Source organism: Sphingomonas aurea (assembly GCF_030678875.1).
Taxonomy (GTDB): Bacteria; Pseudomonadota; Alphaproteobacteria; order Sphingomonadales; family Sphingomonadaceae; genus Sphingomonas; species Sphingomonas aurea.
Genome location: NZ_JAUUDS010000002.1, coordinates 55647 through 112573, shown reverse-complemented (window position 1 = coordinate 112573; position 56927 = coordinate 55647). Strand labels below are relative to the sequence as shown.

General features: G+C 66.8%; 51 protein-coding genes and 1 pseudogene (2 of these 52 cut by a window edge). 29 read left to right on the top strand and 23 right to left on the bottom strand.

Translation table 11 applies throughout. The features are described from left to right. A protein-coding gene (locus Q5H91_RS06635) for an aldehyde dehydrogenase family protein (protein WP_305172513.1) crosses the window boundary here: on the bottom strand, positions 1–369 show its 5' portion. It extends 1047 nt beyond the left edge of the window; the window shows 369 of its 1416 coding nt (coding positions 1–369); it begins with the start codon at positions 367–369; its stop codon lies beyond the left edge, outside the window. A gap of 202 nt (positions 370–571) precedes the next feature. On the opposite strand from Q5H91_RS06635, the gene Q5H91_RS06630 reads away from it, so the two are divergent. The 6 genes from Q5H91_RS06630 to Q5H91_RS06605 are packed head-to-tail and all read left to right on the top strand — an operon-like array spanning position 572 to position 8066. Beyond that, complete coding sequence (locus tag Q5H91_RS06630) at positions 572–2890, top strand: TonB-dependent receptor (RefSeq protein ID WP_305172512.1); 2319 nt, start codon at positions 572–574, stop codon at positions 2888–2890. Positions 2891–2892: 2 nt separating this feature from the next. Beyond that, positions 2893–4122, top strand: a complete 1230-nt coding sequence (locus tag Q5H91_RS06625; protein WP_305172511.1) for a cytochrome P450 — start codon at positions 2893–2895, stop codon at positions 4120–4122. A gap of 22 nt (positions 4123–4144) precedes the next feature. Continuing rightward, positions 4145–4993 carry a helix-turn-helix domain-containing protein gene (locus tag Q5H91_RS06620; protein WP_305172510.1) on the top strand — a complete coding sequence of 283 codons (849 nt, stop codon included), beginning with the start codon at positions 4145–4147 and terminating at the stop codon, positions 4991–4993. A gap of 16 nt (positions 4994–5009) precedes the next feature. After that, the gene (locus Q5H91_RS06615) at positions 5010–6116 is read left to right on the top strand and encodes an NAD(P)-dependent alcohol dehydrogenase (protein ID WP_305172509.1); all 1107 of its coding nucleotides are present in this window, start codon (positions 5010–5012) and stop codon (positions 6114–6116) included. Further along, positions 6113–7345 (top strand): NAD(P)/FAD-dependent oxidoreductase, encoded by a 1233-nt coding sequence (locus Q5H91_RS06610; protein ID WP_305172508.1) that lies wholly within the window; start codon positions 6113–6115, stop codon positions 7343–7345. Before Q5H91_RS06615 ends, Q5H91_RS06610 begins: the two co-directional genes overlap by 4 nt. A 55-nt stretch (positions 7346–7400) precedes the next feature. Continuing rightward, the gene (locus tag Q5H91_RS06605) at positions 7401–8066 is read left to right on the top strand and encodes a nitroreductase (protein ID WP_305172507.1); all 666 of its coding nucleotides are present in this window, start codon (positions 7401–7403) and stop codon (positions 8064–8066) included. A 13-nt stretch (positions 8067–8079) separates the two neighbouring features. Here the strand turns inward: Q5H91_RS06605 and Q5H91_RS06600 are convergent, their stop codons facing one another. After that, on the bottom strand, positions 8080–9597 hold the full coding sequence (locus tag Q5H91_RS06600) for an acyl-CoA synthetase (RefSeq protein WP_305172506.1): 1518 nt from the start codon (positions 9595–9597) through the stop codon (positions 8080–8082). Positions 9598–9773: 176 nt separating this feature from the next. Between Q5H91_RS06600 and Q5H91_RS06595 the strand changes: the two genes are divergently transcribed. The 10 genes from Q5H91_RS06595 to Q5H91_RS06550 all read left to right on the top strand — a co-directional run bounded on the left by Q5H91_RS06595 (position 9774) and on the right by Q5H91_RS06550 (position 19092). Next, on the top strand, positions 9774–10898 hold the full coding sequence (locus Q5H91_RS06595; RefSeq protein WP_305172839.1) for an acyl-CoA dehydrogenase family protein: 1125 nt from the start codon (positions 9774–9776) through the stop codon (positions 10896–10898). Between the two features lie 114 nt (positions 10899–11012). After that, positions 11013–11774: an SDR family NAD(P)-dependent oxidoreductase gene (locus tag Q5H91_RS06590; protein ID WP_305172505.1), complete on the top strand. Its 762-nt coding sequence runs from the start codon at positions 11013–11015 to the stop codon at positions 11772–11774. Then, complete coding sequence (locus Q5H91_RS06585; RefSeq protein ID WP_305172504.1) at positions 11771–12949, top strand: acyl-CoA dehydrogenase family protein; 1179 nt, start codon at positions 11771–11773, stop codon at positions 12947–12949. Before Q5H91_RS06590 ends, Q5H91_RS06585 begins: the two co-directional genes overlap by 4 nt. Further along, positions 12946–13722, top strand: coding sequence for an enoyl-CoA hydratase-related protein (locus tag Q5H91_RS06580; protein WP_305172503.1), 777 nt, complete (start codon positions 12946–12948; stop codon positions 13720–13722). Before Q5H91_RS06585 ends, Q5H91_RS06580 begins: the two co-directional genes overlap by 4 nt. Further along, positions 13719–14792: a phosphotransferase gene (locus Q5H91_RS06575; RefSeq protein ID WP_305172502.1), complete on the top strand. Its 1074-nt coding sequence runs from the start codon at positions 13719–13721 to the stop codon at positions 14790–14792. Before Q5H91_RS06580 ends, Q5H91_RS06575 begins: the two co-directional genes overlap by 4 nt. Continuing rightward, positions 14789–15571 carry an enoyl-CoA hydratase/isomerase family protein gene (locus Q5H91_RS06570; protein ID WP_305172501.1) on the top strand — a complete coding sequence of 261 codons (783 nt, stop codon included), beginning with the start codon at positions 14789–14791 and terminating at the stop codon, positions 15569–15571. The genes Q5H91_RS06575 and Q5H91_RS06570 overlap by 4 nt, the downstream gene beginning before the upstream one ends. 2 nt (positions 15572–15573) lie before the next feature. Then, on the top strand, positions 15574–16734 hold the full coding sequence (locus Q5H91_RS06565) for an acetyl-CoA C-acetyltransferase (RefSeq protein WP_305172500.1): 1161 nt from the start codon (positions 15574–15576) through the stop codon (positions 16732–16734). Next, positions 16734–17732 carry an NAD(P)H-dependent flavin oxidoreductase gene (locus Q5H91_RS06560; protein WP_305172499.1) on the top strand — a complete coding sequence of 333 codons (999 nt, stop codon included), beginning with the start codon at positions 16734–16736 and terminating at the stop codon, positions 17730–17732. The genes Q5H91_RS06565 and Q5H91_RS06560 overlap by 1 nt, the downstream gene beginning before the upstream one ends. Next, positions 17732–18040, top strand: a complete 309-nt coding sequence (locus Q5H91_RS06555) for a 2Fe-2S iron-sulfur cluster-binding protein (RefSeq protein ID WP_305172498.1) — start codon at positions 17732–17734, stop codon at positions 18038–18040. The genes Q5H91_RS06560 and Q5H91_RS06555 overlap by 1 nt, the downstream gene beginning before the upstream one ends. 2 nt (positions 18041–18042) lie before the next feature. Next, entirely contained in the window at positions 18043–19092 is a 1050-nt protein-coding gene (locus tag Q5H91_RS06550) for a CaiB/BaiF CoA transferase family protein (protein WP_305172497.1), read from the top strand. A gap of 296 nt (positions 19093–19388) precedes the next feature. Here the strand turns inward: Q5H91_RS06550 and Q5H91_RS06545 are convergent, their stop codons facing one another. The 5 genes from Q5H91_RS06545 to Q5H91_RS06525 form a co-directional block, all read right to left on the bottom strand. Continuing rightward, the gene (locus Q5H91_RS06545; protein ID WP_305172495.1) at positions 19389–21461 is read right to left on the bottom strand and encodes a catalase; all 2073 of its coding nucleotides are present in this window, start codon (positions 21459–21461) and stop codon (positions 19389–19391) included. 174 nt (positions 21462–21635) lie between these two features. After that, positions 21636–23114: an aminotransferase class I/II-fold pyridoxal phosphate-dependent enzyme gene (locus Q5H91_RS06540; protein ID WP_305172493.1), complete on the bottom strand. Its 1479-nt coding sequence runs from the start codon at positions 23112–23114 to the stop codon at positions 21636–21638. Between the two features lie 194 nt (positions 23115–23308). Beyond that, positions 23309–23494: a hypothetical protein gene (locus Q5H91_RS06535; protein ID WP_305172492.1), complete on the bottom strand. Its 186-nt coding sequence runs from the start codon at positions 23492–23494 to the stop codon at positions 23309–23311. Positions 23495–23808: 314 nt separating this feature from the next. Next, positions 23809–24765 carry a mechanosensitive ion channel family protein gene (locus tag Q5H91_RS06530; RefSeq protein WP_305172491.1) on the bottom strand — a complete coding sequence of 319 codons (957 nt, stop codon included), beginning with the start codon at positions 24763–24765 and terminating at the stop codon, positions 23809–23811. 64 nt (positions 24766–24829) lie between these two features. Further along, a complete protein-coding gene (locus tag Q5H91_RS06525) occupies positions 24830–25267 on the bottom strand; it encodes a YidH family protein (protein ID WP_305172490.1) in 438 nt (145 codons plus the stop codon). Positions 25268–25402: 135 nt separating this feature from the next. Here Q5H91_RS06525 and Q5H91_RS06520 point away from each other — a divergent pair, with 135 nt between their 5' ends. Beyond that, positions 25403–27184 carry an SLC13 family permease gene (locus tag Q5H91_RS06520; protein ID WP_305172489.1) on the top strand — a complete coding sequence of 594 codons (1782 nt, stop codon included), beginning with the start codon at positions 25403–25405 and terminating at the stop codon, positions 27182–27184. A 43-nt stretch (positions 27185–27227) separates the two neighbouring features. Here the strand turns inward: Q5H91_RS06520 and Q5H91_RS06515 are convergent, their stop codons facing one another. The 6 genes and pseudogenes from Q5H91_RS06515 to Q5H91_RS06495 form a co-directional block, all read right to left on the bottom strand. After that, on the bottom strand, positions 27228–27581 hold the full coding sequence (locus Q5H91_RS06515; RefSeq protein ID WP_305172488.1) for a response regulator: 354 nt from the start codon (positions 27579–27581) through the stop codon (positions 27228–27230). 29 nt (positions 27582–27610) lie between these two features. Further along, on the bottom strand, positions 27611–31192 hold the full coding sequence (locus Q5H91_RS06510; protein ID WP_305172487.1) for a PAS domain-containing protein: 3582 nt from the start codon (positions 31190–31192) through the stop codon (positions 27611–27613). A gap of 271 nt (positions 31193–31463) precedes the next feature. Further along, positions 31464–31742 (bottom strand): alpha-hydroxy-acid oxidizing protein, encoded by a 279-nt coding sequence (locus Q5H91_RS16530; protein ID WP_370655242.1) that lies wholly within the window; start codon positions 31740–31742, stop codon positions 31464–31466. Between the two features lie 115 nt (positions 31743–31857). After that, positions 31858–32616, bottom strand: a pseudogene (locus Q5H91_RS06505) (alpha-hydroxy acid oxidase); the annotation flags it as partial. A 29-nt stretch (positions 32617–32645) separates the two neighbouring features. Further along, complete coding sequence (locus tag Q5H91_RS16620; protein WP_305172852.1) at positions 32646–32858, bottom strand: IS3 family transposase; 213 nt, start codon at positions 32856–32858, stop codon at positions 32646–32648. 278 nt (positions 32859–33136) lie between these two features. Beyond that, a complete protein-coding gene (locus Q5H91_RS06495; protein WP_305172838.1) occupies positions 33137–34999 on the bottom strand; it encodes a TIR domain-containing protein in 1863 nt (620 codons plus the stop codon). Positions 35000–35236: 237 nt separating this feature from the next. Here Q5H91_RS06495 and Q5H91_RS06490 point away from each other — a divergent pair, with 237 nt between their 5' ends. The 3 genes from Q5H91_RS06490 to Q5H91_RS06480 all read left to right on the top strand — a co-directional run bounded on the left by Q5H91_RS06490 (position 35237) and on the right by Q5H91_RS06480 (position 40672). Then, positions 35237–36739 carry a PAS domain-containing protein gene (locus tag Q5H91_RS06490; RefSeq protein WP_305172485.1) on the top strand — a complete coding sequence of 501 codons (1503 nt, stop codon included), beginning with the start codon at positions 35237–35239 and terminating at the stop codon, positions 36737–36739. A 226-nt stretch (positions 36740–36965) separates the two neighbouring features. Further along, entirely contained in the window at positions 36966–38666 is a 1701-nt protein-coding gene (locus Q5H91_RS06485) for a hypothetical protein (RefSeq protein WP_305172484.1), read from the top strand. Between the two features lie 71 nt (positions 38667–38737). Next, positions 38738–40672, top strand: coding sequence for a BCCT family transporter (locus Q5H91_RS06480; protein ID WP_305172483.1), 1935 nt, complete (start codon positions 38738–38740; stop codon positions 40670–40672). A gap of 448 nt (positions 40673–41120) precedes the next feature. On the opposite strand, the gene Q5H91_RS06475 is transcribed toward Q5H91_RS06480, so the two are convergent. Further along, positions 41121–41612 (bottom strand): hypothetical protein, encoded by a 492-nt coding sequence (locus Q5H91_RS06475; protein WP_305172482.1) that lies wholly within the window; start codon positions 41610–41612, stop codon positions 41121–41123. Between the two features lie 158 nt (positions 41613–41770). Here Q5H91_RS06475 and Q5H91_RS06470 point away from each other — a divergent pair, with 158 nt between their 5' ends. Next, complete coding sequence (locus Q5H91_RS06470) at positions 41771–41974, top strand: VOC family protein (RefSeq protein ID WP_305172481.1); 204 nt, start codon at positions 41771–41773, stop codon at positions 41972–41974. A gap of 513 nt (positions 41975–42487) precedes the next feature. Here Q5H91_RS06470 and Q5H91_RS06465 read toward each other — a convergent pair. Continuing rightward, positions 42488–43501, bottom strand: a complete 1014-nt coding sequence (locus tag Q5H91_RS06465; protein ID WP_305172480.1) for an AI-2E family transporter — start codon at positions 43499–43501, stop codon at positions 42488–42490. Next, positions 43498–44376, bottom strand: coding sequence for a YihY/virulence factor BrkB family protein (locus Q5H91_RS06460; RefSeq protein WP_305172479.1), 879 nt, complete (start codon positions 44374–44376; stop codon positions 43498–43500). The genes Q5H91_RS06465 and Q5H91_RS06460 overlap by 4 nt, the downstream gene beginning before the upstream one ends. Before the next feature lie 148 nt (positions 44377–44524). On the opposite strand from Q5H91_RS06460, the gene Q5H91_RS06455 reads away from it, so the two are divergent. After that, positions 44525–44776 carry a hypothetical protein gene (locus Q5H91_RS06455; RefSeq protein WP_305172478.1) on the top strand — a complete coding sequence of 84 codons (252 nt, stop codon included), beginning with the start codon at positions 44525–44527 and terminating at the stop codon, positions 44774–44776. On the opposite strand, the gene Q5H91_RS06450 is transcribed toward Q5H91_RS06455, so the two are convergent. Together Q5H91_RS06450 and Q5H91_RS06445 are read right to left on the bottom strand one after the other, a co-directional pair. Next, positions 44757–44903 carry a hypothetical protein gene (locus tag Q5H91_RS06450; protein WP_305172477.1) on the bottom strand — a complete coding sequence of 49 codons (147 nt, stop codon included), beginning with the start codon at positions 44901–44903 and terminating at the stop codon, positions 44757–44759. The genes Q5H91_RS06455 and Q5H91_RS06450 overlap by 20 nt on opposite strands. A 112-nt stretch (positions 44904–45015) precedes the next feature. Continuing rightward, the gene (locus tag Q5H91_RS06445; RefSeq protein WP_305172476.1) at positions 45016–46878 is read right to left on the bottom strand and encodes a CocE/NonD family hydrolase; all 1863 of its coding nucleotides are present in this window, start codon (positions 46876–46878) and stop codon (positions 45016–45018) included. A 116-nt stretch (positions 46879–46994) separates the two neighbouring features. Here Q5H91_RS06445 and Q5H91_RS06440 point away from each other — a divergent pair, with 116 nt between their 5' ends. Continuing rightward, entirely contained in the window at positions 46995–47594 is a 600-nt protein-coding gene (locus tag Q5H91_RS06440) for a TetR/AcrR family transcriptional regulator (protein WP_305172475.1), read from the top strand. 29 nt (positions 47595–47623) lie between these two features. On the opposite strand, the gene Q5H91_RS06435 is transcribed toward Q5H91_RS06440, so the two are convergent. Next, positions 47624–48133, bottom strand: a complete 510-nt coding sequence (locus tag Q5H91_RS06435; protein WP_305172474.1) for a DoxX family protein — start codon at positions 48131–48133, stop codon at positions 47624–47626. Between the two features lie 54 nt (positions 48134–48187). After that, positions 48188–48460 (bottom strand): BufA1 family periplasmic bufferin-type metallophore, encoded by a 273-nt coding sequence (locus Q5H91_RS06430; RefSeq protein WP_305172473.1) that lies wholly within the window; start codon positions 48458–48460, stop codon positions 48188–48190. Positions 48461–48685: 225 nt separating this feature from the next. Between Q5H91_RS06430 and Q5H91_RS06425 the strand changes: the two genes are divergently transcribed. From Q5H91_RS06425 to Q5H91_RS06405, 5 genes are all read left to right on the top strand, one after another. Continuing rightward, entirely contained in the window at positions 48686–49225 is a 540-nt protein-coding gene (locus Q5H91_RS06425; RefSeq protein WP_305172472.1) for a sigma-70 family RNA polymerase sigma factor, read from the top strand. After that, positions 49222–49863 (top strand): DUF1109 domain-containing protein, encoded by a 642-nt coding sequence (locus Q5H91_RS06420; RefSeq protein WP_305172471.1) that lies wholly within the window; start codon positions 49222–49224, stop codon positions 49861–49863. Before Q5H91_RS06425 ends, Q5H91_RS06420 begins: the two co-directional genes overlap by 4 nt. Before the next feature lie 188 nt (positions 49864–50051). Further along, a complete protein-coding gene (gene bufA2, locus Q5H91_RS06415; protein WP_305172470.1) occupies positions 50052–50327 on the top strand; it encodes a BufA2 family periplasmic bufferin-type metallophore in 276 nt (91 codons plus the stop codon). Between the two features lie 59 nt (positions 50328–50386). After that, on the top strand, positions 50387–51217 hold the full coding sequence (bufB, locus tag Q5H91_RS06410) for an MNIO family bufferin maturase (protein ID WP_305172469.1): 831 nt from the start codon (positions 50387–50389) through the stop codon (positions 51215–51217). Then, positions 51214–51966, top strand: coding sequence for an HvfC/BufC N-terminal domain-containing protein (locus Q5H91_RS06405; protein WP_305172468.1), 753 nt, complete (start codon positions 51214–51216; stop codon positions 51964–51966). The genes bufB and Q5H91_RS06405 overlap by 4 nt, the downstream gene beginning before the upstream one ends. A gap of 79 nt (positions 51967–52045) precedes the next feature. On the opposite strand, the gene Q5H91_RS06400 is transcribed toward Q5H91_RS06405, so the two are convergent. From Q5H91_RS06400 to Q5H91_RS06390, 3 genes are all read right to left on the bottom strand, one after another. Next, a complete protein-coding gene (locus Q5H91_RS06400; protein ID WP_305172467.1) occupies positions 52046–52879 on the bottom strand; it encodes a transporter substrate-binding domain-containing protein in 834 nt (277 codons plus the stop codon). A 26-nt stretch (positions 52880–52905) separates the two neighbouring features. Then, positions 52906–54399 carry an OprO/OprP family phosphate-selective porin gene (locus Q5H91_RS06395; protein WP_305172466.1) on the bottom strand — a complete coding sequence of 498 codons (1494 nt, stop codon included), beginning with the start codon at positions 54397–54399 and terminating at the stop codon, positions 52906–52908. Between the two features lie 114 nt (positions 54400–54513). After that, the gene (locus tag Q5H91_RS06390; protein WP_305172465.1) at positions 54514–55782 is read right to left on the bottom strand and encodes an MFS transporter; all 1269 of its coding nucleotides are present in this window, start codon (positions 55780–55782) and stop codon (positions 54514–54516) included. Between the two features lie 433 nt (positions 55783–56215). Between Q5H91_RS06390 and Q5H91_RS06385 the strand changes: the two genes are divergently transcribed. Next, positions 56216–56927, top strand: partial view of a sensor histidine kinase gene (locus Q5H91_RS06385; RefSeq protein WP_305172464.1) — the 5' end (the start) only. Its footprint extends 1052 nt past the window's final position; the window shows 712 of its 1764 coding nt (coding positions 1–712); the start codon lies at positions 56216–56218; its stop codon lies off the right edge, out of view.

The following is a 56927-nucleotide window of genomic DNA, read 5'->3' as shown; positions in this document are numbered from 1 at the left end:
ATTGACCGTGACGGGCAGCTGGAGCGTCGCGGCTCCCTTCAGCCACATGCCGGCGCCGCCGACCTCGTAGGCCGCGTCGTCGTGCGACTTGCCCTGCTCGGCGGTGAGCAGTCGCTTGAAGCCCTCGATGTCGGCGAGGAGCGCGTCGCCGAGTCGATCGATCAGGGCGCGGCGCTCGTCGATGGGCGTGGCCGACCAGCCCGGGAATGCGTCGCGGGCGGCGGCGACCGCCGCGTCGAGGTCCTCTCGGGTCGCGTCCGGCGCCGAAGCGACGACCTGCTCCGTGGCGGGGTTGAGGACGTCGAAGGTCTCGGTGCCGGCGATCGCCTTGCCGCCGATGGTCATCGTGTACGCCTGGTCGAAGTCCATCTCGCTCTCCTTCGCGCCGTCTCCTTGAAACAAGGGTGGCGACTTCGTGGAGCGGACTAACAGAATGTGACGCATCCGCGCACGTCCGCGCAAGAAATGTGAAAAAGCTCGGCAAGCCCATGTAAAGCGCTTGAGGTCCGTTCGGTCTACGAAGCGAAATGAAGAAGGCCGCGACCAGAGCCTTCGGCACAAGGAGAGGGCTATGAAGGCCAGGATCACCACAGCGCTCCTCGCTGGCGTCTCGTTCATCGTTCCGGCGACCGCCCACGCGCAGTCCTCCGATCCGCGACCGGCCATGGCGCCTTCGCCGGATGCCACTGTGGCGCCTGCGACGGCCACCGAGAGCACCGATGCACAGTCGGCGACGCCGGTCGCGCAGGACAACGCCGCCGACACCGGCGACATTGTCGTGACCGCGCAGCGTCGCGAGCAGTCGATTCTGACCGTCCCGATCGCGATCTCGGCCATCGCGGGCAACACCCTGACGACGAAGGGCATTACCAACTCGGCCAACCTCGCCGCCGCAGTGCCCAATCTCCAAGTGTCCAGTCCGTACGGCAACACCCAGCCGAACTTCTCCCTGCGCGGCATTTCAGTCGCCAACGAGTACAACGCAAACCAGGCGTCGCCGATCGGCGTCTATATCGACGACGTCTATCTCGCGAGCCGCACCTCACATGGTATGGGGCTCTTCGATCTGGACCGCGTCGAGGTGCTCCGTGGACCGCAAGGCACACTGTTCGGTCGCAACACGACCGGTGGCGCCATCAACTTCATCACTAAAGGGCCGACGCTCAACGGAAACGAAGGCTATGCCGAAGGCGGCTTCGGGAACTTCAACACCTACACGGCGCAGGCCGCCATCGAGACTACCATGGTCGAGGATCAGCTCGGCCTGCGCATCTCCGGCAACTACGTCAAGGGTGACGGGCAGATCGAGAACGTCTTCCCGGGTGGGCGTGACGCCAATTCGCAGAACACCCTGCAGGGGCGCGCGATCCTACGCCTTCGTCCCGGCAACGGCCCTCTCGACATCAAGCTGAAGGTCTACGGTGGGCGCGACAAGGGCTCGCAGGCCGCTGTCCATGGTCTGTTACCCTTCCGGCAGGGGCTTGGCTTCTTCGAGGTGAACGAGAACCGCATCGGCCTGAACCGTACCGAGGCCTACGGCGCCTCCGCGACCATCGCCTACGAGATCTCGCCGACGCTCACCTTCACGTCAATCACCTCGCGCGACGGCGGCAAGCAGAACCTGCAACAGGCGGCGGACGGCTCGCCGCTCGACATTCTCGACATCAACTGGCGGTCGAACTTCCAGCAGTTCAGCGAGGAGGCGCGCTTCAACTACAACGGTGATCGGCTGAAGCTCGTCGGCGGCGGCTTCTACGGCTACGACCGGACGACGACCGACAACACCTTCAACATCGGCCAGGCGATCGCCCCGACGGTGAACGGCGGCTTCTTCCAGCACTATCGGCAGGTTCGCCGGTCCTACGCCGTCTTCGCACAGGGCGACTACGACATCACCGAGCGGCTGACGCTGACGCTCGGCGCCCGGTACACCTGGGACCGTAACCGGTACCGTGACGGCTTCGCGTTCCTCTTCGCCGGGGACGTCGGCGGTCCGCAGCTGCCGCTTGCGACGACCGTGCCGTGTCCCGGTGTCCCGGGGACCTGCGCCTACGACCCGGGCGCACGGTTCGCGCTCAACGGCCGAAACAATGCGCTCACCGGCCGCGCGGCGCTCAGCTACACGTTCGAGGGCGGCACGCTCGTCTACGCGAGCTACAACCGCGGTTACAGGTCCGGCGCCTTCAACGGCGGTGGCTACACGTCGTCGGCCGGCATCAACTACATCGATCCGGAGCGCGTGAACGCATACGAGGTCGGCGTTAAGGGCCGCTACTTCGACATGCTGACGCTCAGCGCCGCGGGGTTCTACTACGACTACAAGAACCAGCAGGTGCAGGACACGCGGGCGGGCCCGGTCTCCTTCCTGGTGAACGCCCCCAAGGCGGAGGTCTACGGCGCCGAGGCCGAGGCGCGGCTGCGCCTGTCGCCCGCCATCACGATCACCGCGGCGGGCGGCTACCTGCACTCGACGTACAAGGACCTGACGTTGCAGGGGACGAACCTGGACGGCAACGACTTGCCGTTCGCCCCACGCTTTACCGCGCAGGGCGGCGCCGACCTGACGCTGTTCAAGGACGGCACCAATGGCCTTACCGTGTCCCCGAGCGTCGCCTTCTTCACGCGCCAGTACTTCTCTCCGTTCAACGACACGAACGCCGTAGGCACCGGTCAGTTGAACAGCGAGTTGAAGCAGGGCGCGTTCGCGAAGGTGAACCTCACCGCGGCGCTCACCGTCGATCGGTTCACCTTCAAGGCGTTCGCCAACAACCTGTTGAACCGGAAGACCTATGTATACGGCCTCGACCTGCGCGGCGCCGGCTTCCCGTACAACTTCCTCGTGCCGGCCGCCCCCCGTACGTACGGCGGCTCGGTCCGGGTGGCGTTCTGATCATGGCGACGGTCGCAGCCGCCGACCTCAAGGATCCCGGCCTCTACGAGGCCGGCGTTCCCTGGGACGAGTTCGCCGCCCTCCGCCGCGAGGATCCCGTCCACTGGAACCCCGAGGCCGACGGTGCCGGCTTCTGGGCCGTGACCCGCCACGCCGACATCGTCGAGGTGTCGCGCCAGCCCCAGCTGTTCTCCTCCGCCTACGAGAACGGCGGCCACCGCATCTTCAACGAGAACGAGGTGGGGCTGACCGGCGCCGGCGACTCGGCGATCGGCATTCCCTTCATCTCCCGCGACCCGCCGATTCACACCCGCTACCGCAAGTTCGTCATGCCGGCGCTCTCGCCCGGACGGCTCGGCGACATTGAGGTGCGTATCCGCGACCGTGTCCGGCGGCTCGTCGACGAGATCCCGCTCGGCGACAGCGTGAACCTGGTGCCGGCGCTCTCGGCGCCGCTGCCGCTGATGACGCTGGCGGAGCTGCTCGGCGTGTCGATCGACATGTGGCCGAAGCTGTACGACTGGACCAATGCGTTCGTCGGCGAGGACGACCCCGAGTTCCGGCAGAGCCCCGTAGCGATGGCTGCGACGCTCGGCGAGTTCTTCGAGTTCGCGCAGGAGCTCTTCCAGGCGCGGCGCGCCGAGCCGACTGGCGACATCGCCTCGTTGCTGGCCAACGCGGAGATCGACGGCGAGGCCGTCCCGTTCCGCGACTTCGTCGCGAACCTCATCCTGGTGCTGGTCGGCGGCAACGAGACGACGCGGAACTCGCTGAGTCACACGGTGGCGGCGTTCTCGGCGAACCCAGACCAGTGGGACGCGATCCGTGCTGATCGGGACGTGCTGAAGACGGCCGCACCCGAGATGGTCCGCTTCGCCAGCCCGGTGATGCACATGCGCCGGACCGCGATGGAGGACACCACCGTGGGCGGCAGGGCGGTCAGGAAGGGCGACAAGGTCGTCCTCTGGTACATCTCGGCCAACCGCGACGAGGACGTGTTCCCGGACGCCGACCGCTTCCTCGTGACCCGCAAGGGCGCGCAGCACGTCGGCTTCGGCGCCGGCCAGCACGTCTGCGTGGGCTCCCGCCTCGCCGAGATGCAGCTGCGCATCGCCTTCGATCTGCTCGCGGACCGTGTTACGTCGTTCGAAGTGCAGGCGCCGCCGCGACGGTTCAGGTCCAACTTCATCAACGGGCTGAAGAACCTCGACGTCATCATGCGGCCCGCGTGACGAGAGAGGACGGGTGAGCCGAATGGCCGCGACCAACGAGACCATCATCGCCGAGACGCTCGGGCGCGCTCCCGACCGGAGCGCCAACCTGGGTGCCTGGCAGTTCGCCCGCTGGCGTCAGTTCATCGGCAGCTACGAGCTGCCGGCGCTGGTCGATCCGGTCTTCGTCGTCCACGTCGGCGGCAAGCCCGACACGCGGCTGTGGGAGGCCGATCACTGGAGCAACGCGCGCTCGATCCCCGGGTGCGCGACCATCGTGCCGGCCGGCTGCCGGACCGGTTGGCGCATCGACGGGGAGCTGGACGTCGTCACGGTATCCGTGCCGCTCGCCGAGATGAGCAGCCAGAACGCGCTCGATCACTTCCGGCAGATGCGCTTCGCGTTCGCGGATCCGCTCGGCATCGCTCTCACCCGCCAGATCCTGAGCGAACTCTACGGCGCCCAGACCGCGGAGCGAACCGCCTACATCAGCACGCTGTTGGATGCGCTGAAGGCTCACACGGTCCGCGGACCGGCACCGTCCGCCGAGGCGCCTTTTCCGAGCGCCGACTTCTCCGCCTACCGCATCCACCAGATCATGAACGACATCCAGGCGCGACCCGAGGACGACCACACCCTCGAGGCGCTGTCCGGCCAGGCGGGCCTGACCCCGTCCCACTTCTGCCGCGTCTTCAAGCGCGCCACGGGTGCGACCCCGCACCAGTATGTGATGAAGGCGCGCCTCGATCGGGCGAGGGACCTTCTCGGCCAGTCCGACCTCTCCGTCGCCCAGGTCGCGGAGATGACGGGCTTCACGAGCCAGAGCCACTTCACGCGCGCCTTCCGCCAGTACGCCGGCCAGACGCCGAGCGGCTGGCGCCACACCATCTAGTAGATCGAGGTAAGAAATGCAGACCACCGCCGCGGTCGCCCGCGAAGCCAAGGGCGACTTCACGATTGAGACGGTGGACATCGAGCCGCCCCGTAGCGGGGAGGTCCTGGTCAGGATCGTCGGGGTCGGCCTCTGCCACACCGACATCGTGTTCCGCGACCAGTTCGTGCCTTATCCGCTGCCCGCCGTGCTCGGGCACGAGGGCGCTGGCATCGTCGAGGATGTCGGCGACGGGGTGACCGGACTGGCGCCGGGCGACCGCGTGGTGCTCGGCTTCTCGAGCTGCGGGCACTGCGCCCGGTGCGACGAGGGGCTGCCGAGCTACTGCCGCGAGTTCCCGCCATTGAACTACGCGGGCATGCGCCTAGAGGACGGGTCAAAGGCGCTGTACGACGAGGGCGGTGCGATCTCCTCCCACTTCTTCGGCCAGTCGAGCTTCGCGGCCCGCGCCGTTGTGCGGGCGCGCAACGTCGTGAAAGTGGCGGATCCCGACGCGCCGCTCGAGATCCTCGGCCCGCTCGGCTGCGGCTTCCAGACCGGCGCCGGCGGCGTGATGCGGTCGATGGCCTGCCCCGCCGGCTCGTCCATCGCGATCGTCGGCGGCGGCCCTGTCGGACTCGCCGCGGTGATGGGCGCGAAGATCCAGGGCTGCTCGACGATCGTGCTGATCGAGCCGGTCGCGGCTCGCCGGGATCTCGCGCTCGAGCTCGGGGCGACCCACGTGATCGACCCGGCCGCGACCGGCGTCGCCGCCGCCCTTCGCGTCATCCATGCCGACGGCGTCGACTTTGCGTTCGACACCAGCGGACGCGTCGACGCGATCCAGGCGGTGCTGGAGGCGCTCGCGCCGCGGGGCATGCTCGGCCTTGTCGGCGTGCCGCCGAGCGCGGAGGACGCGCTGCCCGTCAACATCGCCGCCATGATCACCTTTGGGCAGCGCCTCATCGGCATCATGGAGGGGGACAGCGATCCGCAGACGTTCATCCCCGAGCTGATCGCGGCGCACCGCGACGGTCGCTTTCCGTTCGACCGGCTCGTCCGCACGTTCCCGCTCGCCGAGATCAACGAGGCGGTCGCCGCCCAGAAGCGGGGGGAGTGCGTGAAGGTGGTGCTCATCCCATGACGAACGCGCGGTTCGACGTCGTCATCGTGGGCGCCGGTCATGCCGGTGCGCAGGCGGCCGTTGCCCTGCGGCAGGAGGGCTTCGAGGGCACGATCGCCGTGGTCGCCGCGGAGTCTGAGCTCCCCTATGAGCGCCCGCCGCTCTCGAAGGAGTACCTCGCCGGGCAGAAGCCGTTCGAGCGCATGCTCATCAGGCCTGCCGCCTTCTGGGCCGAGCGCGGCATCGAGATGCTGCTCGGCCGCCGCGTCGAGCGGGTCGATCCGGCGAACCGGACGATCCTCACCGACGACGGCGTGGCGACCAGCTACGGCTACTTGATCTGGGCTGCAGGCGGCGAGCCGCGGCGGCTGACGTGCGCCGGACATCATCTCGCCGGCATGCACGCGGTCCGGACCCGCGCGGACGTGGACCGGCTGCTCGCGGAGCTGCCGTCGGCGCGGGAGATCGTGGTCATCGGGGGCGGCTACATCGGGCTGGAGGCCGCGGCGGCGCTGACGAAATTCGGCAAGTCCGTGACGCTGGTCGAGACGCTCGACCGCGTGCTCGCCAGGGTGGCGGGCGAGCCGCTGTCGCGCTTCTACGAGGCGGAACACCGGGCGCACGGCGTGCGGCTGCTGCTCGGCTCGACGGTGGAATGCATCGAGGGGGAGCGGGCGGTCTCGGGCGTCAGGCTCGTTAGGGGGGAGCTCCTCCCCGCCGACATCGTGATCGTGGGCATCGGTATCGTGCCGGCCGTAGGGCCGCTCGCCGACGCCGGGGCCGAGGTCGGTAACGGCGTCGTGGTGGATGGGGCGTGCCGCACGAGCCTGCCGAACGTCTTCGCCATCGGCGACTGCGCCGCGCATCCGAATCGGTTCGCCGAGGGCGCGACCATCCGCCTCGAATCGGTGCAGAACGCGAACGACCAGGCGGTAACCGCGGCGCGGAACATCGTCGGTCGTGAAGCCAGGTACGACGCGGTCCCATGGTTCTGGTCCAACCAGTACGACCTGAAGCTGCAGACCGTCGGCCTGTCGACCGGGCATGATGAGGCGGTGCTGCGCGGCGATCCGGCGACCCGCAGCTTCTCGGTCGTGTACCTGCGTCGAGGACGCGTGATCGCGGTCGACGCCGTCAACGCGGTCCGCGACTTCGTGCAGGGCAAGCCGCTGGTGGCGGCCGGGACGGTGGTCGCCCCGGATGCGCTGGCGGACACGACGAGGCCGCTCAAGGAGCTCGCGGCGGTTTGACCGCCGCCTGCGGCGTGGACGAGGGCGCGTCCGTGCCCGGCGGAAGGAACGATCGATGGAGTTGAAGCGGGCGATCGCCGAGCGCCGATCGGTACGCGGCTTCCTTCCCACGCCGGTTTCGGTCGAGACGCTGCGCGGCATGGCCGTCGAGGCCGCCCGCGCGGCGTCCGGCGGCAACTTGCAGCCGTGGCACGTCGACATCGTGGTCGGCTCGCCCCTGACCCAGCTGAAGGCGATCATGGCCCGTGCGCTCGCCGACGGCGAAGTCGAGAAGCACGGGTATGACATCTACCCCGCCGCGCTGGATGGCCTCTACGACGAGCGTCGGCGGGCCGCCGGCGAGGCGCTCTACGGCCACCTCGGCATCCCGCGTGCGGACCGCGAGGGCCGCCGGGCCTGGTTCGCCCGGAACTTCGCGCTCTTCGGGGCGCCGGCGGCCTACTTCGTCACCGTGGAGCGTCGCATGGGCCCGCCGCAATGGGCCGACCTTGGCATGTTCCTCCAGAACCTTATGCTGCTGGCGGTTGGAGAGGGATTGGCCACCTGCCCGCAGGAGGCTTGGGCGATGTACCCGACGAAAGTGGAAGGCTTTCTCGGCGTTCCCGCCGAGCGGATGCTGTTCTGCGGCGTCGCCATCGGCATCGAGGATCCCGAGGAGCCGGCGAATAGGACCCGAAGCGACAGGGCGCCCGCCGGGGAATGGCTGTACGTGCGCGAATGATCCTGTCGGCGCGCTAGGCGCAGTACGCGTCGCGCAGTTTGCGCTTGAACAGCTTGCCCGTCGGCTCGCGGGGCAGCTCGTCCATGAAGTCGATCCTTCTGGGCGTCTTTACCCCTCCGAGCTCGCGCCTCGCGAACGCCCGCAGCTCCTCGGCGAGGGAAGCGTCGGCGGCGACGCCCGGTGCGGGCTGCACCACGGCGAGCACCATCTCGCCCATCTCGTCGCAAGGGACGCCGATGACGGCGGCGTCGGCGACCGCGGGGTGGGTGACGAGCAGGTTCTCGATCTCCTGCGGGTAGATGTTCACGCCGCCCGAGATGATCATGAAGCTGCGGCGGTCGGAGAGGAACAGGTAGCCGTCGTCATCGAGCCTGCCGACGTCGCCCAGCGTCGCCCACCCCCGCGCGTCGTGCGCGTCGGCCGTCTTCTGGGGATCGTTCAGGTAGCGGAAGGTCGGTCCGTCGCTGAAGAAGACGTCGCCGGTCTCGCCGATCGGCACCTCCTCGCCGTCCGCGTCGACGATGTGGACGACGCCCAGCACGGCGCGCCCGACCGAGCCCGGCTTCCGCAGCCACTCCTTGCTCGACAGCGCGGTGATGCCGCAGCTCTCGGTGCCGGAATAGTATTCGTGGACGATCGGTCCGAACCATTCGATCATGGCGTGCTTGACGGGCACGGGGCACGGCGCGGCCGCGTGAACCACCGCGCGCAGCGACGAGACGTCGTATCTCGCTCGCACCTCCGCAGCGAGCTTGAGCATGCGGATGAAATGGGTGGGCACGAAGGTCGCGTGCGTGATCCGGTGGCGCTCGATTAGCCGCAGGGCGTCCTCCGCGTCGAAGCGCTCCATGACGACGACGGTGCCGCCGAGCTGCTGCACGGCCATGGCCCACCGCAGGGGCGCGGCGTGGTACAGGGGCGAGGTGGACAGGTAGACGGTGTCCCCGCCCATTCCGTAGAGCCCGGCCCCCATCCTAGTGAGCGGGGTGTCCGCGCCGATCGGCCCTTGTGGCAGCGCGGGCATGACGCCCTTCGGGCGGCCCGTGGTGCCGGAGGAGTAGAGGAGGTCGGTCCCGGCGCTCTCGTCGTCGATCGGTCCGGGCGGCCGCGACGCCGCGGCGGCGCTCCAGTCGAGCAGGCGCTCGTCCGATCCCGTCCAGCGGTAGGCGGGGAGGTCCGCCATCCCGGCGAGCGCCTCGCGGGCGAGGCCCGCGTAGGCCGGCGAGATGACGAGCAGCTTGGCCCCGGAATCCGAGAGGATGTAGGCGACGTCGCGCGGGCTGAGCTTGTTGGAGATCGCGGTCTGGTAGAGGCCCGATCGCTGCGCGGCCCAGCCAAACGCGAACACCTCGGGCGCGTTGGCGAAGAGCGTGGCCACGACGTCACTCCGCCGCAGGCCCAGCGCGCGCAGCTGATGCGCGCTCGCGTTCGAGAGTTCGTCGAGACGGGCGAAGTCGATCGTCTCGCCGGTCTCGGCCATGACGATGGCCGCCTTGCCGGGGTTGCGCGCCGCGTGCTCGGCCGGGTGCATGGGGCCTCTCCATCCTGTTTTCCGGACAGCAACCACGCGCGACCCGGGCGCGGCAACCGGCGCGCAAGAAATGTGAAAAAGCGCGCGACTGCCGAGCAAAGCCGGGGCACCCGTTGTCGGCTACTCAGAGGGACGTGGACCACCCCGTCCGAGGTTGGCCGAGGAGAGAAGGCGTGATCCTTACCGAAGACCAGACGGCGATCCGCGACGCGGTGCGCGACTTCGCGCAGGATCGCATCCGACCGGCGAGCTCGGGCTACGAGGTCGCCGGCGGGTATCCGCCTGAGCTCTTCAGGGAGCTGGGCGGGCTCGGCATGATGGGCATGACCGCTCCGGTCGAGGCCGGCGGCGCCGGCGCCGATTACGTGTCCTACGCGCTGGCGCTCATCGAGGTCGCCGCGGCGGACGGGGCGCTCTCCACGATCGTATCCATCCAGAACTCCATCATGGTGACCGGTCTCCTGAAGGACGGATCGCCCGCGCAGCGCGACCGCTGGCTGCCGAGGCTGGTCTCCGGCGAGGCGATCGGCGCCTTCGCGCTGACCGAGGCCGACGCGGGGTCCGACGCGGCGGCGATCCGCACCCGCGCGGTCAGGGTCGAGGGCGGTTGGCGCATCGACGGCTCGAAGCAGTTCATCACGTCCGGGCGGATCGCGTCGGTGGTGATGGTGATCGCGGTGACCGACCCCGAGGCCGGACGGAAGGGCATCTCGGCCTTCCTCGTGCCGACCGACACGCCCGGCTACTCGGTCGACAAGGTCGAGCACAAGCTCGGCCAGGCGGCGTCGGACACCTGCGGCATCCGTTTCGAGAACTGCGTCGTGCCGGACGACGCCCTCCTCGGCGACGAGGGTCGGGGCTACTCGATCGCTCTTTCGAACCTGGAGGCGGGTCGGATCGGCATCGCGGCCCAGTCGGTGGGCATGGCGCAGGCCGCGCTCGAGACGGCCGTCGCCTATGCGCGGGACCGCAGAAGCTTCGGCAAGCCGATCCTGGAGCACCAGGCGGTCGGCTTCCGCCTGGCCGATCTGGCGACCAGGCTCGAGGCGTCCCGTCAGCTGGTGCTGCACGCCGCCGCCCTCAAGGACGGCGGCCAGCCGGCGCTGCAGGCCGCGTCGATGGCCAAGCTGTTCGCCTCCGAGGCCGCGGAGACCATCGTGTCCGGCGCCATCCAGACGCTTGGCGGCTACGGCTACCTCGAGGAGTTCGGGCTCGCCAAGATCTACCGGGACGTCCGCGTCTGCCAGATCTACGAGGGTACCTCGGACGTCCAGCGTATGGTGATCGCCCGTGGCCTCTGACGCCGCGACGAAGCCCGGATCGCCGCGGCGGCGGGCGCCGTCCGCCGCCCGGCACGCCCGACTGGTCCGCTCGCCTGCGGCCGACCGATATTCCAGCATGAAGGATCAGACACGATGAACATCGACGGCATGGCAGCCATCGTGACCGGCGGAGCCTCGGGGCTCGGCGGCGGAACGGTCGAGCGCCTCGTGCGGCGCGGGGCGAAGGTTACCATCTTCGACCTCAACGCGGAGCTCGGCGCGGCGTTGGCGGAGAAGGTGGGAGGGCACTTCGTCCGCGTCGACGTCACCGACGAGGATGCGGTCGCCGCCGCGATCGCCGAGGCTGAGGGCGTCAACGGCAAGGCGCGCATCCTCGTCAACTGCGCGGGCATCGGCCCGCCGGCCAAGGTCATCGATCGGGACGGCAACCCGCTCCCGCTCGCGTCCTTCTCGAAGATCGTCACGATCAACCTGATCGGCACCTTCAACGTCCTCTCGAAGTTCGCGGCCGCGCTGCACGCCGCCGAGCCGGTCGGCGAGGAGCGCGGCGTCGTGATCAACACCGCCTCGGTCGCCGCCTACGACGGGCAGATCGGTCAGGCGGCGTACGCCGCGTCGAAGGGCGGCGTCGTCGGCATGACGCTGCCGATCGCGCGCGAGCTCGCCCGCTACGGCATCCGCGTGATGACCATCGCACCCGGCATCTTCTGGACGCCGCTCCTCGCCACGCTTCCGCAGGAGGCGCAGGACAGCCTCGGCGCGCAGGTGCCGTTCCCCTCGCGTCTCGGCCAGCCCGACGAGTACGCGCAGCTGGTTGAGTCGATCGTGACCAACCCGATGCTGAACGGCGAGACGATCCGTCTCGACGGCGCCATCCGCATGGCGCCGCGATGAGCGGGACAGGTCCCGCGCCCTCCGCGCGCGCCGCCGAGATCGGCGCGCGGGTCGAGGCCTTCGTCCGCGGCACGGTCGCGCCGTACGAGCGCGATCCCCGCCGCGACGCGCACGGGCCGAGCGACGAGCTCGTCGCCGAACTGCGATCGAAGGCGCGGGAGGCCGGCGTGCTCACCCCACACATCCTCGCCGACGGCAGCCACCTCGACCAGCGCGAGACCGCCTACGTGCTGCGCCAGTCGGGCTTGTCCCCGCTCGGCCCGATCGCGGTGAACACCGCGGCACCTGACGAGGGCAACATGTACCTGCTCGGCAAGGTGGGAAGCGACGAGCAGAAGCGCCGCTTCCTCGATCCGATAGTGCGGGGCGAGGCGAGATCCGCGTTCTTCATGACGGAACCGGCCGAGGACGGCGGTGCCGGGTCGGACCCGTCGATGATGCTGACGACCGCCCGGCTCGACGGCAACCACTGGGTGGTCAATGGCCGTAAGGCCTTCATCACCGGTGCCGAGGGCGCGCAGGTCGGCATCGTGATGGCCAAGTCCGACGACGGCGCCTGCATGTTCCTCGTCGATCTCCCCGATCCGGCCATCACCGTCGAGCGCGTCCTGGACACGATCGACAGCTCCATGCCCGGCGGCCACGCTGTGGTCAGAATCGAGAACCTACGGGTGCCAGCCGACCAGATGCTCGGCCAAAGCGGCGAGGGCTTCAAGTACGCGCAGATCCGGCTGGCGCCGGCGCGGCTGTCGCATTGCATGCGCTGGCTCGGCGCCTGCATCCGCGCCAACGAGATCGCGACCGAGTACGCCTGCCGCCGCCACGCGTTCGGCAAGCCGCTCATCGACCACGAGGGCGTCGGCTTCATGCTGGCCGAAAACCTGATCGACCTGAAGCAGGCCGAGCTGATGATCGACTGGTGCGCGGGGGTGCTGGACGCGGGCGCCCAGGGCGGAGCGGAGAGCTCCATGGCGAAGGTGGCAGTGTCGGAGGCATTGATGCGAGTCGCGGACCGGTGCGTGCAGACGATGGGCGGCACCGGGGTCACGGGCGACACGATCGTCGAGCAGGTGTTCCGTGAGATCCGCGCCTTCCGCATCTACGACGGCCCGACGGAGGTCCACAAGTGGAGCCTCGCCAAGAAGATCAAGCGCGATCGGAGGGAGGCGCGGTGAGCGGCGACCACGTGACTGTCGCTCGCGAGGGCCGCCTGACCATTGTCACGATGAATAGGCCCGCCTCGCACAACGCCCTCAACGCGGAAGCCCACGAGGAGCTCGCGGCGGCCTTCGACGCATTTGCGGCGGACCCGGACCAATGGGTCGCGATCATCACCGGCGCGGGCGAGAAGGCGTTCTGCGCGGGTCACGACCTCAAGCAGCAGGCGTCGGGCGGGGGCATGGCGACGCCGCCGTCGGGTTTCGCCGGGCTGACGTCGCGCTTCGACTTGGCCAAGCCCGTCATCGCGGCGGTGAACGGCGTGGCGATGGGAGGGGGCTTCGAGATTGTGCTCGCCTGCGACATCGTCGTCGCGCGGGCAGGTGCCTCCTTCGCTCTGCCCGAGCCGCGCGTGGGCCTGGCCGCGCTGGCGGGCGGCCTGCAGCGGCTGCCGCGCAATATCGGGCTGAAGCACGCGATGGGCATGATGCTCACCGGGCGCCGCGTCAGCGCCGAGGAGGGCCTGCAACTGGGGTTTGTGAACGAGGTGGTCGATGGCGACGTGCTCGGCGCGGCACGGCGCTGGGCGGAGGATATCCTCGCCTGCAGCCCGATGGCGATCCGCGCGACCAAGGAGGCGGTCCTCCGGGGCCTGGACGAGTCGACCAACACCTTCCTGGAGCATCAATGGGCGCTGCCCGCCATGGCGGCCATGCTGAAGTCGCAGGATGCAGTCGAGGGCCCCGCGGCGTTCGCGGAGAAGCGGACGCCGGCATGGAGCGGACGATGACGACGAGCGCCCTCGACCAAGACGCCAATGCCGGCACCACTCCGGTGCGCGACGCTCACCGTTTTGACGAGGCCGCGCTCGCCCGCTGGATGGCGGAGAACGTGGCCGGATACTCGGGGCCGTTGACGGTCGAGCAGTTCAAGGGCGGCCAGTCGAACCCGACCTACCGGCTCTCCACGCCCGACCGGGCATACGTCCTCCGCCGCAAGCCGCCCGGCGCGCTCGTGAAGGGCGCGCACGATGTGCTTCGCGAGGCGCGGGTCCTGACAGCGCTCGCGGACACCCCGGTGCCGGTCGCGCCGATCCACGGCGTGTGCGCCGACGACGCGGTGATCGGGACGCCCTTCTTCGTCATGGGACTCGTCGAAGGCCGCATCTTCTGGGATGCGACCTTCCCCGACGTACCGACCGCGGAGCGCGCGAGGTACTTCGACGCGATGAACGCGACGCTGGCGGCGCTGCACACGGTCGACCCGGCTGCGGTGGGGCTTGCCGACTACGGCCGGCCCGGAAACTACTTCGCACGTCAGATCGCGCGCTGGACGAAGCAGTACGAGGAGGACGCCGACGCGGGTCGCGACCCGGACATGGACGCGCTCGTCGCCTGGCTCCCGGCCAACGTGCCCGCGGGGGACGAGACCGCGATCGTGCATGGCGACTTCCGCTGCGACAACATGATCTTCCATCCCTCCGAGCCGCGCATCCTGGCGGTGCTCGACTGGGAGCTGTCGACGCTCGGCCACCCGTTGGCCGACTTCGCCTATCACGCCATCATGTACCGCATGCCCTCCAACATCGTGGCGGGGTTGGCAGGGGCCGACATCGACGCGCTCGGCATCCCGTCGGAGGTCGAGTACGTGGCGGCATATTGCGCCCGTACGGGGCGCGAGACCATCCCCGACTACGACTTCTACGTCGCCTTCAACTTCTTCCGGCTCGCCGCGATCTTCCACGGGATCAAGGGGCGCGTGATCCGCGGCACCGCCGCGTCCGAGCACGCCCGCGTGCGCGCCGAGAGCTTCCCCCGGCTGGCGCGGCTCGCCCGCGAGGCGATGGAGACCTGCCGATGACCGCAGTCACGCTCACCCGTCACGGCGCGGCGGCGCGCATAGCGCTCGACCGCCCGGATGCCGGCAACGCCATCGATCCGACCCTGGCGGAGGAGCTGGCCGCCGCGGCCGACGCGGTCTCGTCGGACCCGTCGGTGCGCTGCGTCACCCTGACGGGCTCGGGGCGGCTGTTCTGCGCCGGCGGCGACGTCGGCGCGATGGCGGCGGCCGGCGGGAACGCCGCCGCGTTCCTCTACGCGCTGGCCAGCAGCCTGCACGGCGCGATCGTCACCCTGGCCACCATGGAGAAGCCGCTTCTCGTCGCGGTGAACGGCCCGGCGGCCGGCGCGGGCCTGAGTCTCGCGCTACTCGGCGACGTCGTGCTCGCCGGTCGCTCCGCGCACTTCACGGCCGCGTACACTGGCATCGGCCTGACGCCCGACGGGGGGATGAGCTGGCTCCTGCCGCGGATCGTGGGCCTGCGACGCGCCCAGTCGATGATCCTGACCAACGAACGCGTCTCCGCCGAGGAGGCGGCGCGCCTCGGTCTCGTCACCCGCGTGGTCGACGACCACGAGCTCGCCGACGAGGCCCTGAAGGTTGCTAACGCCCTTGTCGCGGCGCCGACCGCGGCCATCGGCGCCGCTCGCGGACTGCTGCTCCAGGGCGCGACCTCGTCGCTGGCCGAGCACCTTGACCGCGAGGCCGACACCATCGCCGCCGCGGGCACGCATCCTGAATCGCGCGAGGGGCTCTCCGCCTTCCTCGCCCGACGCCGACCCGACTTCCAAGGAGCCTGACCATGGCCGATGCCTATATCGTCGAAGCAGTCCGCACCGCCGGAGGGCGCCGCAACGGGCGCCTCGCCGGCATCCATCCCGCCGATCTGGCCGCCGTCGTTCTCGACGGGCTGGTCGACCGCATCGGCATCGACCCGACCGCGGTCGAGGACGTCATCATGGGATGCGTGACGCAAGCGGGCGAGCAGTCGTTCGCCTTTGGCCGCAACGCGATCTTCGCCTCAAAGCTGCCGGACAGCGTCCCAGCGGTGACGATCGACCGCCAGTGCGGGTCGTCGCAGCAGGCGATCCAGTTCGCCGCCCAGGCGGTAATGTCGGGGACCCAGGACGTGGTGATCGCCGCCGGTGCCGAAAGCATGAGCCGCGTGCCGATGTTCACCAACATGTCCTTCCACAAGAAGGAGGGGGTCGGGGTCGGTCCGGTGAGCGAGAGCATCGCCGCCCGCTTCGGCGCCGCCGAGTTCAGCCAGTTCGGCGGCGCCGAGATGATTGCGAGGAAGCACGGCTTCGATCGCGAGACGCTCGACCGCTTCGCGCTCGAGAGCCACCGCCGTGCCGCCGCCGCCACCGAGGCGGGTGCCTTCCGGCACGAAATCGTGCCCGTCATTGTCGACGGCGAGCCGCACCTCCGCGACGAGGGCATCCGCGCCGACGCCACCCTCGAAGGCATCGGGTCGGTCAAGCTGCTCCAGGAGGGCGGCGTCATCTCGGCCGCGAACGCGAGCCAGATCTGCGACGGGTCGAGCGCCGTCCTCGTCGTCAACGAGCGCGCGCTGAAGGCGCACGGCCTGACCCCGATCGCGCGGATCGTCGACATGACGGTCACAGCAGGCGACCCGGTCATCATGCTGGAGGAGCCGCTGTTCGCGACCGACAAGGCGCTGCGCAAGGCGGGGCTCTCGATCGCCGACATCGACCTCTACGAGGTCAACGAGGCATTCGCGCCAGTGCCGCTCGCCTGGGCTAAGCACGTCGGCGCCGATCCGGCGAAGCTCAACGTCAACGGCGGCGCCATCGCGCTCGGCCACCCGCTCGGCGCGAGCGGCACCAAGCTGATGGCTACGCTGGTCCATGCGCTTCGTGCCCGCGGCAAGCGCTACGGCCTGCAAACGATGTGCGAGGGCGGCGGCATCGCCAACGTCACAATCATCGAGGCGCTCTGATGGCGCTGCGCACCAGGATTACCGACCTGCTCGGGATCGAGCACCCGATCGTGCAGGGCGGGATGATGTGGGTCGGCCGTGCGGAGCTGGCGGCGGCGGTATCGAATGCCGGCGGTCTTGGCATCCTCACCGCGCTCACCCAGCCGAGCCCCGACGAACTCCGCCGCGAGATCGAGCGGTGCCGCGGGATGACCGATAGGCCGTTCGGCGTTAACCTGACGATCCTGCCCTCGGTCTCCCCGCCGCCCTATGCCGAGTACCGCCGCGCGATCATCGACAGCGGGGTGACCATCGTCGAGACGGCGGGACACCGGCCGCAGGAGCACGTTGAGGAGTTCAAGGCGCACGGTGTAACGGTCATCCACAAGTGCACCGCCGTCCGTCACGCCCTCTCCGCCGAGCGGATGGGCGTCGACGCGATCTCGATTGACGGCTTCGAGTGCGCGGGTCATCCGGGCGAGGACGACATCCCCGGCCTGATCCTGATCCCCGCCGCGGCCGACCGCGTGAAGGTGCCGATGCTCGCTAGCGGCGGCTTTGGCGACGCCCGCGGCCTCGTCGCCGCGCTGGCGCTCGGCGCGGAAGGGATAAACATGGGCACGCGCTTCTGCGCGACGGTGGAGGCGCCCATCCACGACGCGGTCAAACAGCTCATCGTCGCCAACGACGAGCGCGCCACCAACCTCATCTTCCGCCGCTTCCACAACACCGGACGCGTCGCCAAGACGAGCGTGTCCGACGAGGTGGTGGAGATCTCGCGGCGGCACGACGCCGTCTTCGAGGACATACGCCCGCTGGTCTCCGGTGCCCGGGGCAGGACGGCGCTGGAGACGGGCGATCTCGACGCCGGGCTGATCTGGGCCGGCCAGATCCAGGGCCTGATCCACGATGTCCCGACCTGCGCCGAGCTGATCGGCAGGATTGTGGGCGAGGCGGAGACCCTGATCGCCGGAAGGCTGGCCGGGCTCATGCCCAGGCTTCTGGAGGAGGCCGCCTGATGCCGACGATCATCGTTACGACTCGCGACGGCATCGAGCACGACCTGGACGCCGCGGCCGGCTCGTCGGTCATGGAGGCGATCCGGGACGCTGGCTTCGACGAGCTGCTGGCGATCTGCGGCGGTTGCTGCTCGTGCGCCACGTGCCACGTCTACGTCGAGGAGGGAGGCGCGTTGCCGCGTTTGAGCGCCGATGAGGACGACCTCCTCGACAGCAGCGACCATCGCACGGCCCGATCACGTCTATCCTGCCAGCTGCCCGCCGGGGCCGCCGACGGCCTTCGCGTGCGCATCGCGCCAGAGGATTGAGGATGACCGGCACCGGCGGGCCGCTGGTCGGGCTCCGCGTCATCGAGTTTGCAAGCATCGGGCCGGGTCCGCACTGCGCGATGCTGCTTGCGGACCAGGGCGCCGACGTGGTCCGGATCGACCGCGAGGGCGGCAACGGCTGGCCCAACCCGGTCGTTGACCGCGGCCGGACGGTCGTGACCCTCGACATCCGCTCGGACGAGGGGCGCGGGGCGGCGCTGGCGCTGTGTGACGAAGCCGACGTCGTCATCGAGGGCCTGCGTCCCGGCGTCATGGAACGGCTCGGGCTGGGGCCGGATGAGATGCTTGGCCGCAACCCGCGGCTGGTCTACGGGCGGATGACGGGATGGGGCCAGACCGGCCCCATGGCGCGGACCGCGGGGCACGACATCAACTACATCGCGCTGACCGGCGCGCTCGACGCCATCGGGACGCCGGGCGAGCGCTCGGTGCCGCCCCTGAACCTCGTTGGGGACTTCGGGGGCGGGTCGCTCTACCTCGCGTTCGGCATCATGGCCGCTCTCTGGGAGCGCGAGCGCTCCGGCCAAGGACAGGTGGTGGACGCGGCGATCGTCGACGGCGTCAGCAGCATGATGACGATGTTCGCCGGCCTGATCCCGTCCGGGCGCATCACCCTTGATCGAGCGCGTAACCCGCTGGGCGGCAGCGCGCCATACTATCGCACCTATCTGTGCGCAGATGGTCGCGAGATGTCGGTCGGGGCGCTCGAGCCGCAGTTCTGGGCGGAGGTCGTCCGCATTCTCGGCATCGAAGCCGATGAACCCGCGTCCCTGCAGCGGGAGGATCGGTGGCCCGAGGCGGCGACGCTCTTGGAAACAGCGTTTCGTTCGCGAGGCAGGAACGATTGGGTAGAGCGATTCCGTGGAAGTGACGCCTGCGTTGCGCCGGTGCTGACCCTTGAGGAAGCTATGCGAGACACGCACCTCCTGACGCGAGGAACCTACATAAATGATGGAAGTGCGACGTTTGCCGCGCCCGCTCCACGCTTCTCGCGCACCTCCAGAGCTTCATGCCCTGAGTCATCTGACTAGCAGCGTCGCAATGTGAAATGTAGGCGTTGCATTAAATGGGACCGCACGCTGCTCGAGATTGTGGGCACCAGGCAACATGCTGTTGAGGTGCGGTTGAATTCGGCCATCGGCTACGACATGCGCATTGCAACAGCGGAAAGGCGATTAGCGCCTGGGGGTAGCGGCATGAACGGGCATCCGCTTCCTGGCAGCTCCGATAGTCGCTGAATGTCCGGTGTTGGGTCCTAACTGCCCAACATCGGGCAGGTCACAGCATTCAGGTGGGGCGAGCCGGCGGGGCCGGCTCGCCGTTCGAGTCACGCCAGCATGCGCACGCCGGGTTCGCGGGGGTAGAAGCGTTGGCTGGCTGCGGAAATAAAGTTGGCGTCCAGCCCGGTAATGCCGACACCCGGTTCGACACCGGCCTTGTCGAGCAACGGCTTGGCTGCATCGCTGGCACCGATCGCCTTCAGGTGACCGAACGCGTCCATCGCGAACTGCACCGCCGCGGCCTCTTTCAGCAGGGCCTTGCAGCCTTCTTTCGAGACGATGATCGCGACCGCGTCGAAGATCTGGCTTGGCGTTCCGGCGAGCTGCCCATCCGCCTTGCGCTTCGATCCGTCGCTCAGGGTCGCGCCGCCGACCTTGGGCGAGACGAGGACGGCCTTGCCCTTTTCCGCCTCGACGGCGGCGACCACTGCGTCGATCGCGGTGGCGTCGCTGCCATCGGTAAAGAGGATGCCGACACTCCGCCCTTCCAGCGTGTCCTTCATGTTCTTGTGGATCGACAGCGCGTCGGACGGGGCCATGTCGACCGGCTCGCGCGCGGCCGGCGCCTTATCCGGCAGGTCGATGCCGAGCCCGTCTGCGACACGCTTTGCCAAGTCCTCGTCGACGTTGCGCAGGTTGGCGACCATCCGCGGCGGTACCTGCTCGAGCACACCGACCTTCGACAGTTCGAACACGAAGGACGATGCGATATGCGCCTGCTCGCTCTCTGTCTGGGAGCGATAGAACAGGCGTGCCTGGCTATAGTGGTCAGCGAACAGCTCGGCGCGGATGCGCAGCTTGTCTCCCTGCTCGTCTGCTCCGGTCGGCGCGTTCACCGTTGCGAAGCCGCGCTCGACGCTCTCACGCGGGCCACCATCCTCGCCGTGGGCGGCAAGGCTGTTGGGTTCGTAATTGGCGCGACCCCTGGGCACCTGGGTCTGCATCTTGCCGTCGCGCTGGAAATTGCCGAACGGGCAGCGGGGCGCGTTGATCGGAATCTGGTGGAAGTTGGTCGTCCCCAGCCGTGAATTCTGCGTGTCCAGATAGCTGAACAGCCGCCCCTGCAGCAGCGGGTCGTTCGAGAAGTCGATTCCCGGCACGATGTTGGTGGGCAGGAACGCCACCTGCTCTGTCTCGGCGAAGAAGTTGTCGGGATTGCGGTTCAGCGTCAGCGTGCCGATGATCCGCACCGGCACATCGTCCTCGGGGATCAGCTTGGTCGCGTCGAGCACGTCATAGGGCTGCGCCTCGGCAAAGGCCTGGTCGAACACCTGAATGCCAAGATCCCACTGCGGGAACGCGCCCGTGTCGATCGCTTCCCAAAGATCCCGGCGCTGGTAATCATTGTCGGCGGCCTGGAGCTTCAGCGCCTCGTCCCAAATCGTCGATTGCAGGCCGAGCCGCGGCTTCCAGTGGAACTTGACGAAGCTCGCCTTGCCGCCGGCATCGACCAGCTTGAAGGTGTGGACGCCGAACCCCTCCATGGTCCGGAACGAGCGGGGCAGGGTGCGGTCCGACATCGCCCACATCAGCATGTGCGTCGTCTCGGGCATCAGGCTCGCCCAGTCCCAGAAGGTATCGTGCGCGCTGCCCGCCTGGGGATAGGCGCGATCGGCCTCCATCTTCACCGAGTGAACGAGATCGGGAAACTTGATCGCGTCCTGGATGAAGAAGACCGGAATGTTGTTGCCGACCAGATCCCAATTGCCCTCGCGGGTGTAGAACTTGACCGCGAAGCCGCGAACGTCGCGCGGCGTGTCGACCGACCCGGCGCCGCCGGCGACGGTCGAGAAGCGGACGAACACTTCGGTCTGTTCGCCTTTGGTGAATACCGCCGCCTTCGAGAGGTCGCTGATGTCGGCGGTTGCCTCGAACACGCCGTGCGCGCCGGAGCCACGGGCGTGAACGATGCGCTCGGGGATCCGCTCATGGTCGAAGTGGAAGATCTTCTCGCGAAGGACGAAATCCTCCAGCAGCGTCGGCCCGCGAGCGCCGGACTTCAGGCTGTTCTGATTGTCGCTGATCGGCACACCATGGTTGGTGGTCAGCACCGCCGCGCCGTCGCCCGCGCGCTGATGGGGTTCGCCGCCGTTGCCGGTGGTGGTCGTCATGTCGCTCATGTGGGTTCCTTGTCCGCCAGCCGTGGCTCTCTGCCTGAACGAACCAGCGCGCCGAACGTCTCACCTGCGAATGCTTTGGTCGAAGGGGTGGGATTGAGGGCGCTTATGCCCCTTCATCAGCAAGAGCCCGATCTGCGCGGCACGATATCATTGCATTCGATGGCTGCTCAGGGGTCAACCTCGCGGCAGGTCGCTGTCTGCGACGCATCGGATCGTTACATCGCTCGGGTCTGTCGGGTCGAGCAGAAATATGCCCGCGTCGCGATTGGCCGCCAGCCAGGCGACGTGCTCGGCGCTGATCCGCTGGCCCGGGACGAGGCGGGGCACTCCCGGCGGGGCGGGAGCGATGATTTCCGCTGCGATCCGTCCCGCCGCCTCTTCCAGCGCGATCGCCTCGACAGCTCCGAAGAACGCATCGGCGGGTGGTGCCGCCATCTCCGTCGCCAGTGTCTTGATCCGGGGAGCATCGGCCGCGGCCGCGAGCGTCAGGTCGCCGGCGCGAAGGCGCGTCACGCAGTCCAGCAGACCCTTCGTCAGCGCCCGCACGTCGCGGGTGGTCGTGCCGACCGAGACGACGGCGAGCAGGTGGCGGGCATCGGAGAGGCCGACGCAGAGCCGGTGATGCTCGTTCAGCCAGTCGTCGATCGCGTAGCCCGAGATGCCCAGCGCCGACACGTCGATCAGGACCTTCGTGGGGTCGAGCTGGCATCCCGACGGGATGTCTTCCTCGGCGAGGACACGCAGGCCGTCGATCGCGGCCAGCCGTGTACGCAGGTCGGAGGCCCGCTCGATCGTCGCGCGCCACGTCTTCTCGCCATCGACGGCATGGTCGCGCCGGGCGGCGTCGAGGCTGGCCAGGATCGGCACCGAGGGACTTGTCGTCTCGTAGAGTTCGTAGGCCATCCACAGCCGCTGCCGGTCGACAAGTTCGCCGCGTGCGAGCAGCGCCGACCCTTGGGTCAGCGCTCCCATGGTCTTGTGCATGCTGTAGACGGCCACGTCCGCACCTTTGGTGAGTGCATCGTGCGGCAGCGCCTCGCAGAAGGCGAAAGCGCCGCCCCACGCGGCATCGCAGATCAGGGGCACACCGCGCGCGTGGCAGAGGTCGGCCAGTGCAGCGATGTCGCTGGTCACGCCGTAATAGGTCGGCGACACCAGGACGAATGCCTTGGCGCCGGGATTAGCATCGAGTGCGGCGGCGAGCGCGGCCGGATCGACGCCGTGCTCGACGTCCCAGCTGTCGTCGACGATCACCGGCACTATGCGCGCGTCCAGCCCCGCCGCGAGCGCATGCGCTCGCTCCGCCTTGTGGACGTTGGCAGCGAACAGAACGGTGTCGCCGGCGCGGGCAACCGCGGCCAATGCCATGTGGAGGCTGAGCGTCGATCCGCCGGTGACGAACCGGCAGAAATCCGCGTTCCACGCCTCGGCCGCGATCTCATGCGCCCGCTGAACGACATGGGCACCCTCGGTTCGGTCGTCGAGCCCCTTGGGAGTGATGATATCCGCCTGGAAGACGCGCGAGCCGAGCAGCTTGCGCAGGTCTCGTGCGGCACTGCGACCCAGATTGTGGCCGGGCGCCCCGAAGCCGCGAACCGGCCGGTGCTCCATCCTCGCCAGCGCCTCGAGAATGGGGGTTTGCTTCTGATCCATGCAGCGGAGAACGCGCGACAGCGCAGGATGAAGCGAGATGACGAGATTTGATTGTTCTGCAGATTTGCGCCGCTCGTATGACCGGGAGTCTGCGTCAGGGATGCAACGTTATGATATCGAACGGCTGGGAGCGTCGGCGTCGGACTCCGGATCTAACGGTCTGCCCCCGTTTAAACGAGGGCAGTACCATTGTATCAGTCTTCTTTATGGCCCGTGCCGGGTTCGGTGGTCTTGGGAGCTTTGCCGTCCTCGACACGTCCTTCGTTCCGCAGGTCGCGCCCTTCCTGAGCCTTCGCCTTTCCTTCCGGCGTGTCCTTGTGTTCGTTCATCTCTTCCTTGACGAACCCGGCAGCTTCTTTCGCCTTACCCTCGATGCTCATACTCGGTCCTTTCTTTGACGCACGATCAAGTGGTTCGACCTAAACCGTCCAAATTGTAATTCGGTCCCGTTATCCTCGTGGCTCGTCAGCCCGGGCGAGATATCGCATCGACGGCAATAGAGCCGCTGAGGCTCGCAGCGCTGGTGCGCGTCGCGCGCGTGATTTGCCGCATACCGACCACGACCGAACGGGCGCTGTATCTACCCGGGCACGGTCATCCGGAAGTGCGAGGACATGCCGAAGTCGATCACCAGACCCGATCCGTCTACCGGATCACGCCTGCCGCAATCGCCAACGCGAGCCGACCGCGTCGGTCACCCTGGCGTCTCCTTCGCCCGTTCGGCAGGCGGTGGCGCATCGCCCGCAGGCCAGCCTTCGCGCTGGCGAGTGCGGTCGCCATCGGTCGCCTCGGTCTGGTCGTGGAACAGGATCTGCGTCGTCGGATAGGGCAGATCGATGCCGTGCTCGCGCGCCGTGCGCCAGATCGCCAGGACGATCTGCGCCTTCAGGTGGACCATGTCGCTACGCTTGGACTTGGTCCACCAGCGCGCCCGCAACGTCACCGAACTCGCGTCGAGGCCCCAGGGCAGTGCCTCCGGCGCCGGGGTCTGCTCGACGCCGTCGATGTTGCGGATCGCCTCGGCGAACAGCGCGGCGGCGGCGGCCGGATCGTCGCCGTAGCCGATGCCGATATCATAGCTGTCCCGCCGCGTCGGGAAGGCGGTGTTGACCGTCACCGGCGAGGTGTAGATGTCCGAATTGGGAATGATGACCCGCCGCCCGTCATAGGTCTTGATGAGCGTCGCGCGGCTTTGAATATGCTCGACCGTCCCCTCGAAGTCCTTGACCGCGATCTGGTCGCCGCGTCGGAACGGGCGATTGATGAGCAGCAGGATACCGGCGAGCAGGTTCTGCAGGATATCCTTGAACGCAAAGCCGATCGCGACCGAGCCGATGCCGAGCGAGGAGATGATCGTCGCAGGCTTGACGCTGGGGAAAACGATGACGCTGGCAATCAGCACGGCGGCGATCATGATCGCGCCGAATGCGATCGAGCCCAGTACGCTGCCGAGGTCGCCATGATCGCGTCGCCCGAACAGTCGGAGGATGCCGCGCGCTGCGAAATGCGCCACACCCCATGCAACGAGCAGGAAGACGATGCCGCCCAGAATGTTGGGCAGCTGGAGGAAGAAGCCGTTCGCGGTGTCGTGCAATTTGGCGACGATGAGGTCGAGCGGATTGCGGATGGGTGGCGGCGTCACAGGCTTCATGGAGCGGGAACAGGCCGGCCCGCACACCGGTTCCGGACCTGGGCGACCGGAACCGTCGCACCTGTCAATCGGTGGCGACAATCCCGATCAAGGCGGCCAGTGCCACGAGTACCAGGAAGCCGTTGACTGCCACCAGCAATGCCTGGGGCAGACGCCGGACGCGGGGTGTCGGCGGACGGACACTCGGCGCGATCTCGCGCCAGACAGCGGCGACGAAGCAGAAGGCGGCGAACAGCGCCAGCAAGCCGCCGGCGCTCCGGCTCAGCCAGGATGGAACGACGTCCACCAGCAACCCGCGCGCGCCGACCCCGGAGGCGAGCGCCGCAAGCCCGGTTCGCACCCAGGCGGCGTAGGTCCGCTCTGCGGCGAGGATCGTTCGATCGGCCGCGAGTTCCGTCCGCCGATCGGCGCTGTCCACCTGTTCGACCGCGCTGTCCTTCAGCACGGCGGCCGACTGTGCGATCTTCTGGTGCGTTCTTGCCGCGGCCTTGTCGTCATCCATGCGGCGCTGAACGATCGGGCGGAAATCCTGTGCCAACCAGGTTATCGGGACGTCAGATTCAGGCGGCGGCCGCGCTGGCGCAAGGGCCGACGACGCGCTTATGCTCGGCGCAGCCCCAAGACGATCGGATCGCCTTTGACCACACCGCAGATACTCTCCTTCTCCATCATCGGTGTGACGATGCTGTTCTTCGCCTGGGGACGGTTCCGCTACGACGTCGTGTCGCTCGTCGCGCTCATGGTCGCGGTCGCGCTGGGACTGGTGCCGATCAAGCAGGCCTTTACCGGGCTGACCAGCGATGTCGTCGTCATCATTGCCGCCGCGCTCGTCATCAGCGCGGCGATCGCCCGCTCCGGCGTCGTCGATGGCCTGATCGCCCCGGCGTTGAAGCGGATCGGGCGGCTGTCGCTTCGCGTGCCGTTCTTCGTCGCGGCGACGGGCGCGCTGTCGCTTCTTACCAAGAATGTCGGCGCCCTGACTATCCTGCTACCGTCGGCGATCCGCGCCGGCCGCGAGAAGGACGGCGCGAGTTCCGCGATCCTGATGCCGATGGCGTTCATCTCGCTGGTCGCCGGCCTGTCGACGCTGGTCGGCACCTCGACCAACATCATCGTCAGCCAGGTACGCGAGGAGCTGATGGGCAAGCCCTATCGCATGTTCGACTTCGCACCGGTCGGGCTGTCGCTCACCCTTGTCGCATTCCTCTACCTCAGCGTGGCGTGGCGTATCCTCCCGCGCGACCGGCAGGGCCGCGAGGCGCTGGGCCAGGCGAATGCGGAGACGTTCTTCTCGACCGAAGCGACGATCGCGGCCGAGTTGCCGGACGGGTTGAAGTCCGTCGGCGACCTTGACCTGCCGAAGCACGGGGTAACGGCGGTGGGCCTGATCGGGGCCGATGGCCGGCGTGTGGAGGTCACGGATGAACACGCGTTGGAGCCCGGCAGCGTGCTGGTGCTGGAGGGCACCGACGCAGCGCTTGCCGACGCCTTCGGTCGGCTTCCCCTCGAGTCGGCGCAGGCGGACGAAGACGTCGAGACCGAGGGCAAGAACGAGGAGGTGCGCACGATCGAGGCGGTGGTGCAGCCAGGTTCCGACCTGATCGGCGGCAATGCGCGGCGTGCGAGGTTGCAGGAACGCTATGGCGTCAAGCTGCTCGGCATCAGCCGGCAGGACCGGACCGTGACCGAGCGGCTGCGCGACGTGACCATCCGCGCGGGCGACGTTCTCCTGATCCGCGCCGGTGAAGGTGCGCTGCCCGAGGCCTTGCGCTCGCTCTCGCTGCTGCCACTCGCCGAACGCGAGGTGAAGCTGGGCAATCCGCGCAAGGCAGCCGCAACCATCGCGATCCTGATCGTTGCCATCCTGCTGATCGCATGGGGCGTGGTGCCGGTGGTCGCGGGCTTCTTCGGCGCGGCGCTCCTGATGGTGGTGATCGGTGCGCTGCCGATGCGCGAGGCCTATGGTGCCCTCGAACCAGGCGTGCTGGTGCTGATCGGTGCGCTTACCCCGATCAGCGAAGCGGTGCAGCGGACCGGCGGCACCGACTATGTCGCGCATCTCCTCGCGCCTCTGCTCCAAGGGCATGCACCGATAGTCGCGCTGGGCGCGCTGATGCTGGCGGCGATGGTGATCGCGCCCTTCCTGCACAACGCGCCGACCGTTCTTGTCCTGGGACCGATCGCGGCGATGGTGGCCAAGCAGATCGGCCTCAATCCGGATCCCTTTCTGATGGCGGTAGCGACGGGGGCGGGGTGCGATTTTCTCACCCCGGTGGGCCATCAGTGCAACACGCTGGTGATGGGACCGGGCGGTTACCGGTTCGGTGACTATGCGCGGCTGGGGTTGCCGCTGTCAATCATGGTGATCGTGCTGGGCGTCCCGCTGATCGCGTTCTTCTGGCCGCTTCAGGGAGGGTAGGCCACGAGATCGCACTAGCTGGAAAGATTATCTTCGAGGTATCTCAGCGGGTCATGTCGTCGATCGTACGCATGAGGCGGGTCGGGTCGAACGGCTTGGACAGGAAGACGCTGTAATCCGGCAGCTCGCTTTGCGATACCGACACCCGCCCCGAGGCGATCAGGAGCAATGTCGGCGGGTAGCGCTTGCGGATATAATGCGCCAGCTTCAGTCCATCCATCGATCCGGGCATGTCGATATCGGTCAGGACGATGCGGATGGTGCTGTTGCGCTCAAGGACGGCGATCGCGTCATCGGCGTTCTCCGCCTCGAACACGCGGTATCCCTCGTCTTCGAAGAAGTCGATCAGCTCGAACCGCACGATCGCCTCATCCTCGACGATGAGGATCGTGTTCATGTCGATCGGTTTGCTCTGACCCACTGCGCTTACTCGCTCACCGTGCCCGCTTCGCCAAGCGGACATTGCATCTCGAACTCCACACCGGTCGCCGGATAGGCGATCTGCGCGTCACCCCGGAAATAGGCACGCAGCGAACGCTCGATCATCGTCGAACCGAAACCTCGCCGCGTCGGCATATGGACTTCAGGCCCGCCGATCTCCTTCCAGGACATGGCGAAACGGCGATCCTCGCCTTTCGCTCCATCCGTTACAGACCAGGCAAGTTCGACATGACCATCGGGTGTCGACAATGCACCGTACTTGGCCGCATTGGTCGCCAGCTCATGGAGGGCCAGCGCCAGCGCGAGCGTCACTTGCGCGTGAAGGACGATCTTCGGCCCGGACGCCCGGATACGGTCGCCAAGACCGCCATGCGGCGCCATCGCCTTGCTGACGAGTTGCAGCAGGTCGGCCGACTCCCATGAACTGGCGGTCAGGACATTGGTCGCCTCCCCCAGGGCCGAAAGCCGCGAGGCGAGGGCGCGCGCAGCCGATGTCGTGCTGTCTGCCTGGCGCAGCGTCTGCGACGCCACGGACTGGACGACGGTCAGCACGTTCTTCAGCCGATGGCCCAGCTCGTTGTTGAGAAGCTGCTGCTGCTCTTCGGCGCGCTTGCGCTCACGAATGTCGCGCGTGACCGTGCCGTAGCCGATATGACCGCCGTCGCTGTCGGTGACGGGGAAGATCGTGCATAGCACCGGGATCAGCTCGCCCGAACGGAAATGGCGGAACGTGCGCTCGCCCGACCAGGAGCCGACGCTGTCGACGTGCGGCAGGATCTCCTGCGCGACGATGCGTGCTTCTTCGGGCGGGAAATAATCAGTGATCGAAACGTCGGCAACGTCGGCGTCTTCCAGTCCGACGAGCCGACGTGCGGCATCGTTGAGGAAGAAGGACGTGCCATCGGCCCGCGCCATGCCGATGAAGTCGGCGCTGTTCTCGACGATCCGGGCAAGCTGGTTGCGCTCCTCCTCATTCTCCCGCGACGCGGTGATGTCGCGCGATACCGACAGGATGCGTTCCGGTTTGCCATCCGCGCCCCGGATCGGGCTGACCGCCACGTCCCACCACCGCGGTGACCCGGCAAAGGTCTTGGCGTGACCGATGAAGTTGCGCGTCTCACCCGCCCGCGCCGCCTCGAGCGCCGCCTTCGCCTGATCGTTGCCGATGCCGGTCCAGAAGTCTGGCCATGGACAGCCGGCGACCGCGTTGAAGTCGCTCACCTCCATGATGCGCTGCCCACCCTCGGACATGAAGGTCATGCGGCCATCGAGGTCGAGCACCTTGATGCAATCGGTGGAGCTGGCCAGCACCCCGGTCAGGAAACTCTCCCGATCGGCGAGCTGACGGTTTGCCTCCCGCAACTCGGCCGCGTTCTCGCCGCGCAACCGCGCCAGGCGGATCGCACCTTCGACCTTGGCGAGAAGCTCGCGGGCGGCGAATGGCTTCACCAGATAGTCGTCGGCCCCCGCCTCGATGCCCTCGATCGCCGCCTCTTCGCCGGCGCGGGCCGACAGGAGGATGATCGGCAGGTCGGCGGTATCCGCCGCTCCGCGCAGGCGCTGGATGAGGCCGAATCCGTCGAGCCTAGGCATCATGACGTCCGACAGGACCAGATCGGGCGCGACATCCAATGCGCGCTCCGCCGCTTCCTCGCCGTCCGCCACCGCCACCACATGATAGCCTGCGGTCGTCAGCAGCCGTTCGACATAGCCGCGCATGTCGGCATTATCGTCGGCGAGCAGGATCGTCTGCCCGCGCAGCGGTTCGCTGGTACCCTGATCGTCGAGGGTCGGTGACGCTTCCTCGCCGCTTCCGCCGGGCAACCAGCGCAACGCCTCGGCAACGAAGGTATCGGCGCGGGTCGCGGTCGATAGCTGGCCGGGGGCGGGCGGCGCGTCCGCGGGCACATGCGCGCGGCCGAACGGCACGGTGACGGCAAAGGTCGCTCCCTTGCCGGTCGGGCTTTCGACATCGACCGTCCCGCCGTGCAACTGAACGAGATCCTTGACCAGCGCGAGGCCGATGCCGGTGCCTTCATGGGTCCGGCCCTGCTGGCCTTCGATCCGATGGAAACGGTCGAAAACGCGCGGCAACTCCGCCTCCGGCACGCCGACGCCGGTGTCGATCACCTCCAATCGTGCGGCATCGCCATCGGCGCGCAGCCTGACGGTCACGCCGCCCTCCAGCGTATATTTGAACGCGTTGGAGATGAGGTTGAGGACGATCTTCTCCCACATGTCGCGGTCGATCCAGACGGGCTGGTCGAGCGCGCCCGTGTCGATCGTGAACGACAGTCCTGCGCGGTCCATCGCCGAGCGGAAGGTGGAGGCGAGATCGGCGGTATAGGCGGCGAGGTCGACAGGCTCGAACGCCGCGCGCACCCGTCCAGCCTCGATCCGGCTGAAATCGAGCAGCGTGTTGACCAGTCGCAGCAGGCGCTGGCCGTTGCGCTGGACCAGCGCCAGCTCCTCCCGCGCCTGTCCGTCCGCGCGGGCCAGCATATCCTCCACCGGCCCCAGCATCAGCGTCAGCGGGGTGCGGAACTCGTGGCTGGCGTTCGAGAAGAAGGCGGTCTTGGCGCGGTCCAGCTCGGCAAGCTGTTCTGCCCGCCGCTTCTCCTCGGCATAGGCCTCGGCATTCGTCGCTGCCGTGCCGATATGGCCGGCGACACGCTCGAAGAGCGTCTGGTAATCGGCATCGAGCCGACGCCGGGGACTGAGCCCGGCGACCAGAAAACCGAACGGTGCCTCTGGACGGCTGCTCGCGATGGGGACGACCAGGGCCTGTTCGACCGGTTCCGGCCACGGTGTTCCGGCGAGCCTGCCCGCGAAGCGGTCCGCCAGATCCTCCAGGCGCTCGGGGTTGCCGCTCCGCAGCACCGTTTCGAACGGCCAGATCGGATGCGTGCCCGCCGGGATCGTAGCAGGGGCTAGATCATCGCCTTCGATGTCGCCCGCCTTGCCGACGAGGTTCAACGTGCCGTCGTCGTCACGCAGATACACCAGGAAAAACGGCGCCTCTTCGGGCAGACCGGCCATCCGCTCGGCAGCGACGCGGCCTGCATCATCCGGCGAGCGCGTGTGCGATGTCGCTTCGGAGATTTCGCGGAGCAGGCGTTCCCGTCGTTCGGCGAGCACGCGGTACGTCGTCTCGGTGACCGCGGTGAACACACCCTCGACCTGCCCGCCTTCACCGCGGACAGGCGAGTAGCTGTAGTAGAAGTAGCATTCCTCGACATAGCCGAAGCGATTGAGCGGCAGGAGCTGGTCCTCCGACCAGGTGGCGGTGCCCTGCGTCATCACCTGATCGAACATCGGGCCGATGATGTCCCAGATTTCCGCCCACACCTCATAGCCCGGACGGCCCAGCGCCCAGGGGTGCTTCTGCCCCGGCACCGGCGACCAGGCATCGTTATAGATCAGCGCCCGTGTCTCTCCCCAGTAGAGCACCATCGGGAAGCGCGAGCCGAGGATGATGCTGACGGCCGAACGAAGCGCGGTCGACCAACCGGCGATCGGACCGAACGGGGTGTCGCTCCAGTCTTTCTCGCGGATCAGGCGGGCCATCTCACCGGGAAAATCGAGAAAGGCGGTGTCGCTGTGCAGGGCGTGGGGCAAGGCGGTCGTCACACCAGAGAGTGCAGGAAACGGCGTTGCCGTTGATAGTCGATAAACCATTTGAACCGTGCGTGGTAGCTTGGGGCGTTTCTGTTTGGCCCAGGGCTGTTCGTCGCCGGCGGGCGGCGTGAATGGTCGGGCCGGATTTCCCTCGACGGTACGATGCCGATCTTCGGCCTGGCGCTTCAAGCCGACGCTAGACGGTCGAAGACGATCGACCTCAGCCGCGTGGCCGCCTGCGGATATGACGACGCGATATGCTCGCGACATCGTTGATCCCCGCAAGCATCAGGGTGCGCTGGAACTCCTCGCCCAGCAGCGTCAGGGCCCGGTCGACGCCGCGCTCACCGCCCGCTGCCAGGCCATATAGGTAGGGGCGTCCGATCGAGCAGGCGGTTGCGCCGAGTGCCAACGCCTTCACCACGTCGGAGCCGCGCCGAATGCCTCCGTCGCAGATCACGTCGGGCGCATCGCCCACCGCATCGCGTACCGCCGCAATCTGATCGACCGGGGCAGGCGCACCATCCAGTTGGCGCCCGCCGTGATTGGAGATCGGTCGCGCCCGACGCGATCGAACGGCGCGCGTCCTCGGGTGTCATCACCCCCTTGATGGCGAGCGGCCCGTTCCACTCGCGTGCCAGCCATTCGACATCACGCCAGCCGACCGAGCGGTCGAACTGGCCGCCGATATAGTCGAACAGGCTCATCGGCCCCGATGCCAGAGCGTCGACCTTGTGGCTGACGTTCGCCAGGTCGAACTTGGAGCCGGTCAGCGCGGGGAGGGACCAGGAGGGGTGAACCGCAAAGCTGAACAATGATTTCAGCGTCAGTTTCGGGGGCAGCGACAGGCCGCTCACCCGGTCGCGCTCTCGATTGCCGGCAACCGGAGTGTCGACAGTCAACGCCAGACCGTGGAAGCCCGCTTCGCGACAGCGCGCAACGAATTCGGCCGTAAGGCCGCGATCCTTGAAGATGTAGATCTGAAAGACCTTCGGTCCGGCGAACGCCTGCGCCAGGTCTTCCAGGCGCGTGGTACCCATGGTCGAGAGGCTGTAGAGCAATCCGTGCCGCGCTGCCGCGTGGGCCACGGCAAGCTCGGCCTGGCCGTGAAACATGCGGGTGAGGCCTGTCGGCGCCAGCATCAGCGGCCAACGCGTACATTGCCCGAACATTTCGATCTCAGTCCGGGTCTCCGAGACGTCGTTGAGAACGTCGGGGACCAGCTCATAGTCCGTGAACGCACCTGCGTTGCGACGGAGTGAAACCTCGTCATCCGCGCCACCATCGATATAGTCGAAGATCGGTCGCGGCAGCCGGCGCCTCGCCAGCAAGCGAAGATCGGCTACGTTGTTGGCACGGCTAAGAGAGGACATTGAGCTGCTGCCGGTTTGTGTACACGAGGTTAAGCTAACTGGGCTTGCCGCTGGAAGTGCATGGGACTGAGATAACCCAAGGTCGAGTGGCGTCGGATCGGATTGTAGAAGCGCTCGATGTAATCGACACGTCGGGCCAACGCTGCCAGGATCGCCGTCACATCGTAGCGGAAGCGACCCCACAGGAAGAGCGCCATCATGCCGATGAGCGTCGCGATGGAAAGGATTTGGGGAGTGGTCATGCTGGAGCCAGAATGCGTGAAAGGTCCGTCGATCTCCGGCGGTGAACCGATTGCTCGGATTATATGATCGGGCGCAGCGTAGAACCGAAGACCCGGATCGGCGCGGGCTCACGCTCCTACGATGCGCCGGCATTTTCGAAGCACTGCCCCGAAGAATGTTCGTCTAGTTCAAGGGTGAACGAGTGGCGGAAAGCAAGTGGCGAGCCGGTCATGACGGATGACCGTTTTCGGGTCCTCGCCGCCGATTGCAGGATCGCGACCGTCTGCCGCCACTTCGCTTACGGAAAGCCGATCTTCCTCAGCCACTCGCCGTAGCGCGGATCGGAGCGGATCGGCGCGAGCAGCGGGTCGGTCTTGAACTGGATCAGCGCTGGATTGCGCTCCTCCCACGCCCGCGCGATCGCGGCGAAGGCAAGGTCACGCTCGCCGCGCCAGCCGTGAATCTGGGCGATCTCATACAGGTTCGTGGCACCGTAGTTCGCCAGGAACGAGGACAGCGCTCGATCGGCCGCCGGGCCACTCACGGCGGCAACGCCGACCACGTCCGCCGCCGGACGGTTCGGGTCGTCCGTCGCCACCAACGTTGCGGTCCTCGCAGCCTCGGCTGCCTGACCCTTGATGAGCTGTACCGTCGCTATCAACGTCTGCAGGAAGGGGTCGTCAGGAAGCGTGGCGAGGTTCGTTCGCGCGACGACGATCGCCTGGTCTAAGCGGCCAACGTTAAATAGGAGGTTCGCCTGAGAGCGTCCGTTCGCAGCTCGTAGCGGGTCGAGGGTCATGGCACGCTGGTAGAGCCCGATCGCGTCGCTATTGCCCATCAGCGAATCGAAAAGCGACTTGGTGCGTAGCACAGTGGCGTCGCCGGGCAGCGCGCGATACGCCGTGTCGTAGGCGTCCCTGGCCCGACGCAGATCGAGCCGTCCCTGGAAGATCAAACCCAGGGCCGCATATGGCTTGCCCGAACCCGGCATCAGCGCCAGCGCATGGCGAACGGTCTGTTCCGCCGCGTCCAGCTTGGCGCGCAGCGCGGCCCCGCTGAGCGAGTTGCTTGCCAATGCCGCGCCGTTACCACCCAGCGACAAATAAGCCTTAGCGTAATTGGGATCGGCAGCGATTGCCGCCTCGAATTGCGGCAACGATTCTTTGATCTTGTTTTTCCGCGCGAGCGCCAACCCGCGCAGATAGGCTTCCTGCGCAACCGGGTTGCTGGTGCCGCCCTGCACCAGCAGGGCCTTCTGCGCGCCGCCCAGCGCGATCTTGAGCGCGCCCGCAACGCTGTCGGCGATGTCGCTCTGAATCGCCAGCGTGTCGCCGATCGCGCGGTCATAGGCCTGCGACCAGCGGGTGAGCCCGCTGATGCCGTCGACCAGCTCGGCGTTGATGCGGATCATCCCTGCGCCGCGGCGCACTGTGCCGCTCAGGATGCTGGCGACGCCCAGCTTGGCCGCCGCGGTCGGCGCGTCGGCGTCGCGCATCTGCTCGGACGAGCTGCGGCCGGCGACCTTCAGGCTGGCGATGCGAGTTAGAGCGTCGCGCAGTTCCTCGGCGATGCCGTCGGAGAAGAACGCCTGCGCGGGATCGCCGCTGAGGTTGGCGAAGGGCAGCACCGCAACGCTGTCGCCGGGCGCGACGTCACGAGTAAGCGCCCACCAACCGCCGGCGCCCGCCACCGCGATGGCGGCAACGCCGCCGCCGATCACCAGCCGCCGGTCGAGGCCGCGCTTGGGCTGCTGATATGCCGGCGGGGTCGGCCGCGGCTTGCCCGCGATGACCGCCTGCACCGCCGCCAGCAGCGCCACATATTGCGGGTCGGTCCGGTCGCCCTTCCAGCCGATCAGCGACAATGCCTGCGTCTCGCCAAAGCCGAGCGGGGGTTCGACCGGGTCGATCCGGACGGGCAGGTACGCGCCGCGCCTGAGCGACCGCGTCGCCTCGTCGCGCACGAAGCTGCCTTCTCGTCCGGTCGACCGCTCGCTCCACACCACGACGACGCACGCCGCGGCGTTGAGCTCGCTCTCGATCGAGTCTCGCCACTCGGAGCCGCCACCGATATGTGCATCCCACCAGACGCCGACGCCGTCCGCCTCGAGCGCGGCGACCAGCGGCGCGACACGCGCGCGGTCCTCCGACTTATACGACACGAATACTTCGGTCACGGCAGCCCCCACCTTTACTCGCACCGCGCATTGCTGTCGGGATCGCCGGATAGCGTCAAGCAACTCCGCCGGATCAGCCACTTATCGCTATCCTCGGCATGGCCGTTCGCCCATGAACAAAACTGGGACACTCCGAACAAATTTAGGACGCTCGGACGTGAGAACTCGGATCAGCTGTCAAGCGTCGCCAAATCGACCGGGATGCGGTAGTCTTGTAGGACGATGATCGCCGCCACGGAACCCGAAGCAGAGCCGTCGCTCAATCTGTTCGATGGGGCTACCGATCTGATGTGCGTGCGCGACATGCAGGGGCGGTTCGTCCGCGTGAACCATGCCTGGGAAACGACGCTTGGGCTCTCGACCGACGAGGTTCTGAATACGCCTCTCCTGCCGCTCGTCCATCCCGCCGACGTGCCCGCGACGCTCCTGCGCATGGCGGAAGCCGACCGATGCGGTCAGGTCGTCGATTTCGTGAACCGGTATCGGCGTCGCGATGGGCACTACCGGCACCTCCAGTGGCGTGCGGGGCGGGTGGGCGACGTGATCCTGGGCCGCGCCCGCGATGTCACCGTGCACCGCCTCCGCGAGGACGAGGTACGGATCGCGCAGCGCGCGTTGGAAGAGACGCTGGCAGACGTCGGCGATCGGTTGAGGGCCCCTGCCGACGCGATCCTAACGACGGTGCAGGCGCTGGGGCACACTGCGCTGACGCCGGTGCAACGCGCGATGGTGCAGGCGCTGGGGCGATCGGTCGAGACGCTCGAGGAGCTTGTCGCGCAGTTGATGGAGCGGGAGGCTGCGTGGGCGTCCTCCCTGCCGACGGTCGAGCGGCTACGGCCAGCGGCAGCACCTCGCATCGCGACTGTGTCGACCCATATCGGCCCTGCGCTCACTGGCGAGCAAGCCGACCTCGTCCGCGGACCGGATATCAAGCCGTCTTCGGTTCTTCAGCGCTGGGTCCTGGAAACGTCGCGTCACGTCGACCAGAACCCGGTCTTTCACCGCAACTTCCGCGATCTCCCGAGCCGGACACTCGGTCTGCTCGTGATCCGGCTGGACCATCTCGGCGGGTTCTATCCTCGTCGTTTGCAAGGCTTGAGCTGTCAGTCCGGACTGATGAGTGCCGGTCGTGCTGCCAGCCTGTTGGCGCGCATGCAGGATATCGGCTTCGTCGATGTCGCCGGACGGTTTCAGGCCGGTCGGATCAGGCCTTATCGCGTGCAAGCTGCCATGAGAAAGTCCTTCGCCGAGCTGCTCGCCATCGACCTCAGGAGCATGGCCGCGAGCGACTATCGCGCCGTTCTGGCGCTGGAGGCGATGGAAAAGGACGGGACGCGGACGACGCCTTTGCTCGCTGCCTTCGCCGCGGCGCTGCTGGACGACCTTACCGCCGGGGAGGACGCGCTGGGTATTCGTCTGAACGGCGTGCCATCGATGGCGCGGGGGCAGGCGGTTGCTCTGTCGATCGCGGTGGACGCGATCGGGAGACGCGGGGGCGCGGGCGAGGGCTGGATCGACATTTCTCTCACCGACTATGCGAGCCGCTTCGACGTGTCGCGAATGCACGTGGGCCGGATCGTCGAGAGCCTGGAGGCGTGCGGGCTGCTGCGAGACCCCGTCTCGCCATCGAGGTTACGCGTTACTGGTCGCTTCCTAGAGGAGTTGGACAGCTACCGACAGGCGGAGTGCGATGTGCTTGCCAGGGCTCTCGGGCGGCTGGTCTGATGCTGCTAGCGATCTTCGCCGACACCGTCCTTGGCGGGTGCCGCAATCCCGGTTACCTCGGCCCCAAAACGCGGGAGGTGTCGAAAATGGAGCGGTCTCGTCACCCGTATCGGCCTTTCATGGCTGCGGAAAACCGTGCTGGCCCTATTGCGCCGGTGCTCGTCTAATGGACGTCAAATGTCAGCCTATCGTCCTCGCCAGGGGTGCTACCGCAGCGCCCGTCGCAGTGGGGATCACCGGCCATCGCCTGGAGCGGCTGGCGGCGTTTGACCTCGCGGCGCTGGGCGGACGCTTAGTCGATGTGATGGCCGCGATCGAGCGGGCGGCTCCGATGGAGAGCTTCCGGCTCGTCGGCAGCCTGGCCGAGGGTGCCGACATGCTTGCGGCGGACGCGGCGCTCGCGCGAGGATGGCAGCTTGATACGGTGCTGCCATTCGGCCGTGCCAACTACGCCGACGACTTCGACCATGCCGGCGCCGCAGACCTGCGCGCGCGACTGGACGCGTCTGTCGACGTTCTCGAACTGCCGGGCAGCCGGGACGAACCCGGCGGCGAGGCCGCCGCTTACGAGCGGGCGGGGCGGGTGGTCCTAACGCAGAGCGACATCCTTATCGCCGTGTGGGACGGCGGGCCGGCGCGCGGACGCGGCGGTGCGGCGCAGATCGTTGCGGAGGCGGTCGCGCACGCGATCCCGGTCGTCGTCGTCCATCCCGATGCCTCGATCCCGCCAGCGCTGCTTTGGAGCGGCCTCAATCAGCACGATACCGGACCGGAAGCGATCGACACGGTTGCGCGAGGGAGCCTGAACGATCTGCCAGGGCTGATGATACGCCTTGGTGCCGCTCGGCCGGCCAGTGAGGACAATCTGCGTCGTCGAAACGTCCGCGATACGCCGCCGCTCTTCGCCATCGCCTATCCACTGCTTCTGGCGCTCACCGGGGTCCGACACTTCCGGTTCGCCGATCTCCGTCGGCCGTGTCCGGTCGTGCGAGTATCAGACAGCTCACCAATCCGCTCGATGCGGGCGCGAGTTGAAGCACAGCTCTGGCCACGGTTCGACACTGCAGACTGCGAAGCCAGCCTCGCTGCGCAACTCTTTCGCAGCGCGTTTGTCAGTAGCTTCGCGCTTGCCGCGCTCGCGGTCGCGCTGGCGCTGTTCGGCCTAGTCGTGCCCGTTGCCGTCAAACCGATCCTTGCTGCCGGCGAGTTCGCGTCCATTGCGATGATCCTTCTTATCACCAGTTGGGGATCGCGGGCGGGTTGGCACGGACGCTGGCTGGATCAGCGCACGCTCGCGGAGGAGCTCCGCTGCCTTTCGATGTCCGCGATGCTTGGCGACCTGTTCCTGCGCGGAGCGCAGGGGCAGGATACCGGTTACGCGGGACAGGAGCGGCGGATCATTGCGCGGGGACTCGGTCTTCCATCCGCGCGTATCGACAGGGCCTATCTCGAAGAGGCGCATGCCAGTCTCGCCGCATTGCTCGACGATCAGATCGGCTACGTTCGGCGAGAGGCCGGGCGGATGCACAAGCTGGAGCATAGGCTGCATCGCCTGGGCGGCGCGCTGTTCACGACCACCGCACTGGTCTGCGCGGGCGTGCTCGGCATCGAGCTCGTCTGGACGTTCTCGCATGCACCCGGCGCGCATCACAGCTTGCCGATCGGCGTGACAGTGGTCAGCGCGGCGCTGCCGGCGATAGGTGCCGCCATTTACGGCATCCGCATGCAAGGCGACTTCGCGGGAGCCGCGGAGCGCAATTCCGTTCTGGCGAAGCAACTCGTTGAGCTGCGTCGTATCGTGGCGGACGAGCCACCGGGATTCGATGGATTGCGTCGCCTGATCCGGCGTACGGCCGAACTGTTGACCGCCGATGTTTCTCAGTGGCTCCGCACGACCAGGGCACGGCCGCTCAGCCTGCCGGGTTGAGGGGTTGGATCCTCAGCGGTAAGCACGCACAAGCGTATCAGGCGTTCACGAACACAACCGAACCTACTGGAATGATGAAGAGCGAAATCAATCCTCGGGTTTTCTGGGGTGCCTCCGGCATCATCGCCCTGCTGTTGACGACGACGCTCGCAATGCCGGGCACCGCCGATGCAGCGTTCAAAGCCGCGCAGAGTTGGGCGATCGACACGTTCGGCTGGTTCTACATCTCAGCGGTCGCAGTGTTTCTCGTGGTCGTGCTGGCGCTCGGTTTCGGACCGGCGGGCAAGCTGAAGCTCGGCCCGGATGATGCGGAGCCGGATTTCCCCTATTTATCGTGGCTGGCCATGCTGTTCGCGGCAGGCATGGGCATCGGCCTGATGTATTTCGCGGTTGCCGAGCCGATCCAGCACTACATCTCGCCACCGGAGGCGCCGAGCGGCACGATTCTCGCCGCGCGTGAGGCGATGGCGATCACCTTCCACCACTACGGCGTCCATGCCTGGGCGATCTATGCGCTGGTCGGCATGAGCCTGGCCTATTTTACCTACCGCAAAGACATGCCCTTGACGCTACGGTCCGGACTATCGCCGATCCTGGGTAAGCGGATCAACGGGCCGCTGGGTGATGCAATCGATATCTTTGCGGTCTGCGGCACCGTCTTCGGCGTATCCACGTCGCTGGGCTTCGGCGTGTCGCAGATGACGGCGGGCTTGGCCTATGAATATGGTCTGCCCGACACGACGACGATGAAGATCATCGTCATCGTGCTGGTGATGGGCGCGGCAACGCTGTCGGTGCTGAGCGGGGCGGACCGCGGGATCCGGCGCCTGTCCGAGCTGAACCTGACCGTCGCCGTCTTGCTCATGCTGTTCGTGATGGCGGTCGGTCCGACCTTGTTCCTGCTGCGCGCGCTGGTGCAGAATTTCGGTCTGTACCTCGATCACTTCGTTATGCGGACCTTCACGCTCTACGCGTACGAGCCGCGGGCGTGGATGGCCGACTGGACGTTGTTCTACTGGGCATGGTGGATCGCCTGGTCGCCGTTCGTCGGGATGTTCATCGCGCGCATCTCGCGCGGGCGAACCATCCGCGAGTTCGTTATCGGCGTGCTGTTCGTGCCGACCGCCTTTACCTTCCTGTGGATGACGGTGTTCGGCAACACGGCCATCGCGCTCGATCTCGGCGGTGCCGCCGGCGGCATCGCCGATGCGGTGCAAGCGAACCTTTCCACCGCCCTGTTCAAGTTTCTGGAATATCTGCCTGCCGCGGGCGTCACCTCGACCTTGGCGATCCTCCTTGTCGCCGTGTTCTTCGTGACGTCGGCAGATTCGGGCGCCTTGGTGATCGATACGCTGGCGTCGGGCGGCGCCGAGGAGACGCCGCGATGGCAGCGTATGTACTGGTGCATCCTGCTAGGGGCGACTGCGACGCTACTGCTGGTGGCAGGCGGTCTCGGTGCCTTGCAGTCGGCGACCTTGCTGGCTGCGCTGCCCTTCTGCTTCATCATGCTGCTGCTGGCCGCCGGTCTGATCCGCCAGACCAATGCGGATCTTGCAGGGGTAATGCTGCCAGGCGAGGGTCCGGCGATGAGCGAGCGGATCAAGCGGCTGCTGGTGCCCGCCCGCCGCGCCGACATCGTCGAGCAGATGCGGCTGCAGGGCGGGCCGGCATTGCTGTCGGTTCAGGAGGCGATGGAGAGGGAGGGCTGGACGGACAGCCAACTGGAACGCTCCGAGAGTTTGATCGAACTCACCATCACCGGATCGGATGGTCGGCCGTTCATCTATCGTCTGTTGCCGCGGTCGCGCCCGCTCGCCGCATACACGGCGCTGGAAGCACCCGAGAAGCGTCGAAGCCTGGCATGGATGCTCGCTGCGCAGACGAACGGTGAAGCGGGCTTTCGGGATCTGACCGGGTTCACGGCCAGCCAGATTGCAAACGACGTGCTGACGCAGATGGAGCGCTGGCGATTGGCCGAGATGAAGGTCGATCGGCAGGGTAGCTGAGCCGCGATACGCCTCGAGGCGGGCTGACCGCCTCGCTGTTTAGGGCAGCGCGAATGAGTGCCCGCAGTTAAGCGGAGGACAGGTGCTCGCCTGGCGGCACGCCCAAGCTCACGGCACGCGTAGCTGAAGCAACGGTTTGCTCGCATGAACCAACGTCCGGAAATCGGAAGCGGGCAATCAACTCTGAGTGGCGGTTTGTGGGTCATTCCGCCGCTGTGCAGTTAATCAGCATACAGAAAAAATCGCCGGCTACTCGCCTGTGGTCTTTGGAAACCCTCGCTGGGGACGGCTACGGCATTCCCGTTTTCCCGTCTTCACCTGTCAGTTTCGGGAACTGCAATCGGAACAGCTTTTGGGAAAGCAGCGCCCGGCGACCGCCAAGGTCGATGGCGGCTCGGCTGCTGCCCCCCGCTCGGCCCCTTTTGGAAGGGCGCTCGGGCCGATTACCTCAATAATCAAACTTCATTCCGCGGCATGAAGCCGCGCGCAGGCGATAGTCCGCAAAGACTGACGGCGGCTTTTCCTTGATTTCCTCCGTAATGGTCCAACGCCAGCCAGTGCCGGAGCGGCTGAACCGATTTACATATGTCGCATCCGCGAAACGGTAGCGTTGCACGAACCCGTCCTGTTCAAGCTCGCCGAGACCGAGCGAGGGTTCGTACAGCCCACCAAAAGTGTCGGAAAATACCGAGCCGATGGCCGGGGGTTTCTCACCGGCACCATAGGTGATTGCCGCCTCATACGGGTCCGATCCGGTCGCGCGCAGGTGCAGCGTGAAGTAGCGCCTGCCTAAATGCCATTCGCCCCGCGCGATCGACGGCGAGTCTTTGCCCTGAACCTGCCCGCTTACTCGCCAGCAACCTTGCAAGCCGGCCACCCCTGCCAGACCCGGCGGTACGGTGTAGGCCGGTGTTGCCAGCATGAGCATAAATGTCAGCACGACCGTTTCCTATTCCCCCGCGATCATGTGCAGATATGCTACCCTGGCGGCCGGGATGCCAACCCCAATTCAGCAACGAAGGGCGGGAGCTTGACCATCGGTCTGGATAGCTCAGCCAAGCAGTCGGTTCGACGTGTTGCCGTTGACGGGAACAGGTGATGCAACGTGTCGATCGACAGCGCTCAGGATTATCTGAAGCGGTTTTGTTAAAAGGGATATTGTCAGTGGCCCGCATCGATTTCATCGAGCTTCCCGCGAGTGACATCGATACTACTCGAGCCTTTTATGCGGTGGTGTTCGGATGGAAACTGACGGACGACGGACCTAGTTATTCGTGCACTACAACCGGCAATGTCGAATGACTCATTGCTCATCTCCATCGCGCCGGAAGGCCAAACGGCCTATCAGTCAACCGAGATCAAGCAGGCGCGGTAAACCGACAGTTTGAAGATGTGGTTGATCGGTGTGATCAGGACTCGTGAGCAAACGGCCGGACATGGCGTGGATGGGTTCGCTGCTGAGCGGCGGAAATTGGGTCTTAGTAGCCAATCCCGACCTGTTGTGACTGGCTCCAGAAGATGAAAATCTCGAAATCGGCCCGATCTGACGCTGTCGAGTGGTTCCTATCGGTCGACGCCGATCTACTACCGGGTTGGTAGATCGGCAGGATACAGCCGAAGCAAATCAGCTGATAGTCGTGCAGCATGGCCGATCTAACCAACTCCTTACCCGTAAACTCAAGCTATCTAGACGCAGATGAGCGCATCTATCTGCTCAGGCGTGCTGATGATGACCTTCAAAACGGACCCGCCTCGATCAGCATAGCTTCCATAACAATCCTTGCCGATCCTAGAAGTTCGGCCTTCCCAGCCGCCTCACGCCGACAGCAACTTGGCGATCCAGCGGCTGCGATCGAACTGACGACAGACGATCACGAGCGCGGCGGTAAGGGGCACCGCGATAAGCGCACCAGCGATGCCCCATACCCAACTCCAAACCGTCATCGCGATGATGATCGCCAGTGGAGAAAGCGATAGCTGCTTGCCCTGCAGGAGAGGGTACACGACGTTGCTAATCGTCACCTGCAGGATCGCGAAACCGATGAACACCAGCGCCGGCATGTGCCAGCCGCCGAACTGCACAAGCGCGTAGAGGACCGGTGGAACGATGCCGACAACATTGCCGATCACGGGTACGAAGTTGAGGAGGAAGTTGAGCAGCCCCCAGACCAGCGCGAGTTCGAGGCCGGTCATCCAGGACCACAATGCGGAGGCGACGCCAGTAAGGATGCTGGTCGCGAGCGTGGTGCCAAGATAGCGGCGGATTTGCCCAGAAATCGCCTCGGCTACGTCCAGCATGGATCGGCGTTCGCTGCCGTCCACCATGTCGTGCAGCTTGCGACGGAAGCGCGGCACCTCGGGCAGGCCGAGCATGACGACCAATGCGATGAATCCGATATAGGTGACGAACGCATAGACGCCGCTGGCCAACATCTGGATCAGCGCGACGATCCGCTGCCGATCGGCCGTGCCGGATAGCGGTACGCCGTGATTGGATGCCCAGACTGCCAGTTTGCCGTAGCTACGTTCGAGGTTTGGCCACTCCGAAGCCATGACCGCGATGACCTGCCCGATAGACAGATAGACTGCGGCCGCGAACGCGCCGAGGATGATTACCAAGGCCAGCATCGTCAGCGTGTAGGCCGCCCAGGACGGCATGAACCCTGCCAGCCATCGCTTGAGTGGCCATAGAGCAGCTATAGTGATCGCAGCGAACGCGATCGGCATCGTGACGGCGAAGCCGATCCGCAAAGCCGCGATGACCATGATGGCTGCGATTATCGTCAGCAAGCGGTTGCGGCAGCGATCCTGGACAGGAATGTCGGTCATTCGTCTCTTTCGATGATGGAGGTGCCCGACCATCGCATCGCCTCTGCGTTCAGTCGGGCGCCCAGCAGCAGGACCCAGGCCGATACCATCAGCCAGAGCATCAGAACGACCACTGCAGCAAGCGAGCCATAGGTATCGTCGAAGGAGGCGAAGCGGGATACGTAGACGCGGAAAACCGACGTAGCGCACAGCCACATCACCACCCCGGCGATCGTACCGGGGAGGGCGCAGCGCCATGGGATCGGCTTACACGCCGGAGCATAGCGATAGGTGACAATCAGGCCGAAGCCTGCCCCCAGCGTCAACGATCCGAATAGAATGACGGTCGACACCAGCCGCGCACCCGGCAGGCCGTCGGGGACGTAGCTCTGGAGGAATGCCAGCACGGATAGCGAGATGAGCGCGGTCAACAGCAGTGCTGCGCAGCCAAGCACCAGCAACGTAGAGACGAGCTGTCGCCGGACGCCGCTGCGTTCGTGCTCGATACGATAGGCAAGGTTGATGCCGTGCAGCAACGATCGCCCCGCCCGCCGTGCGCTGAATAGCGTCACTCCGAGCGCAACGACCGTTGTAGCGACGTTCTCGCGCAGCAAGGCGAGCTTCGTCGCCAACCCCTGGGCGACCACTCGCTGCGCATCCGGTGGCAGGATCGCGACCAATCTCGCGATATTTCGGGAGACCGTCTCCGGTGAGGCGATCATGCCGTAGGCACTTGCAATCAGCCCGATCAGCGGCACCAGTGCCAAGAAGGCGGCAAAGGCTATCGAACTCGCAGCAATGCCGAAGTCGTCCAGCAAAGCGCCGCGCACGGTGCTCATCATGAGGCGAAGCCAGACGGCGACATTGGCCAGTACGTTCCTGGTCGCATCGGTCATTTCAGAAATGCGATGCCGACGGAGCCAAGGATATGCTTTCGCCAACGATTAAAGCGCCAATTGCATGGGTTTGTGACGTCGGGCGCGTGCCAGTACGCGCTCGATGGTGCCGCCCTGCACAATGACGGAGAACAGCACAACGATGTAAGTGGCCGCCAGCGCGATCGGACGCGCCCGACCCGCCCGGCAGGCCAAGGGCCACCACCACCATAATGCCGCCCCGCAGGCCACCCCAGATGAGCGTCAGCAGCGCGAACTGTTCGAGCGACAGGATTTGTCGTGGGATGGCAAGAGGCGCGACAACCGCGATCCTGCGGGCGAGCGGCACCAGCGGGACGGCAGCGAGGCCGAGTGCGATCAGCCGCGGATTCCGGGGATGGTCACGTCATCAAAGGCATGAGGAGGAACAGGACCGGGTTGAGGACGTCGTCGATCAAGGCCAGCAATTCCAGGAGATAGTCCTGGATGATGTCGCTCATCGCGTCCGTCACGCTCTTGTTATCGATCAGCAGGCCGACAACCGCCATGGCGACGGGCCACTGATGTAGAGAGGAAATCCGAACGCGGACTGACCATTATCGGCCAGTCTCGTCATTACGCCATACTATTTCGGAACGCGGTGAATGTTAGCGGCGCTGTTCAACCTGCTGTTCCCACTTGCTGACTATCAGGGCCGCTTGTCCAGGCGTTGACCCCAAGCTCGAAGATGTCCTCGACGACATCGGTCACCACACCGATCAACGGCGGCACATCCGGGATCAGGAGATGCGTGTCGTACTTGCCGCCGACGTGGAGGACGTGCGTTCCGCGGTGATCGCGGACGTCTTTCCTGAAAGGAGAGGTTGGGACGATCTCCTTGGCAGAGACGACGAGGCGAAACCCTTCACCGGCAGCGAAGTGCGTGCTGCTGGGCATCAGCGCGATCTCGATAGGGACGATCTCGCCGGGGGTGAGCGGATCGACGCTGGTGCCGGTCAGGACAGGGAGCCAGGGCTTGGACCGTTCAGGGTCGAGTTCACGCCTGGACACGCGGCACAGGCCTCTCGTGATCCAGTCCTCCTGCATTCCGGCGGAGCCGTGGAACCGGACGGAGCGGCCATCGATGTCGAGCTTGTCCAGCGCCACGAAGACGGTCATGTCCCCGACGCGCCTATCATCGTCGCTGAAACCGTCCCGCAGTTCGACCCACAGGCGTGCCTTCATCTCGCCGGTGAGTTCGGTATCGCGCTCGAATATGTGGGTGAAGGCGAGACTGCCGCCCCGACCGTCATAGCTGAGTTCGACGGGTGTTTCGGCCATGGTGGACCGCAAGGTTCCGTTCGCGGGGAACAGCTTGCGATACCGAACTCCTTCGAGCGGCCACTGGCTTTCCGTGCGACGTTCGTGGATCACATCCCGACTTGATCGCACCTCCAGGAAGACGGGCGGTCGTTCGAGGAATCCGTTGCCGGTCTCCCCTTTGACGAAGCAGTCCATGAACTCCTTGATGAGAGCGGAGACTTCGTCGGAATAATAGGCGGTCCATTTCGAGGTGCGATGGGTGTAGAGCCATTTCCTGGCCGACCTGGCGCGAACGAAGGCACGCACCGACCCCTCGCTGTGGAGATTGTGGTCGGAGAAGGAACCGCAGACGAGCATGGGAAGGTCGATGTCGTCGATCGGCGCGGCCATTTCGGCCCAGAACGCGTCGTAGAGCGGATGATCGTGATGCCAGTCCTGCGGCTTGCGCCTGTTGTGGCGGATAAAATCCTCTTCGCTTCCGGTCAGCGCGACCTTGACCTCGCTGTGCCACCAGAAGGTCGGAAAGTCCTGTTCCGATACCCCGCCCTGCTCGTGGAAATCCCGGTAGGGATCGGTCATCCCCTCCCACGGCGATATGCACTTCAATGACGGGGGCGGGCCACCATAGTGACGGCACGCGGCCACGTGGAACTGGCTGATCGCGAGATAGCTGACCCCGCTCAAGCCGACGGCCCCACTGCTCCAGGGTTGGCGCGCGACCCATTCGATCGCTTCGTAGAAGCATTTCGACTGGTGGTTCGAGAAGATGGACGGTGGTCCCTCGCTTCCGCCATAGCCGGGCAGGTTCAGGTTCACGACGGCATATCCCGCCTTGACCCAGAAATCCGGATCGGGCGCCTCCCAGCTCGTCAAGGTGGAGAAGCGCGGCGGCGAGGCTTGGGGAAAGAGGCGGTATTGCTGCGGCGGCCCGCCGAACGGCGTCCGGCCACGCGCCGGCAGGATGTTCGCGTCATAGGGTTGCGCGGACATGATGACGGGAAGGGGGCGCCCCTCGCGCGCGGCCTTCTTCGATCGGAAGACGCTTGCCAGGAGCGTCGTGCCGTCCGGCAGCACGACGGGGGTATCGAATTCGCAGAGGATGTCGGGGTCGGGCTGCGTCAGGACGCACTGTGGCTGGACGATCTGCCCGCTACGCAACGCTCGCCACAGCACAGGCCCGGCCGAGCGTAGAACGGCGGCAGCTTCCTTGAGCGGGATCATCGCATTCTCCTCTTGGCCGCGCCTCGTCCGCTGTGCAGAACACCGCCCGAGAAAGGGACCTAACTATCGAGACTCATAGTATCGAAACATTCGGGGAGCCAGCGCGGAAGGGCGTGTTGGACGGACGTTCCGCACGGGTGGTCGATGGCCGGCGCCGCGTCGCCGCGGCAATCTTCGAGCTGGTCAGCGAGACCGGCGCACTTCCCAGCGCGGCGGTGTTGGCCAAGCGTGCCGGCGTCGGACGCGCGACCGTGTTCCGCTATTTCGACGGCGTCCAATCACTGGAGCTGGAACTGGCGCGCATGTTGAGGGCGAGCATGCTGGACCGTCATCCCTTTCCGACATCCCAAGGGGATCGGCGCGCGAGGCTGCACGCTTTCGTGGAGCATCGCGCAGCGGTGTACGAGCTGGTCACGCCCGTGCGGTGTTTCATCGACGCTGCGCGGGCGCGGGGCAATCCCGACCTCGATGAGCTCATGGCGGAAGCAGCCTTTCTGTTGAGGCAGAACATCGCCACGATGTTCGGACCGGATTGCGACGGATCGCCCGAGATGCTGCGCCACTTGGAAGTCATCTCGAGCTGGGAGGCATGGCGATCCATGCGCGATGGGCAGATGTTGAGCGTGTCGGGTGCGAAGCGGGATCTCTCGGCGTTGCTATCGCTCCTGTTGCCCGGCCCGGCGGCGTCGACCGACGCTGTCGCTGCTGATCGCTGAAGGCCCCGCACGGCGCACGGCACCGCCGGTCATGCGAAAGACTTCGTCTCATCAGCCGGGGCGCGGGCGGCATCCTGCAGGACGCGGCTCCTGCCGCCCAGCGAGCGGCGGACCACAGCGTCCAGCGACCATGCGCCGCCGCCGTGCGCGACGAGCGGCAGCAGGATGGCCGCCCAGCCGAGATGCGTGGACCATGCATCGGGATAGACGAATAGCTGGATGACGAGCGTCATGCCGAGCAGCGCCAGCGCCGATATCCGGGTGAGAAGGCCCGCCAACAGCAGCACCGGGAAGAGATGCTCGGCTGTCGTGGCCGCAACCGCTGCGAGGTCGGGCGGGATGAAGGGCAGCACATATTCGGTACGGAACAGCTCATAAGCGCCGTCGGTGATGTGGAACACGCCGTCGACCTTGGTGCGGCCCGACAGGAAGAAGATGCCGGCGATGCCGAGCCTGGCGACCAGCACCAGCAGCGAGCGGGGCAGGAGGATCGACGCGGCGCGGGTGGCGCGGTCGTAGAGCGCGAGTGCTTGGATCATGGAACGGCTCCGGTGGCTGCGGCCGGAGCGTGCGATGCTCCGGCCACGCTGGGTTCAAGCCTTTGGCGCGAGGGAGCCGTTGCCCTTGGGCGTCTTGATCGCGGTGCAGGTACCCGCCTTGACGAGCTTCCAGGCATTGCCCTGATAGTTCACCTTGGAGGTGCCGGCGCAGCTGGTACCGGGCCCGGCCGCGCAGTCGTTCTTGCCGGCAAGCGATACGCCGTAGCATTTCTCCATGGCGGGCTTCTGCTGCGCCGAGGCGCCACCGGCGAGCGCGGCGGAGGCGATGGCGATGCTGGCCGCGAGGGCCGCGTGAGTGTTGCGCATGTTCAGGTCCTTCAGATCCTGTGCCTCGGCGCGCGGCCCGGCCGATGATACCGGACCGCGCGGTGACCGGGGAGGAGGCGGGAAGCCCGTGTCACATCCGGCAGTTCGAGGAAGATGGGCGAGGCGTTACATCGCGACCCTCAGGAAAGATAATCGCGCAAAGATAATCGGGCTACGGTGTAACCATGTGTCCGCCGGCGCCGTACCGACAGGCGAGGAGCGGGGATGCGGATCGACGAGGAAGTCTTGCGCGGATTGATGGTCGATGGGCTGGACGGCGACGTCGCGGCCCATGCGACGCTGCTGCATAGGCTCGTCCCGCTCCTGCGGGGTTTCTATCGACGCCGCATGCGCGGCGCCGACGACGATGTTGAGGATCTGGTGCAGGAAACCCTTATCGCCGTGCATACCCGGCGTTCGACCTACGACCGCGACCGTACGTTCGGCGCGTGGCTCTTCGCGATCGCGCGCTACAAGATGATCGATCAGTTCCGCCGCGGCGCGCGCCTGCAGCCGCTGGACGGACTGGAGGATCAGCTGGTGACGGCGGGCTTCGAGGATGACGTGACCGCCCGCATCGACATGGACGAGCTTCTCGCCACGCTACCCGACAAGCAGTCGCGGATGATCCGCGCGACGCGCCTCCAGGGGCTGAGTGTCGCGGAGGCCGCGCAGGCGGGCGGTATCGGTGAGTCGGACGTGAAGGTCTCGGTACATCGCGGCTTGAAGACGCTGATGGCGCGGGTTCACGGAGCGCGCCGATGACCACCGACGATCTTGTCATCCGGCTCGCCCGGGACGCCGGTCCCGTACGGCGCGGGGCCGTGGGACGGCGTTTGGGTCTGGGGATTGCGGCGGGGGCGGTCGTCTCGGCGATGCTGCTGATCCTGTGGCTCGGGCCGCGGGACGATCTGGGCACGGCGGTCCAGCGGGCTTCCTACTGGATCAAGTGGGGCTACACGCTCTCGCTCTCCGCGGCCGCGCTCGCCCTGACCGTGCAGCTCGCCCGCCCCGACAGCGATCGGCTGCGCGGGCTCTGGCTGACCGCGATACCCGTCGTGCTCCTCGCTGTCGTCGGCCTGTTGGAGCTGGCGAACACGCCGCGGTCGGACTGGATGGCGATGTGGCTGGGCCGAACGTGGATGGCGTGCCCGTGGCTGGTACTGCTCTTCGCCATTCCGATCTTCGGCGGCCTGTTGTGGTCGTTCCGCCGTCTCGCCCCGACGCGGCTGCGCGCGGCCGGCGCGGCGGCGGGGTTCACCGCCGGTGCCTTCGCCGCGAGCGTCTACTGCCTGCACTGCCCGGAGGTGTCCGCCATCTTCGTGCTGACCTGGTATTCGCTGGGTATCCTGCTCGCCACCCTGTTGGGCTCGGTGCTCGGCCCCCGGTTGCTGCGCTGGTAAGCCGTGGCGTGGATGGGTCCGGAACGCGGTCCTCGCCACCGACGATGGATGCGGAAGCGGGCGAACCTGCTGTCCCGCCGCTTTCGGGCATTCGGGCGCGAGAATCGGTCATGGACGTGTAACCGTCATCTGGCGAGCGGCGAACTAGGGGAGCCAATGGGCACCAATTCCCCTCGGAGTAGATCGACATGAACACCACCGTCCGCACCAGCCTGAGCCTGGCCACCACCGCCGCGATCGTCGCCGTGGCGGCAGCATCGGCACCGAGCGCGGCCGTCGCGCAGGGCGCCAAGGCCGGGAAGATCGTCCACTGCTACGGCATCAACACGTGCAAGGGCACCTCGGACTGCAAGACCGCAGCCAACGAGTGCAGGGGCCAGAACGAGTGCAAGGGCCACGGCTTCAAGGAGTTGAGCGCCAAGGCGTGCAAGGCCCAGGGCGGCAGCCTGACCGAGCAGAAGTGACCGTGGCCGGCCCGGCGGACTGATCCGCCGGGCCGCTCTTCGTGAAAAAGGAGGCAGTCATGATCCCCCCGTTCGCCGGCTTCGGACTCGGTCTGCGCAGGCCCCATTATGCCGAGTTCCTCGAGCACCGCGTCGCGGTCGACTTCCTCGAGGTGATCTCCGAGAACTTCATGGTGGACGGCGGGCAGCCGCGGCGCATCCTGCGCGATGTCCGAGCGCGTTATCCGGTGGCGCTGCACGGCGTTTCGATGTCGATCGGCTCGGCTGACGGACTGGACGCCGCCTATCTTGCGCGACTGCGCGCGCTCGTCGACGAGATCGAACCGCTGTTCGTCTCCGATCACCTGAGCTGGTCGCGGATCGAAGGGTTCAACTCGCACGACCTGCTGCCGCTTCCCTATACCGACGAGGCGCTCGCGCTGGTCGCCGCCAACGTTCATCGCGCACAGGACGCGCTGGGCCGCGCGATGCTCGTGGAGAACCCGTCGAGCTACATCGACTTCGCCCCCGCCGGCATGACCGAATGGGAGTTCCTCGACGCGCTGTGCGCGCGCACCGGATGCGGCCTGCTCCTCGACGTCAACAACGTGTTCGTCAGCGCGCGCAACCATGGGTTCGATCCCGTCGCCTATCTCGACGGCGTGCCGCACGCGCGCGTGCGCCAGATCCACCTTGCCGGGCATAGTTGCGGCGCCGAGCTGCTGGTCGATACCCATGACAGGCCCGTGCCGGCATCGGTGTGGGACCTCTACGCGCACATCGTGCCTCGGCTCGGTCCGGTGGCGACGATGATCGAGCGCGACGACGACATCCCGCCGCTGGCCGAACTGCTCGGCGAGTTGGGAACGGCACGCCTGATCGCGGCGGGCGCCGTCGCGGAGGCCGCGTGAACCTGCTCGCCCTCCAGCGCGACATGCGTGGCTGGCTGACCCGCGAGGACGTCCGGGCAGCCCGCCGCATCGGCCCGCACGCCGCGCCCGGGCTGCGGGTCTACCAGAACAGCTATCGCGCGCAGCTGATGGCGTGCCTGGAGGCGAGCTTCGCCAGGACGCTCGCATGGATCGGGCACGATGCCTTTCGTGCCGCCGCCGCCACGCACATCGACGCCACCCCGCCGAGCAGCTGGACACTGGATGCCTATGCGCGTGACTTCCCTGCGACGCTCGCCGGACTGTTCGTCGACGATCCCGAGGTCGCCGAGCTGGCCGCTCTCGAGCTTGCGCTCGAAGAGGTGTTCGTCGGCCCCGATGCCGACCCGCTCGGCGTCGCCGACATGGCCGACGTCGACTGGAACCGGGTCGTACTCCGGCTGGCACCGGCGTTGGATCTGGTCGCCACGCACACGAACGCCGCAGCGATCTGGTCCGCGCTGGCCGCGGGAGAAGCGCCGCCCGGCGCATGCCATCTCGACGAACCGGAGGCGGCGCTGGTCTGGCGGCAGAACGACCGGGCGAGGTTCCGCGGCCTGGACCAGTTCGAGTGGCAGGCGCTGATCCGCGCGCGATCGGGAATGCCGTTCGCTATGCTGTGCGACGAAACCGCCAGGGCGTTCGGTGACGATGCCGCGGCGATGGCCGGCGGCTGGCTCGGCCGGTGGATCGCGGATGGGCTGATCGTGGGTTTCGTGGAACCGGATTGACGGCGTCCGTGTCGAAAATGTCCATCGAGGGTCACGATTGCACCGCCAGGCTCCGGATCCTTCGACACGTCCTTCGTATTCAGCGGGACGGTGGGGCTACGGTCGCGTCCGTCTGGCCGCTGCGGCGGAGTTCGCGCGCGACGAAGCCGTTCGCCTTCATCTCTTCGACGAACGCCTCGACATAGGCACGCGCCGCCTGGCGGTCCTTTGGCACGGCGACAGCCTGCTCGATGGTCATGAAGTGGCCGGGAAGCAGGCGGACGTCGGTGCGCCCTTTCGCATAGGCTTCCAGCGGTTGCCGGACAGACGCGGCGACGTCGAGCCGCTCGCGCTGGAACAGGGCGATGGCGCCCGCAGAGGTCGGCGAGAACACCCGTTCGGCATGGCGGAGATGGCGGCCGAGATAGAGGTCGTAGGCCGAGTTCCGCCCGACCGCGATACGGACGCCCGGCCGGTCGACGTCGGCGTTCGTCCTGATCGGCGAGTTCGTCGGCACCATGTAGCTGCCCTCGATAAGGACATAGGGCGCGCTATAGGCGATGGTCTCGCCCCGTTTGGGGTCGATCGCGAGAAATGCGACGTCCCAGCCCCGCCCGCCGTCGAGCGCCGCGACGACGTCGCCGGCACTGTCGAAACTGCGAAACTCGATCTTGGTCTGGAGCCGCTTGGCCAGTGCGCGCGCCAGTGCGGCCGATACGCCGGCCGCCTGGCCGTTCTTCCCTTTTTGCGCCAGCACGGGGTTGCCGTAATTGATCGCGACCCGCAACACGCCGCCGGGCGCGATCTCCCGCACCACGTCGTTCGACGGTTTTGGCGACGATTGCGCCGCCGCCGCACCCGCGCCGGCCAGCCCCGCCACCAGCAGAGCGGCCGTCGCGAAGCGGCCGATGACGTTCCGTAGTCCTGCCGTCATGATGAATTCTCCCGCATATGGCCGCATCAGAACGAGATCTGAAATCGCGTGGCGAAGGTGTCGGTCGTGTCGTTGCCGACATAAGGACCGGTCCGGTTGGTCAGATCGGCATGGGTGTAGTTGAGCATGATCCGCACGATGTTGTTCAGATACCAGTTGGCACCGAGCGTCAGGGTCTTGCTCTCGCCGCCGAGCGGCGCGTCGGAATAGTCGATCCCGTCGTAGCGGACGACCAGCCCGAGCGCGCCGAGCCCACCCTTGTCAAGCGGATGGGCGACGTCGACGGTGGTGTAGAGCCCGGTCCGCGTGTCGAACGGCACGTTCTCGCCGGTGACCATCCACCCTGCCGAGAGCGCCCATGCCGCAAGCGGGGTCGCCGCCGCGCCGGTGCGGTACGAGACGACCCGCCGGCCATATTCGCCGAACGCCCACAGGTTGCGGTATCCGCCGCCAAGTTCTGCGCCATAGGCATAGGCGTGGTCGGGGTTCGACAGCGGACCACTCAGGACGCGTACGGTGGTGTTGAACCGATTGGCCTGCCTGACCGATAGCGACAACGCAGTGACGGCGGGCGAGAAGCCCTCGCGATACCCCCACCCGCCGACATGGACGAAGCCGTCGGCGACCTTGATCGGGTTCCAGTGGCCGCGGACCATGGTCGTCAACGTGTCGCTGACGGCGTAATTGCCGTCCACCCCGTCGCCGACCACCATCGCCGCGACGTGCCAGTTCGGTCCAAATGTCTTGGATGTCAGGCCGAGCCCGTAGAAGCCCTTCAGCGGCACCAGGCCGATGCCGACCGCGTTGCGTTCCATGAAGGGCACCTGGTCGGAACCGCTCGATCCTTCGAGGCCGCGCTCGGTCAGGCGCGAGCCGACGTCGAGTTCAGTCGTGACCTTCTCGGTCAGCTTCTGGCGCCACCCGACATAGGCGCTGGTGATTTCCGCCGTGTCGGAAAAATCGGCCTCGACCTGATACAGGATATTCTGGCCATAGGTGCCCTGGAAGCCGAAGCGCAGCGCCCGCGCGCCCGTAGTGGTGATGTTGCGATCGTCGAACCGCGATCCCGTGGTGGTGTCGGCGTCCACCAGGATGCGACCGCGCGGCTTGAAGCTGAAACCGCCGGGCGAGATGAAGCGGGGGGCGCCGCCCTTCCAGTCGACGGTCAGCCCGTCCTTGCGCGCCGCCGCGGCGAGATCGGCGGCGGACGGCGCGCGCGGCGACGCGGCGGACGGCTGCGGCGGGCGCCGCGTCGCCGGGGCGGCGGGCTCCGGTGGCGGCGTCTGCGCGACGGCGACCGATGTGCCCTGCATGGGCGCAGCAGGCTCGGTGCGGGTGGCATCGAGCAGTTCCCGTCCCTCGGCCGCGGTGATCGTGCCCCGGTTCACCAGAACCCGGATCAGTGCGTCGACCTTCGCATCCCCGTCGACCGGCGCCGGTATCGACGATTGCGCATAGGCATTCACCGATGTGGTGCACGCCAACGCCGCGAGGATGATCCGCTTCACGGTCCTCATCATCCATCTCCCAAAATATCGTTGTGATTGGCCGGCCCCGTGCCGGCTGCCGATGATCGTCGGTCCTTGACCTGGCGATCATCGGCGGTCGTCGTGCCGCTCGGAGCGGCGGCGCGATCAGTCCTCGCGGATCAGGCTGCTCTTACGCGTATCGCGCATCCTGAGATAAACGATCAGCGAGATCCCGATCATCGCGGTCACGTACCAGTAGAAGCCGCGCTCCCACCCGGCGTCCTTGAAGCTGAGCGCGACATATTCGGCCGTGCCGCCGAAGATCGTATTGGCCAGCGCATAGGGCAGCGCGACTCCCAGTGCGCGGATATGGGCGGGGAACAGTTCGGCCTTCACCACCGCGTTGATCGACGTATAGCCCGTCACGATGATGAGCGCGGCCATCACCAGCAGCGTCGCGGTCACCATGCTGCTCGTCTGTTCCAGCGTGGCGAAGATCGGATAGGTGAACAGGACGCCGCTGATCCCAAACGCGATCATCATCGGCTTGCGACCGATCCGGTCGGACAGTGCCCCGGCAAGCGGTTGCAGGCACATGAAGATGAACAGGGTGATCGCGTTGATCTGGCTCGCCGCGACCTTCGAGAACCCCGAGGTGTTGACCAGGAACTTCTGCATGTAGATCGAGTAGGCGTAGAAGGCGAGCGTACCGCCCGCCGTCAGCAGCATGACGAGCGCGGTCTCCTTGGGATGATGGCGCAACAGGGTCAGCAGGCCCGACTGTTCCGACTTGGCTTCCTTGGCGTTCTTGAAGCTGTTCGTCTCGGCCAGACCGCGGCGCAGGCGGAACACGACGATCGCCAGCAGCGCGCCGATGAAGAACGGGATGCGCCATCCCCACTGTTCGAGATCCGCCGGGTCCATGACCGCCTGGAGCAGCAGCAGCACCATGATCGCGAGCAGCTGGCCCGAGATGAGCGTCACATACTGGAAGCTGGAGTAGAAGCCGCGTCGCGCCTCGCCCGCCATCTCGGACAGATAGGTCGCGCTGGCGCCGTACTCGCCGCCGACCGACAGACCTTGCAGCAGACGCGCGACGACCAGCAGCGCGGACGCGGCGACGCCGATCGTCTCGTATCCCGGCGTGCAGGCGATGAGGAGCGAGCCCGCGCACATCAGCGTCACCGACAGCGTCAGCCCGGCCTTGCGACCGTGACGATCGGCGTAGATGCCCATGATCCAGGCCCCCACGGGGCGCATGACGAAGCCGACCGCGAAGACCGCCGCCGCGCTCAGCAGCTGGGCGGTCCGGTCGGTCGAGGGGAAGAAATGGGGTGCGAAGTACAGCGTGAAGGCGGAATAGACGTACCAGTCGAACCATTCGACCATGTTGCCCGTGGAGCCGCCGATGATCGATTTCAGCCGTTCGTTCATCCGTCCTCCTTTCTCGGCCTGTTGCATTGCGGTTGAAGCCACGGCTCGTCTCCTGATGGGTCCGTTCACCCGCAGGCGCGCTTCATCGGCAAGCGAGCCACGCTGAACGTCGTTGTTGTGGGTCGATCGGCAACGGCACCCCGGCGCGGATCGGCGCGGTCGGGACCTGCGGTAAAGCGACAGCATCTTGTCGGACGGTCCGGCACAGACCTTCCGCGGCGCTGCCTCACATCGTCATGCTACACCTCTCCATCGCCCCTATAATGGGACTGGGCTCAGGGTAGCGCCGTCCGATCACGGCGCGAAACGCCGGCTGAACTTTATTAAAATACAGCGATCATAGATACATAGCTCATGGTCGATCGTCCGCGAACCCGACAACCGTGCGAAAGTCCGCATGGTGTGCGAAGGTGGATTGCGGTAATCCGCACTCATGGCATCGAATCAGCGGCTGTCGATTTTCGGCCTGATCGTCGTGATTGCCACTTCGGCGATCACATGGATCGTGGTCACGACCTGGTTCGAGCAGCGCGCCATCGATCGGCTCCAGTCCGCTGCGACGCGCACAGCGATGCAGCAAACCCGCTTGTTCGACAGCGAATTGGCGAGATTTCGGCTGCTGCCGATCGTGCTGGGCGAGTACACCGACCTGCGGGAAGCGCTCAGCAATGACGATCCCCGGGCGAGAGTGCGGATGGACGCCAAGCTCAAGTTGCTGGCCGAACGGACGGGCGCACCCGTCATCTATCTCCTGAACCTCGACGCCGACACCGTCTCCAGTTCCAATGCCGGCACGCCCGAGAGCTTCGTCGGCAACAATTATCGGTTCAGATCCTACTTCATCGACGCGATGCGATCCGGCGCCGCGGAATATTACGCGGTCGGCAACGTCAGCGGGCGGCCCGGACTGTTCCTTGCCCGGCGGATCGGAACCGCCGCCGATCCACTCGGCGTCGTCGTGGTGAAGGTCGAATTCGAGGCGGTGACGCATGCCTGGAGCGTCGATCCGGGGCAGAGCCTCGTCATCGACGGGCGCGGCATCGTGCTGTTCGGGACCGACCCCGACGAGCGTTTCACGACGCTTCGGCCACTCTCGCCGGCGCTGCGCCGGCGGATCGCCGGCAGCGGGCAGTTCGGCACGGCGC

What these genes read in the sequence shown, in the direction of transcription:
- Q5H91_RS06630 (WP_305172512.1), top strand. Translation starts at nt 572, where the DNA reads ATGAAGGCCAGGATCACCACAGCGCTCCTCGCTGGCGTCTCGTTCATC.
- Q5H91_RS06625 (WP_305172511.1), top strand. Translation starts at nt 2,893, where the DNA reads ATGGCGACGGTCGCAGCCGCCGACCTCAAGGATCCCGGCCTCTACGAG.
- Q5H91_RS06620 (WP_305172510.1), top strand. Translation starts at nt 4,145, where the DNA reads ATGGCCGCGACCAACGAGACCATCATCGCCGAGACGCTCGGGCGCGCT.
- Q5H91_RS06615 (WP_305172509.1), top strand. Translation starts at nt 5,010, where the DNA reads ATGCAGACCACCGCCGCGGTCGCCCGCGAAGCCAAGGGCGACTTCACG.
- Q5H91_RS06610 (WP_305172508.1), top strand. Translation starts at nt 6,113, where the DNA reads ATGACGAACGCGCGGTTCGACGTCGTCATCGTGGGCGCCGGTCATGCC.
- Q5H91_RS06605 (WP_305172507.1), top strand. Translation starts at nt 7,401, where the DNA reads ATGGAGTTGAAGCGGGCGATCGCCGAGCGCCGATCGGTACGCGGCTTC.
- Q5H91_RS06600 (WP_305172506.1), bottom strand. Translation starts at nt 9,597, where the DNA reads ATGCACCCGGCCGAGCACGCGGCGCGCAACCCCGGCAAGGCGGCCATC.
- Q5H91_RS06590 (WP_305172505.1), top strand. Translation starts at nt 11,013, where the DNA reads ATGAACATCGACGGCATGGCAGCCATCGTGACCGGCGGAGCCTCGGGG.
- Q5H91_RS06585 (WP_305172504.1), top strand. Translation starts at nt 11,771, where the DNA reads ATGAGCGGGACAGGTCCCGCGCCCTCCGCGCGCGCCGCCGAGATCGGC.
- Q5H91_RS06575 (WP_305172502.1), top strand. Translation starts at nt 13,719, where the DNA reads ATGACGACGAGCGCCCTCGACCAAGACGCCAATGCCGGCACCACTCCG.
- Q5H91_RS06570 (WP_305172501.1), top strand. Translation starts at nt 14,789, where the DNA reads ATGACCGCAGTCACGCTCACCCGTCACGGCGCGGCGGCGCGCATAGCG.
- Q5H91_RS06565 (WP_305172500.1), top strand. Translation starts at nt 15,574, where the DNA reads ATGGCCGATGCCTATATCGTCGAAGCAGTCCGCACCGCCGGAGGGCGC.
- Q5H91_RS06560 (WP_305172499.1), top strand. Translation starts at nt 16,734, where the DNA reads ATGGCGCTGCGCACCAGGATTACCGACCTGCTCGGGATCGAGCACCCG.
- Q5H91_RS06555 (WP_305172498.1), top strand. Translation starts at nt 17,732, where the DNA reads ATGCCGACGATCATCGTTACGACTCGCGACGGCATCGAGCACGACCTG.
- Q5H91_RS06550 (WP_305172497.1), top strand. Translation starts at nt 18,043, where the DNA reads ATGACCGGCACCGGCGGGCCGCTGGTCGGGCTCCGCGTCATCGAGTTT.
- Q5H91_RS06545 (WP_305172495.1), bottom strand. Translation starts at nt 21,461, where the DNA reads ATGAGCGACATGACGACCACCACCGGCAACGGCGGCGAACCCCATCAG.
- Q5H91_RS06540 (WP_305172493.1), bottom strand. Translation starts at nt 23,114, where the DNA reads ATGGATCAGAAGCAAACCCCCATTCTCGAGGCGCTGGCGAGGATGGAG.
- Q5H91_RS06535 (WP_305172492.1), bottom strand. Translation starts at nt 23,494, where the DNA reads ATGAGCATCGAGGGTAAGGCGAAAGAAGCTGCCGGGTTCGTCAAGGAA.
- Q5H91_RS06530 (WP_305172491.1), bottom strand. Translation starts at nt 24,765, where the DNA reads ATGAAGCCTGTGACGCCGCCACCCATCCGCAATCCGCTCGACCTCATC.
- Q5H91_RS06525 (WP_305172490.1), bottom strand. Translation starts at nt 25,267, where the DNA reads ATGGATGACGACAAGGCCGCGGCAAGAACGCACCAGAAGATCGCACAG.
- Q5H91_RS06515 (WP_305172488.1), bottom strand. Translation starts at nt 27,581, where the DNA reads ATGAACACGATCCTCATCGTCGAGGATGAGGCGATCGTGCGGTTCGAG.
- Q5H91_RS06510 (WP_305172487.1), bottom strand. Translation starts at nt 31,192, where the DNA reads ATGGCCCGCCTGATCCGCGAGAAAGACTGGAGCGACACCCCGTTCGGT.
- Q5H91_RS16620 (WP_305172852.1), bottom strand. Translation starts at nt 32,858, where the DNA reads ATGACCACTCCCCAAATCCTTTCCATCGCGACGCTCATCGGCATGATG.
- Q5H91_RS06490 (WP_305172485.1), top strand. Translation starts at nt 35,237, where the DNA reads ATGATCGCCGCCACGGAACCCGAAGCAGAGCCGTCGCTCAATCTGTTC.
- Q5H91_RS06480 (WP_305172483.1), top strand. Translation starts at nt 38,738, where the DNA reads ATGATGAAGAGCGAAATCAATCCTCGGGTTTTCTGGGGTGCCTCCGGC.
- Q5H91_RS06470 (WP_305172481.1), top strand. Translation starts at nt 41,771, where the DNA reads ATGCAACGTGTCGATCGACAGCGCTCAGGATTATCTGAAGCGGTTTTG.
- Q5H91_RS06465 (WP_305172480.1), bottom strand. Translation starts at nt 43,501, where the DNA reads ATGACCGACATTCCTGTCCAGGATCGCTGCCGCAACCGCTTGCTGACG.
- Q5H91_RS06460 (WP_305172479.1), bottom strand. Translation starts at nt 44,376, where the DNA reads ATGACCGATGCGACCAGGAACGTACTGGCCAATGTCGCCGTCTGGCTT.
- Q5H91_RS06450 (WP_305172477.1), bottom strand. Translation starts at nt 44,903, where the DNA reads ATGGCGGTTGTCGGCCTGCTGATCGATAACAAGAGCGTGACGGACGCG.
- Q5H91_RS06445 (WP_305172476.1), bottom strand. Translation starts at nt 46,878, where the DNA reads ATGATCCCGCTCAAGGAAGCTGCCGCCGTTCTACGCTCGGCCGGGCCT.
- Q5H91_RS06435 (WP_305172474.1), bottom strand. Translation starts at nt 48,133, where the DNA reads ATGATCCAAGCACTCGCGCTCTACGACCGCGCCACCCGCGCCGCGTCG.
- Q5H91_RS06430 (WP_305172473.1), bottom strand. Translation starts at nt 48,460, where the DNA reads ATGCGCAACACTCACGCGGCCCTCGCGGCCAGCATCGCCATCGCCTCC.
- Q5H91_RS06425 (WP_305172472.1), top strand. Translation starts at nt 48,686, where the DNA reads ATGCGGATCGACGAGGAAGTCTTGCGCGGATTGATGGTCGATGGGCTG.
- Q5H91_RS06420 (WP_305172471.1), top strand. Translation starts at nt 49,222, where the DNA reads ATGACCACCGACGATCTTGTCATCCGGCTCGCCCGGGACGCCGGTCCC.
- bufA2 (WP_305172470.1), top strand. Translation starts at nt 50,052, where the DNA reads ATGAACACCACCGTCCGCACCAGCCTGAGCCTGGCCACCACCGCCGCG.
- bufB (WP_305172469.1), top strand. Translation starts at nt 50,387, where the DNA reads ATGATCCCCCCGTTCGCCGGCTTCGGACTCGGTCTGCGCAGGCCCCAT.
- Q5H91_RS06400 (WP_305172467.1), bottom strand. Translation starts at nt 52,879, where the DNA reads ATGACGGCAGGACTACGGAACGTCATCGGCCGCTTCGCGACGGCCGCT.
- Q5H91_RS06395 (WP_305172466.1), bottom strand. Translation starts at nt 54,399, where the DNA reads ATGATGAGGACCGTGAAGCGGATCATCCTCGCGGCGTTGGCGTGCACC.
- Q5H91_RS06390 (WP_305172465.1), bottom strand. Translation starts at nt 55,782, where the DNA reads ATGAACGAACGGCTGAAATCGATCATCGGCGGCTCCACGGGCAACATG.